Source organism: Burkholderia sp. 9775_39 (assembly GCF_015712225.1).
Lineage (GTDB): Bacteria > Pseudomonadota > Gammaproteobacteria > Burkholderiales > Burkholderiaceae > Burkholderia > Burkholderia cenocepacia.
The window spans coordinates 1-57,671 of the sequence record NZ_JACCQC010000009.1 but is presented as its reverse complement, the minus strand read 5'-3'; the positions used below and the strand labels follow the sequence as shown (position 1 = coordinate 57,671).

Sequence of the window (57,671 nt, the reverse complement as noted above, 5' to 3'; positions counted from 1 at the left end):
GGGCGCTCGCGCGCTACCGCAACCTGAAGCGCGCGAACGCGACGCGCGTGACGGTCGGGATGTAACGCGTGGCGACGACGCAGCACAACGGCGCATTGCCCGTCATCGCGGTGACCGGGATGGCGTTCGAGGCGCGCATCGCGCGCGGTGACGGCGTCGAAGCGGTGTTCGCCGCGCGGGCCGACCGGCTCGAGCGCGCGCTCGCCGATGCGACCGCGCACGGTTGCGCGGGTATCGTGAGCTTCGGCACGGCGGGCGGCCTCGCGCCCGATCTCGCGCCCGGTGCGCTCGTGATCGCGAACGCGATCGACGGGCCGTTCGGCCGCGTGGAGACCGATGCGGGCTGGAGCGCGCGGCTCGTCGCCGCGCTGCAAGACACGCCGGTGTGGGCGCGCGTCACGCGCGGCACGATGGCGGCCGTCGGCGCGCCGGTCGTCAGCGAACAGGACAAGGCGTCGCTGCATCACGCGAAGGGCGCGCTGGCCGTCGACATGGAGTCGCACATCGCGGCGGCCTTCGCGGCCGCGCGCGGCGTGCCGTTCGCGGTGTGCCGCGCGATCGTCGATCCGGCGTGGCGCACGCTGCCGCGTGCGGCGACGGCCGGCCTGCGCGACGACGGCAGCACGGCGATCCTGCCGATCCTGCGCGAACTGCTGAAGCAGCCGTCGCAGCTCGGCCCGCTGCTGCAGGTCGCGAGCGACGCGCGCGCGGCGCGCACGACGCTGATCCAGGCCCGGCACGCGTTCGAGCGGGCGGGCGCGATGCGGATCGTTTGAGCGGCGCGCGCCGATTTTTCTCCCCTCTTCGCGTTTTGCGCGGACAAAAAAAGAGCGCTGCATGATGCAGCGCGCTTTGTTCTTGCGCGGTCGCCGTGGTCGCGTTACTGCGCGGCCGGATTGCTCGCGGGCAGCGTCGGCATCGCCGGCGCGATCGGCGCGCCGTTGGCGGCCGGCGCCGTCGTGGCGCCCGACGATGCCGGGACCGATGCAGCCGCCGGCGCGCTCGCGGGCATCGCACTATCCGCACCCGGATCGTCGTACTGCGGCAATCCCGGCGCGGCCGGTGCGTTGTTCGGCGTGGCGCCCGATGCGCCGCCCGACTCGCCCGGATCCTCGTAGTTCGGCAAGCCGCCTGGCATGGTCGGCGTAGCCGCCGGCACCGCGCCTGCTTCACCCGGCTCCGCATAGTTCGGCGCAGCGGCCGATGCCGACTGGCCGTGGTACGTGAGCGACTTGCGCTGCTGCAGGTACGCGTCGCGCACGAACGAATACGGATCGAGCGCGGCCTGCTTCAGCAGGTCGGTCGCGCCGAGCAGGTCCGAACGCGCGCTGATGAACTGCGCGATGTACATCGGATTGCGCGCGGCCGGCTCGATGTAGTTCAGCAGGTTGAAGCGCACGTCCACCGCGCGGCCGACGCCGTCGCGGATCGTGCTTGGCCCGAACACGGGCAGCACGAGATACGGGCCGGACGGCATGCCCCAGCGCGCCATCGTCAGCCCGAAATCCTGGTGATGCTTCGGCAGCCCGGCCGGCGTCGCGATGTCGATCAGGCCGGCGACGCCGAACACCGAGTTCATCGCCACGCGCATCAGATCCTGCGTCGCATCGGTGATGCGCAACTGCAGCAGGTTGTTCGCCATGTTGCCGAGATCGCCGAGGTTCGAGAAGAAGTTGCTGATCGCGGTGCGTACCGGCGTCGGCGTGACTTTCTGGTAGCCCTTCGCGATCGGCTGGGCGATGTTCGTGTCGACCGTGTCGTTGAACTTGTACATCGCCCGGTTCATCGGCTCGAGCGGGTCGTTGGGATTGCGGTTCGGTCCCGTCGCGCAGCCGGTCAGCATCGCGCTGGCGGCGACGGTCGCCGCAATGATTCGCACCTTATTCATTGATTCCTTGCGATTGGTTCTTGGCGCGTTTGACGCGCGGTTTGCCCATCAGGACGGGCTGGAACACCACGGCGCCGATCAGCGTACAGGTCAGGGCCAGCGCGAGCAGCTTGCCCATGCTCGACGTGCCCGGATGATGCGACAGCCACAGGCTGCCGAAGGCGGTCGCCGTCGTCGCGGCGCTGAACAGCACGGCATGCGTGAGGCTCGAATGCAGCAGCCCCGTCTGTCCCGCGCGCCACGCCATCACGAAATACACCTTGAACGCGACGCCGACGCCGAGCATCAGCGGCAGCGCGATGATGTTCGCGAAGTTCAGCGACATGCCGAGCACGACGCACATCTCGAGCGTCACGATGCCCGACACGAGCAGCGGCACCAGCGTGCGCAGCACGTCGCCGAAGCGGCGCAACGTGACCCACAGCAGGATCGTGATCGAGATGATCGACCACAGCGCCGCATGCAGGAACGCGTTGATGATCGTGTCGGCCGAATGCAGGATCGAGATCGGCCCGCCGGTCGCGCCCGGTTCCGCGGCCTTCACGGCCTTGGCGAAACGGCGCAGCATCGTGTCGTCGTTCGGGTCGACGCCCTTCGGCACCTTCGGCGAGATCTGCACGAGCGCGTGGCCGTCCGGCGCGACCCAGTCGCGCACGACTTGCGGCGGCAGCGATTCGCGCGTGATGTCCTGCGGCTGCAGCAGCGAAGCGAGCTGGTCGAGCGCGATGCGCAGCGTATCGGAGAACGCGCGTTCGGCACGGTCGCGCGTCGCGCTGTCGGCGGCGGCGAGCTTCGCGAGCGACGCGGACAGGTGCTGCGCGGCGGCGGCGCCCGGGCCGGGGTGATCTTCGGCTGCATAGCTCAGCAGATCCGACACGCGCTTGAGCGCGGCCACGCGTTGCGCGTCGGTCGCGGGCGGCGCGGCCGGCTGCGTCAGCGCGGGCAGCAGCTCGCTCGCGGCCGCGGCGATCGCCGCGCGCTTGGCCGGCTGGTCGGCGGGGATGAAGGTCGACAGCGTGGTCGTGCGACCGACTTCGGGCAGCGCGTCGAGGCGCTTCGCGGCCGCATCGGCTTGCGCGAGCGACGGCGCGAGCAGCGTGACGTCGTTGACGGCGGCTTCCGGCGAATCCTTCAGCGCGAGCAGCGTCGCCATCGATTCGCTGTTCGGATCTTTCAGGTGCAGCGGGTTGAAGTCGAAATGCAGGAACGCGAGCAGTGGCAGCGCGCCGATCACGACCGCGAGCGTGCCGATCAGGATCGGCTTGCGGTGGCGATCGAGATAATCGTCGACCGGCGCGAGCCACGGAAAGCCCGGCGTCTTCGATTCGCCCGGCGGCGCGAACAGGCGCAGCAGCGCGGGCAGCAGCGTGAGCGTGGTCAGCAGCGCGACGAACATCCCGACGCCCGCGATCAGCCCGAGCTCGGACACGCCGCGATACGCGGTGGGGATGAACGAGAAGAAGCTCGCCGCGACGGCCGCGGTGGCCAGCGCGAGCGGCATGCCCATCGAGTGCGCGGCGCCGATCAGCGCGTGATCGATGCGCGAATCGCGGAAGCGTTCCTCGCGGTACTTCACGCCGTACTGGATCGAGAAATCGACGCCGAGGCCGACGAACAGCACCATGAACGCGACCGAGATCATGTTCAGCGAGCCGACCATCGCGAGGCCGAGCGCGGCCGTCACGACGAGGCCGACGAACAGCGTGACGAGCACCGAGCCGATCATCCGCTTCGAGCGCAGCGCGAGCCACAGGATCACGAGCACGGCGAGCAGCGTGAGCACGCCGTTGAGCGCGGCGCCGTCTTCGACCGACGCGAATTCGTCGTCGGCGAGCGGCTGTTCGCCGGTCAGGCGCACGGCCGCGCCGTAGCGCTTCTCGAGGTCGAGCGACCGGGCCGCGTCGCGGATCACCTGGCTCGTCGCCGCGCCGGCCTTCAGCGCGCCGTAGTTGACCACCGGCTGCACGGTGACGAACGCGCGCGCGGGCTGCCGCGCGGCATCGTTGTCGACCAGCGCGCGCCACGAGAACGCGGCCGGCTTGCCGGCCAGCACGTCGTCGACCGTCGCGGCGCTGCGAGCGAGCAGCTTCGCCATCGCGGGCAGCTTCACCTGGCCGGTCAGGAGCGGCTGGCCGAGCGTGGTGGACAGCGTGGTGGCGAGCCCGGTGAGGCTCGGGTTCTTCGCGAGTTCGTTGACGAGCGGGCGCGCGCTCGCGAGCTGCACGGTCGTATCGGTGACGTCCTGCGGCGACAGGAACAGCAGCCCGTTGTGCTCGAAGAACGGTCCGCCGCCCGGCTCGGCGACGGGGCCGATGCGGCCGGCGGCGGCGTCCTTCTGCAGCGCTTCGGTCAGCGCGTGCGCGGCGGCCGTCGCGAATTCGGGCGCGGGCGCCTCGACGACCGCGAGGATCGTGCCGTTGCGTTGTGGGAACGCCTTGTCGACGGCTTGCCCGAGCGCGGCCCATTGCGGCTCCGCATCGACGAGCTTGCTGATGTCGGTGTTGATCTTGAAATGCTGCGCGACGTAGACGCCGCTGAAGGCGGCGATGACGAGCGACAGGACGACGACCCAGACGGGGCGGCGCACCGACCACGCAACGAGTCGGACGATGAGAGATGTCACCATGTGGCGGTGGGGAGCGGCTGGCAAGGGCAAAGTAGCCAAGTATACCGGCGCGGGGCGGCGACGGTCGTGACGTTGGGGAGATTCGGGGCGGGAAGGATATTTGCTCGCGACGTTGGAATCGGATCGCGCGGCCGGTCCATTTGTATGGGGATATTTACATAATCGGCGCGGCGCTGCGCCGCCACGCCGCCACGCGCCTGTGACAAACGGCGCCGAAAGGTAACAGTCGGTCACCGGGCGGCAGCGGGGCGTCAGGCCCGGTATACTTTGCTCCACCGGCCGATGCAAAGAGCCGGCCGTTTTTTCCCATCGAGTGCGAAATTCGTATGAAACGTCATCTGTTTGCTTTCGTCGCGGCGGCCGCCGTGTCGGTTTCCGCTTTCGCGCAGAGCGCGCCGGTCGATATCGTCCGCACGGCGGTCGAGGGCACCGTCAACGCGATGAAGGCCGATCCGGCCGCGCGCGGCGGTGACATGGCGAAGGTCACGCAGGTCGTCGAGCAGCGCTTCCTGCCCGCGACCAACTTCGAGCGCACGACCCGCATCGCGGTCGGCGACGCGTGGAAGCAGGCCACGCCGCAACAGCAGCAGGAGCTGTACAAGCAGTTCCGGTTGCTGATGACGCGCACCTATGCCGCGTCGCTCGCGCAGCTCGGCGGCCAGGACGCGAAGTTCTCGTTCAAGGCCGGCGGCGCGTCGGGCGCCGATGCGCTGGTGCAGTCGACGGTGACGACGCCGGGCGACAGCCAGTCGGTCGGCTATCGTCTCGGCAAGGTCGGCAACGACTGGAAGATCTACGACATCGACATGTCGGGTGCGTGGCTGATCCAGGTCTACCAGGGCCAGTTCAAGAGCCAGCTCGCGACGGGCGGGATCGACGGCCTGATCGCGTATCTGCAGAAGCACAATTCGCGGACCAACTGACGACCGCTGCAAGGCTGCGGTCGGGATGGACGAAGGGCGCCCCCGGGCGCCCTTTTTTCATCGCGGCGCGTCGGCCGCGCGTCATGCGCCGACGCCGAGCATCCGCAGGCAATCGTCGACCACCGCATCGACGAACGCGGCGCGATCCGTTTGCGGCGCCGCGATGATGTGATCGGTCGCGCCGTGCACGCCGGCATAGATCAGCAGCGCGGTGACCTGCGGGTGCGCGAGCCGCCACGTGCCGGCCCGGGCGCCGCCGTCGAGAATCGCGCCGAGCTGCTCGAGGATCGCGTTCTTGTCGGCATTCTCGCGATCGTGGTGGTGATGGTTCGTGTAGACGATGTCGTGCGTGCGATAGGTCGCGGCGTAGACGTCGATGCTGGCGCGGATCCATGCGCGCAGGCGCGCGAGCCAGTCGTCGGCGTCGCACGCGTCCACCGCCTGCTGCAACTGATCGAGGAACGATGCGGTGTAGCGCTGCGCGAGCGCCGCGAGCATGTCGGTCTTCGATTCGAAGTAGTGATAGAACGTGCCCTTCGCGACCTGCGCGTGCTCGACGATCTCGCTGATGGTGGTCGCTTCGACGCCCTGCGCGAGGAACAGCGTCTCGGCCGCGGCCATCAGCTCCTCGAGGCGGACTTCCGCCGGCTTCGTGCGCGGCTTGCCCGCCGGCGCGTCGTCTTTCACTGTCCTGATCCCTGCCTTGGTCCTGTCCGTCATCGCGCGGCTCGACGCCCGTTCATGCAAAGCCCGCAGTTTAGGCCAGCGCCCCGTTTACGGCCAACATGATCCATTGACCGACGGTCAGTCGATATGTAAGATGAGAATCATTCTCATCAATGGGCCCGTCGCGGGTCGACCGCCATGTCTCGCTACCGTCGCGCCGCACTCGTCCTGGCCGCCTGTCTCGGCACCTTTCTCGCCACGCTCGACATCAGCATCGTCAACGTCGCGTTGCCGACGCTGCAGACGGCGCTCGATACCGATATCGGCGGCCTGCAGTGGGTCGTCAATGCGTACGCGCTCGCGCTGTCCGCGTTCATGCTGTCGGCCGGCCCGCTCGGCGACCGCTATGGTCACAAGCGCGTGTGGCTCGCGAGCGTGATCCTGTTCACGGCCGGTTCGATCGTCTGCGCGTGCGCGGGCAGGATCGGGCCGCTGCTGGCCGGCCGCGCGATCCAGGGGCTCGCCGGCGCGTTGCTGATTCCCGGCGCGATGCCGATCCTCACGCATGCGTTTCCCGATGCGCGCGAACGCGCCCGCGTGATCGGCGGCTGGTCGGCGTTCAGTGCGCTCGCGCTGATCCTCGGGCCGCTGCTGGGCGGCCTGCTCGTCGAGCATGGCGGATGGCAGAACATCTTCCTCGTCAACGTGCCGATCGGCATCGTGGCCGTGCTGCTCGGCGCCTGGGGCATTCCGGAGCGCCGGCATCCGGCGCATGCGGCGTTCGATCCGTTCGGGCAGGCGCTGAGCGTGGTGTGGCTCGGGTTGCTGACCTACGGGCTGATCGGCATCGGCCAAGCCGGTGCGTCGCAGGTGAAGGTGCTGGCGCCGCTGGCGGGCGCCGCGGTGGCGTTCGTCGTCTTCGTCCGGGTCGAAACGCGGGTCGAGCGGCCGCTGCTGCCGGTGTGGCTGTTTCGCGACCGGCGGCTGGTACACGCGAATCTCGCGTCGTTCATGCTCGGGTTCTCCGGGTACAGCAGCCTGTTCTTCCTGTCGCTGTTCCTGCAGCAGGCGCAGGGTCGTGCGCCCGCCACGGCGGGCTGGCAACTGATGCCGCAGTTCGTGATGACGGCGATCACGTCGATGCTGTTCGGGCGCATCGCGGCACGCATGCCGCTGCATACGCTGATGGTGGCCGGATACGGGCTGATCGGCATGATGCTCGCGGTCATGGCCGGCTTCGGTGCGACAACCCCCTACGCGGCGGTCGGCGTGGTGCTGGCGCTGCTCGGCGTCGGCATGGGGCTCGCGGTGCCGGCGACCGGCATGACCGTGATGGAACGGGCGCCGGCCGAGCGCGCGGGCATGGCGTCGGCGACGATGAACGCATTGCGCCAGACCGGGATGAGCCTGGGCATCGCGGTGCTCGGCAGCATGATGAGCGTCGGGGCGTTGCACCGGATGACGGCCGCGATGCACGCAGCGGGCGGCGCGCACGCGGATACGCTTGCGCGGCAGGCCGTGATGGAGCACGTGCTCGCGGCCGGGCGGCCCGACATGCTCGGTGCGTATCGGGATGCGATGGCGCACGGGTTTTCGCTCGCGATCCTGTGTTCCGGGATCCTCAGTATGGTGATCGCGCTGATGTTGACGATGCGACGTGAAAAGGCGCAGCAAGCGGCCGTTTCGTGCGTGACGTCTTCACGGCCGGAGCCGGAATGAGAAGGCGCGCGGGCGGGTCGCGGCGGATCGGTTCGACAGGCGTGCCTACCGCCGCCGATGCTCGACCGCGAACTTGATCAGCTCGGCCTGCCCTTCGATCTCAAGCTTGCGCTTCAGGTTGAGCCGGTGCGTCTCGACCGTGCGCACCGACAGCCCCGTCTGTTGCGCGATCTGCTTGCTCGACAGCCCCTCGGCCAGCGCGTCGAGGATGTCGCGCTCGCGCGGCGTCAACCGGTCCAGCGGCGACGCGGTCGCGCTCGCCTGGATCATGCGCGCGGCCAGCCCTTCGCTGAAGAACGTCTGCCCGGCCAGCACGGCGCCGATCGCGCGGACGATCTCGCTCGCGGGCGAATCCTTCAGCAGATAGCCGCTCGCGCCGGCACGCACCGCCTGCGTCACGTACTCGATGTTGTCGTGCATCGACAGCATCAGCACGCGAATGCCCGGAAAGCGCTCGTGGAATACGCCGGCGAGCGTGATGCCGTTCATGCCGTTCATGCCGACGTCCATCAGCGCGAGATCGGGTTCGAGCGACGCGGCGAGCGCGAGCGCCTCGTCCGCGTTGCCGGCCTCGCCGACCACCGACAGATCGGCCGCTTCGAGCCGCATCCGCAAGCCGTCGCGTACGAGCGGGTGGTCGTCGACGAGCAGCAGTCGGGCGGCGGGCCGGGCGGTATCGGGGGCGCTCATGCGTGAAAGGTCTCCTGTAATGGGGCGCGTCGTCACGCCGCGCTGCGCAGCGGCACGCGTGCGGCGACGATCGTGTGGCCCACTTGCGACGTGATCGTCAGCGTGCCGCCGAGCGCGTCGAGGCGCTCGCGCATGTTGCGCAGGCCGATGCCGCGGCGCGCGTCGGCCTGCGAGCGTTCGGCGTCGAAGCCGCAGCCGTTGTCGGCAATCGTCAGCGTGACGGTTTGCGCGCCGACGTCGAGCGTGACGGCCGCGCGCGACGCCCGCGCATGATGCACGATGTTGCTCAGCGCTTCCTGCGCGATCCGGAACAGCGCGGTGTTGACGGCTTCGGGCAAGGGCTGCGTGCCGCTGTGCGCGACCTGCGTATAGCCGATGTCGATGCCGCTCTCGGCGCCGAGCTCGCGCACGAGTTGCTCGAGCGCGGCCGCGAGGCCGAGATCGTCGAGCATCGACGGCCGCAGCGCATGCGAGATGCGCCGGACTTCGCGCAGCGTATCGCCGAGCCGCCCGACACCCGACGCGAGCGCCTGCTCGGCTTCGGGCACGCGCGACGTGCCGCGCTCGAAGCGCGCGAGCGCGGATTCGAGCATCAGCTTCGCGGACACCATCATCTGGCTGATCCCGTCGTGCAGTTCGCGGGACAGCCGCGCGCGCTCCTGCTCCTGCGATTCGACGACGCGCTGCGCGAGCTGCTTGAGTTTCGCGTCGGCGCTGCGCGACTCGCTGACGTTCAGCACCAGCGCGCACACGGCGATCGCCGCCGCGCCGGTGAGCGCGATCGCGGTGAGCCAGCTCATCGTGCGCTCGATGTTCGCGGACGCGCGCGCGTCGATGCGCTGCAGCGCGGTGTCGACGTCGTCGAGATAGATGCCGGTGCCGACCATCCAGCCCCAGCGCTCGAGCGCGACGACGTAGCCGAGCTTCGGCGCGACGCGGCCCGTCGACGGCCGCTGCCATGCGTAGCGCACGTAGCCGCCGCCCTGCGACGCCGCGCCGATCAGCTTCTGGATGGTCAGTGCGCCCTGCGGGTCGCGCATCGACCAGAAGTTGTGGCCGACGCGTTCGGGCTCGCGCGGATGCATCAGCGAATTGCCGTGCAGGTCGTACACGAAGAAATAGCCGTCCGGGCCGAAATCCATCTTCTGCAGCATCGCGAGCGCCTGCGTGCGCAGCAGCGCGTCGTCGCGCGCATTACGGCCGCTCGCGTCGTAGAGCGGCATGATCGCGCTCGTCGCGAGCTCGACGTAGTGTTTCAGCTCGACTTCCTTGCTCGACAGGTACGCGGCCTGGATCGTCGCGTGCTGCGTGCGCGCGAGCGACGTCGCCTGCTGGCGCACGCCGAAGCCGATGCCGGCGATCGCGAGCAGGAACGGCACGATGGCCAGAAGGAAGATCTTTGCCTTGAGTCTCATGGTGGTGCGAAGCGGCCGCGAACCGGCGCGGCCGTGGTGCGGCTGGCCAGGCGCGGCCAGCCAGGCGCGGCCCGGCCGGGGACGTCGGCCGCGCGGCGGCGCGGTGGCGTATCGAGCCGATATTGTCGGTGATTTTGCCTGCGGACGGCGGCGGCCCCGCCGCTGCCCGTACGCTCAGGCCCGCCGCGACTGGCGATCGTCGGGCGGCGTGGCCGCCTGCACGACGATGCGGTTGCGCCCGCCTTCCTTCGCCCGGTACAGCGCATCGTCGGCCAGCTTCAGCGCGGCCTGGATGTTGTCGTCGCGTTCGGGATAGCTGGTCGTCACGCCGATGCTCACCGTCAGCCGGCCGACCGTGCCGGCGTCGTGGCGGATGCCGAGATCGAGGACGCCCGTGCGGATCGTTTCGGCGATCGTCACCGCGCCGTCCGAGTCGATGTCCGGCAGCACCACGACGAATTCCTCGCCGCCATAGCGCGCCGCATAGTCGGCCGGGCGGCGCAGGCAGCCGGCGATGCAGTGGCCGACCGCGGCGAGGGCGTCGTCGCCGGCCTGGTGGCCCTGCGTGTCGTTGTAGCGCTTGAAGTAATCGACGTCGATGAACAGCAGCGACAGCGCATGTTGCGAGCGCGCGGCACGCCGCCATTCGCGCGCGAGCGTGACGTCGAGCATCCGGCGGTTGTCGAGGCCCGTCAGGCCGTCGGTGCGCGCGAGCGCCTGCAGCTCGGTTTCCGCGCGATGACGCTTGCGCAATTGCACGTCGAGCAGCAGCGACAGGCCGACGAAGCCGATCGCGAGCACGACCATCGCGGAGCCGATCGGGATCGCACGGTCGTACCACGCGGCGTAGGTGTCCGCTTCCGAGCGCGCGACCATGACGATCAGCGGCAGGCCGTCGAGGTGCCGGAACACGTACAGGCGTCGCACGCCGTCGATCGACGCGGTATCGGCGAAGCTCCCTTCGCTGGCGGTCATGAAATGCCGGAACGTGCTCGCGCGACTGATGTCGCGGCCGACAATCCTGGGGTCGTAGGGCTCGCGCGCGACCATCTTGCCGTCCGTGTTGATCAGGGCAACCGAGCCGCGATCGCCGAGCGACAGGCGCGAGAACAGATTCTGGAAATATTCGAGCCGGATCGACATCACGGCGACGCCGCCGAACGACCCGTCGGGCCGCGTGATTCGCCGGCTGAGCGCGATGCTCGGCGAGCCGCCGCGCAGCCGCGAATGATACGGGGGGCTCACGTACAGGCCGATCTCGGGGTGGTCGCGGGGCACGGTGAAGTACGGTTCGTTCGCGAAGTTGGCCTTGCGCGGCACGTCGCTCTTGCCGTCGACCGCGATGTCGCCCTTTGCGTCGAGCACGTAGATGCCGCCGAGGTACTTGGCCGTCGTCGCGCGGTCGAACAGCACCTGGCGGCGCAGCGGCATCGGCAGCTTGGTGACGTCGGGGTCGTTCGCGCCTTCGACGACCGCCTGCAGCGACAGCGAATAGATCTCGATGTTGCGTTCGATGTCCCACGACGCCATCAGCGCGAGATTCTGCTGCATGCTGCGCGAACGGTCGCGCGCGTCGATGCGGCCTTCGTACAGCACGATTCCGCACAGGAGCAGCAGGATCAGCGCGATCAGCAGCCCCGTATAGAAGATCAGGTGCGGCAGCAGGAACCGGCGCAGATGAGCGGCGACACGGCTCGTCAGGCCGGATTCGCTGGGCATTGCGTAGTCGGTTTCGGCCATGGTCCGTGGATCGGGGGCATCGTCGCCGGGCGGCGGGTCGATGCGATTGTTCGTATGACTACCGGTGGCGATCCGGTGCGCAGCCCTCTGCCCGTGCCAGCCTTTCGTTCAGCGGAAAAAACGGCCGCCGATTATCGACAATCGCGACCGGATAAACCCTATATTCACAGGTAAACATTGACTGCAATTCGACGATCTGACGAATTGCGCGATGCGAATTCCACGGAGTATAACGCGCGTGTTTGCGTGCGCGGAAAATGTTGCACCCTGTTGATCGGGGTCAAATTACGGTGTAATCCCGGGCTTGCCAATATCGGGCGCAGCATTGCGGCGCAAGGCTTTGCGGGGCGGCGGGGAGGTCGCGCCGACGGTTGCGGATACCGGCGGATTAATGGTGGGCCGGCGACAGGCGCCGATTATCGGTTTCAACGCCCGGGTGAACGCGAATATGAAAACGGGCAGCCGCGAGGCTGCCCGTTTCGCGAGGCCGGCGTACGGCCGGCGCCCGGCATGCGGGACGAACCCGCATGCGCAGGTTCATGCGCCGTGCTGTTGCGCCTTGAACGCGAGCCGGAACTGATGCAGCAGCGGCTCGGTATAACCGCTCGGCTGCGACGTACCTTGCAGCGCGAGCGCGCACGCGGCCTGGAACGCGGTCGACTGGTCGTAGCCGGGCGCCATCGGGCGATAGTTCGGATCGCCGGCGTTCTGCTGGTCGACGACGCGCGCCATCCGCTTGAACACGTCGAGCACGAATGCCTCGGTGATCACGCCGTGGCGCAGCCAGTTCGCGATGTGCTGGCTCGAAATGCGCAGCGTTGCGCGATCTTCCATCAGGCCGACGTCGTGGATGTCCGGCACCTTCGAGCAGCCGACGCCCTGTTCGACCCAGCGCACGACGTAGCCGAGGATGCCCTGCGCGTTGTTCTCGACCTCGCTCAGGATTTCCGCCTCGCTCCACGCGGCACGCTCGACGACCGGCACGGTCAACAGCCCTTCGAGCAGCGCGTCGCGCTCGCTGGCATACGGCGTCTTCTCGAGTTCCTGCTGGACGGCCTGCACGTCGACGAGGTGGTAGTGCAGCGCGTGCAGCGTCGCGGCGGTCGGCGACGGCACCCATGCGGTGTTCGCGCCGGCGCGCGGATGCGCGATCTTCTGCTCGAGCATCGCATGCATCAGGTCCGGCATCGCCCACATGCCCTTGCCGATCTGCGCGCGGCCGCGCAGGCCGGCCGACAGGCCCGCGAGCACGTTGTTGCGCTCGTACGACTGGATCCACGCCGACGACTTCATGTCGCCCTTGCGGATCATCGGGCCCGCTTCCATCGCGGTGTGCATCTCGTCGCCGGTGCGGTCGAGGAAGCCGGTGTTGATGAACGCCACGCGCGCGGCGGCGGCGGCGATACATGCGGCGAGGTTCACGCTGGTGCGGCGCTCCTCGTCCATGATGCCCATCTTCAGCGTGTTGCGCGGCAGGCCGTACAGATCCTCGATGCGCGCGAACAGCGTGTCGGCGAACGCGACTTCCACCGGGCCGTGCATCTTCGGCTTCACGATATAGATCGAGCCCGTGCGCGAATTGCGCTTCGCCTTCAGGTCGTGCAGCGCGCACAGCACCGTGACGACACCGTCGAGAATCCCTTCCGGAATCTCGTTGCCGTCGCGGTCGAGCACCGCGCCGTTGGTCATCAGGTGGCCGACGTTGCGCACGAACAGCAGCGAGCGGCCATGCAGCGACAGCGTGCCGCCGGCGGGCGTCGTGTACTCGCGATCGGCGTTCAGGCGGCGCGTGAAGGTCTTGCCTCCCTTCGCGACTTCCTCGACCAGCGTGCCCTGCATCAGGCCGAGCCAGTTGCGGTAGAGCTGGACCTTGTCGTCGGCGTCGACCGCCGCGACCGAATCCTCGCAGTCGATGATCGTGCTGACCGCGGCTTCGAGCACGACGTCCTTCACGTTCGCGAGATCGGCGCGGCCGATCGGCGTCGACGCGTCGATCTGGATCTCGAGGTGCAGGCCGTTGTGCTTCAGCAGGATCGCGGACGGCGCATCGGCCGTGCCCTGGTAGCCGACGAACTGCGCGGGCTGCGCGAGCGCGACGTTGCCCTGCGCGGTTTCGACCGCGAGCTGGCCGTCCTGCACGCGGTAGCGCAGCGCGTCGCGGTGCGAGCCGCTCGCGAGCGGCGCCGCGGTGTCGAGCACGTTGCGCGCGTAGTCGATCACGCGCTGGCCGCGCGTCGGGTTGTAGGCCGACGTGCGTTCGGCGCCGCCGTCTTCGGGCAGTGCGTCGGTGCCGTACAGCGCGTCGTACAGGCTGCCCCAGCGCGCGTTCGCGGCGTTCAGCGCATAGCGTGCGTTCGACAGCGGCACGACGAGCTGCGGGCCGGCCTGCGTGGCGATCTCGCTGTCGACGTTCGCGGTGGCTGCCGCGACGTTCGACGGGACCGGCACGAGGTAGCCGATTCGTTCGAGGAATGCGCGATACGCGGCATGGTCGCGAACCGGGCCGGGGTGCGCGCGATGCCACGCGTCGAGTTCCTGCTGCAGGCGGTCGCGTTCGGCGAGCAGCTCGCGGTTGCGCGGCGCGAGGTCGTGCACCAGGGCCGAGAAACCGCTCCAGAACGCGGCCTTGTCGATGCCGGTGCCCGGCAGCGCTTCGTTTTCAATGAACTGGCTCAGCGCTGGCGCGACTTGCAGTCCTGCTTGGTCGATCATCGTGAATCCTCCCGGGGAAAATGCGCGCGGTTTGGCTGGTTATTCCGCGACGCTCTGTGTACCGGCGCGGGCGATCTGCGCGTCCTGTTCGGACTTTACGCCAGACACACCGATCGCGCCTGCAATCCGGCCGCCGACCGTGACCGGCACGCCGCCTTCGAGCAAGCCCGTCAGCGGCGCGCTCAGAAACGCGGTGCGGCCACCGTTGATCATATCCTCATACGCCTTCGTCTCGCGACGGCCGAGCGCCGCCGCGCGGGCCTTGTCCTGCGCGAGGGTGCTGCTGGCCGGCGATGCGCCGTTCAATCGAGCGAACGCGAGCAGGTGGCCGCCGTCGTCGACGACGGCGATCGACACGGCCCAGCCGTGGCGTTCCGCTTCCGCGCGCGCCGCGGCGAGCATGCGCTCGGCATCGGCCAGTTCGAGTTCGGGTTTCGTTTGCATGGGTTTCCTCCGGAAGCGGCGGTCAGGTGACCAGCCGGTTGTCGACGAGCTCGATCCAGTGGCGCACGGGCGTGCGGCCCGCGCCGTTCAGATGAGTCTGGCAGCCGACGTTGGCGGTGACAATCAGGTCCGGCTGCGCCGCTTCGAGCGCATCGAGCTTGTTGTCGCGTAGTGTCGTCGCGAGGCCGGGTTGCGTCAGCGCATACGTGCCGGCCGAGCCGCAGCACAGATGGCCGTCGGCGACATTCGTCAGATCGAAGCCCAGCCGCGTCAGGATGCGCTCGACCGCACCGCCGAGGCGCTGCGCGTGCTGCAGCGTGCACGGGCAATGGACCGCGACGCGCCGTGGCGTCGCATCGGCGAGTGCGTCGAGCGGCTCGGCCGCGATCACTTCGGCCAGATCGCGCGCGAGCGCGCTGACGCGCCGCGCCTTCTCCGCATAGACGGGGTCGGAGCGCAGCAGGTCGCCGTATTCCTTCACGAACGCGCCGCAGCCGCTCGCGGTCAGCACGATCGCCTCCGCACCGGCCTCGATCGCGGGCCACCATGCGTCGATGTTGCGGCGCGCGCGGTGAAGGCCCGCATCCTGCGCGTTCAGGTGATATTCGGTCGCGCCGCAGCAGCCGGCTTCGCGCGCGGGGCTCACGCTGATGCCGAGCCGGTCGAGCACGCGCGCGGCGGCCGCATTGGTGTTCGGCGACAGCGACGGCTGCACGCAGCCCTCGAGCATCAGCACGCGCCGTGCATGACGCACGGCCGGGCGCGGCGCGGCGGCGGGCACGGCGGCCGGGATCTTGTCCCGCAGCGTGCCGGGCAGCAGCGGGCGCAGCGCGCGGCCGGCCTTCAGCAGCGCGGCGAACGTCGCCGGGCGCGGCACCACGTGACGCAACCCGGCGCGCAACAGGCGTTCGCGCGCCGGCCGTTGCACGCGCTTCTCGGCTTCCGCGCGGCCGATGTCGAGCAGCGTGTGATAGCGCACGCCGGACGGGCAGGTCGTCTCGCAGTTGCGGCACGTCAGGCAGCGGTCGAGATGCCGTTGCGTGAGTTCGCCGCACGGCTCGCCTTCGAGCAACTGCTTGATCAGGTAGATGCGGCCGCGCGGCCCGTCGAGCTCGTTGCCGAGCACCTGATAGGTCGGGCAGGTCGCATTGCAGAAGCCGCAGTGCACGCACGCGCGCAGGATCGCTTCCGCTTCGTCGGCCCGGGCGAGGGCCTTGCTTGCTTCGCTGAGATTGGTTTGCATCGGCGGGTCGGGATCGGGTTCGCGTCAGAAGTCGGCGTAGAGCCGGCCGGGATTGAAGATCGCGTGCGGGTCGAGCTGCGCCTTGAGCTGCCGGTGTACGCGCAGCAGCGCGGGCGGCAGCGGCTGGAACGGCTGAGGTGTCGTGCCCGGCGTGAAGCAGGTCGCGTGGCCGCCCCATTGCGCGGCCAGGCGCTGCACGTCGGCCGGCGCCGCGTCGCTTTTCAGCCAGCGCTGCGCGCCGCCCCAGTCGACGAGCTGCGCGCCCGGCCACGCGTCGAGCGGCGCGGCAGCCGGCACCGACACGCGCCACAGCGGGCGCGGGTCGTCGAAGAACGGCAGCGCGAGATCGCGCAGCCGCGCCCAGAATGCGTCGCCGCAGTCGTCCATCCGGTCGCCGCCGATCGTGTCGCGCGCGGCCTTCACCGAGCCGTCGCCGCCTTCGATCCGCACGCGCAGCACGCCGTTCGCTTGGCACGCACCCGCGAGCGGCAGCCCCGCGCGACGCCACGCGGCGACGCGCAGCACGGCTTCGCTTGCCGCAAGCGTCAGCGCGAGATCGCATGTCGCGCGCGGCTTCGGCAGCACCTTCAACGACACTTCGGTCACGACGCCGAGGCAACCGAAACTGCCGGCCAGCAGGCGCGACACGTCGTAGCCCGCGACGTTCTTCATCACTTCGCCGCCGAAGCGCAGATGCTTCGCGTGGCCGGTGATCACGCGGCAGCCGAGCACGAAGTCGCGCACCGCGCCGGCCCACGGACGACGCGGGCCCGACAGCGCCGCCGCGAACATGCCGCCGACGGTGGCCGTGCCGCCGAACGACGGCGGCTCGCACGGCAGCATCTGGCCGGCCGCGTCGAGCATCGCGTCCAGATCGGCGAGCGGCGTGCCCGCGCGCGCGGTGATCACGAGTTCGGTCGGGTCGTACGACACGATGCCGCGATGCGTGCGCACGTCGAGCGTGCGGCCTTCGACCGGGCGGCCGGCGAACGCCTTCGTGCCGGCGCCGCGGATGCGCAGCGGCTGGCGATCGCGGATCGCCGCGTCGACCTGCGCGACGAGCGCCGCGCTGTCGTCGATGGATTCGATGTCGCGTCGCATCAGAAGCGCTCCAGTTCGGGAAACGGCAGCTTGCCGTGATGGACGTGCATTGCGCCGAATTCGGCGCAGCGGTGCAGCGTCGGGATGTTCTTGCCGGGATTGAGCAGCCCCTGCGGATCGAATGCGGCCTTCACCGCGTGGAAGAACGTGATTTCGTCGGCGTTGAACTGCACGCACATCTGGTTGATCTTCTCGCGCCCGACACCGTGCTCGCCGGTGATGCTGCCGCCCGCCGCGACGCACAGCTCGAGGATCTTGCCGCCGAGCGCTTCCGCGCGGTCGAGCTCGCCGGGCCGGTTCGCATCGAACAGGATCAGCGGATGCATGTTGCCGTCGCCCGCGTGGAACACGTTCGCGACCGGCAGCCGGTATTCGGCGGACAGCGCGGCGATCCCTTCGAGCACGCGCGGCAGCTCGCGGCGCGGGATCGTGCCGTCCATGCAGTAGTAGTCGGGCGACATCCGGCCGACCGCCGGGAACGCGTTCTTGCGGCCGGCCCAGAAGCGCTGGCGCTCGGCTTCGTCGCGCGCGACGCGAATCTCGCTTGCGCCCGCGTCGCGCAGCAGCGCGGCGACGCGTTCGGCATCCTCGTCGACGTCGCTGGCCGCGCCGTCGAGCTCGCACAGCAGGATCGCCTGCGCGTCGACCGGATAGCCCGCGTGGATGAAGTCCTCGGCCGCGCGGATCGCGAGGTTGTCCATCATCTCGAGGCCGCCGGGGATCACGCCCGCGCCGATGATCCGCGCGACCGCGGCGCCCGCCTCGGCGACGTCGTCGAAGCTCGCCATCAGCACCTTCACGCTCGGCGGCTTCGGCAACAGCTTCACCGTCACCTCGGTGACGATGCCGAGCATCCCTTCGGAGCCGGTGAACAGCGCGAGCAGGTCGAAGCCCGGTGCATCGAGCGCGTCGGCGCCGAGCGTGAGCGTGTCGCCGTCGATCGTCAGGATCTCGACCTTCAGGATGTTGTGCACCGTGAGCCCGTATTTCAGGCAGTGGACGCCGCCCGCGTTCTCGGCGACGTTGCCGCCGATCGAGCACGCAATCTGCGACGACGGATCGGGCGCGTAGTAGAGGCCGTGCGGCGCGGCGGCCTGCGAGATCGCGAGATTGCGCACGCCGGGCTGCACGCGCGCGATGCCGGCATCGGGGTCGATGTCGAGGATCCGGTTGAACTTCGCCATCACCAGCAGGATGCCTTTTTCGAGCGGCATCGCGCCGCCCGACAATCCGGTGCCCGCGCCGCGCGCGACGACCGGCACGCCGTGCGCGGCCGCGACGCGCAACACCGCGCGCACCTGGTCGACCGTGTCGGGTAGCACGACCGCGAGCGGCACCGTGCGGTACGCGGCCAGCCCGTCGCATTCGAACGGCTTGAGCGCCTCGCGTTCGTGCAGCACGTCGAGGCCGGGCGCCGCCGCGTGCAGCGCGGCGACGAGGGTGGCGCGGTCGACGGTCGCCAGCGGCCCGTCGATCCGTTCGTCGTAGATGAAACTCATTGGTTCGTCTCCACCATGCGGGCGGCCGCGCGAGGCGCGACACGCCGGAAGGACAGGATTCTTGGCGGCCCGCGCGGGCATGTCCAGACGTCGCGAAGGTGGTCATACCAGTTTTTGATAAGCGATCGATTCTGCGTTCTTGAATGATCGGCAAAACCCAACGACAACAAGGCTTTGTGCGAAAATCGGCGTCATCTGTCCAAAGTGGTCATACCAGTATGGAAATGCAGGAGCGGGAAGGGCCGGCGCGACGCGTGGCCGACGTCGTCGCCGAGCGGATCGAGCAGTTGATCGTCGACGGCGTGCTGAAGGCCGGGCAGGCGCTGCCGTCGGAGCGGCGGCTGACCGAGAAGCTCGGCGTGTCGCGCACGGCCGTGCGCGAAGGCATGAAGCTGCTGCACGCGCGCGGGATCATCGATACGACGCACGGCAAGGGTTCGTTCGTCGCGAGCCTGACCCCGCAGCGTGCGATCACGCCGATGATGCATCTGCTCGGCTCGCAGCCGCGTACGCTGTACGACCTGTTCGAGGTGCGCGGAATGCTCGAGGCCGAGGCCGCGCGGCTCGCGGCGCTGCGCGGCACGCCGGCCGATTTCATCCTGATCCGGCGCCGCTACGAGGAAATGACGGCGGCCGACGCGCAGGATCTCGATCCCGCCGCGCGCGCGAAACTCGACCACGCGTTTCATCTTGCGATCTGCGAGGCGTCGCACAACCCCGTGCTCGTCAATACGCTGCAGTCGCTGACCGACCTGCTGCTCAGCTCGGTGTTCGCGTCGGTGAACAACCTCTATCACCGCGAACCGCTGAAAAAGCAGATCGACCGTCAGCACGCGCGGCTCTACAACGCGGTCACGGGGCGGCTGCCCGACCAGGCGCGCAAGGCCGCGAGCGAACATATCCGTCAGTGCGTAGACTATCTGCGCGAGATCGAGCAGGAGGAGCAGCGGCTCGTGCGTTCGACGTTGCGGCTCGAAGGGTGGACGTAAACGGCCGGGGTTCGCCGGCACGTTGATGTAAATCACGCCTGGTGCGCTGTCGCTGCGGCCTCACGATCGAATATGTCACAATGTGATCTATTCGGTGCGCGGCTTGGCATCGCTCGTGCACGTGGATGCAACACGTACGGCGTACCGTCGAGCGTGATACGCCACCGATCCCGCTTCTGACAGGAGGATGCTGCATGTCGATTCCGACGCGTGGCGACGGGCACGACGCCCGCGCCGTCCAGATCCTGCATCGCCCCGTCTGCGACCTGCTCGGCTGTACCTGGCCGATCGTGCTCGCGGGCATGGGCGGTGTCGCGCGCGCGGAGCTCGCGAGCGCCGTGAGCGCGGCCGGCGGGTTCGGCTTTCTCGGCATGGTGCGCGAGCCGGTTGCGCTGATCCGCAGCGAAGTGCAGCGAGTGCGCGCGGCGACCGATCGCCCGTTCGGCATCAATCTGATTCCCGCGTCGACGCCGCCCGATCTGCTCGATGCCCAGCTCGACGCATGCGTCGAGCTGGGCGTGCCCGTCGTCGCGCTGTTCTGGGACGTGATGCCGGCCGTCGTGCGGCGCCTGCGCGACGCGGGCGTGTGCGTGGTGCATCAGGTCGGCTCGCTCGACGATGCGCGCGCGGCCGAAGCGGCCGGGGCGCAGGCATTGATCGTGCAGGGGCGCGAGGCGGGCGGCCATGTCCGCGGCGACCGGCCGCTTGCCGCGTTGCTGCCCGACGTGATCGGTGCCGCGAACGTGCCGGTACTCGCGGCGGGCGGGATCGTCGACGGTGCGGGCGTGGCGGCCGCGATGGCGCTCGGCGCGCAGGGCGCGGTGATGGGCACGGCCTTCATCGCGACCCACGAATCGTTCGCGCATGCGTATCACAAGCAGCGCATCGTCGAGGCGCACGAAGGCGACACGCTGCTGACCGACATCTTCCACACCAACTGGCCCCGCGGCGCGAGGGTGCGCGTGCTGCCGTCGAGCGTGACGCGCGGCGAACGCGGCGATCCGTTCGGCGACGCGCGGACCGTGATCGGCGACGAGGAAGGGCGGCCGATCTATCTGTTCAGCACCGATTCGCCGCTGCGCACGATGACCGGCGATGTCGAGGCGATGGCGCTGTATGCGGGCACGGGCGCGGGGCGGATCGAGGCGGTCGAGATGGCCGGCGACGTGTTGCAGCGGATCGTCGCCGGCGCGGCCGCGATACTCGACAAAGGCGGCACGGCGACGCTGGCCGGCGCCGTCGACGAGCGCGAACACGAGCGCCGCGCCGCGTTGCTGGCTACGCTCGACGAATTGCTGGAAGCCGAGCGCGCGGGTGCGCGCGTCGCGTCCGAGACGGCGACCGAGGTGACCGACGATCCCGAGCTGCATCGGCTGATCGCCCATATCCGCCAGGACGAGGCGCACTGGTGCAGCGTGCTCGTCGACGCGATCCGGTCGCTCGACGCGGTGCCGACGCGCGCGACCGGCGCGTTCTACGAGAAGGCGATGGCGATCGACGATCTGGCGGAGCGGATGGCGTTCCTGAATCGCGGCCAACGCTGGGTCGTGCGCAAGCTGCAGACCTTGCTGCCGACGCTCGCCGATCCGGACATTCACCATGCGCTGTCGTTGATGCTGGTCGCGCACGAGAAGAATATCGGGGCGGTGGACGTGCGGCTGCGCGGCGGCGCGGGCGGGGCGCAACCGGCGCGGTAACCGCTAGAATTGCGGTTTTCGCCCGGAATACGTCCATGTCTTTTGCCTCGCTTGGCCTGATCGAGCCGTTGCTGCGTAACCTGCAGGGCCTCAATTACCAGACACCCACGCCGGTGCAGGCCAAGGCGATTCCCGCCGTGCTCGGCGGCAAGGACGTGATGGCCGCGGCCCAGACCGGCACCGGCAAGACGGCCGGTTTTGCGCTGCCGCTGTTGCAACGGCTGGTGCAACACGGCCCGGCGGTATCCAGCAACCGCGCGCGCGTGCTGGTGCTGGTGCCCACGCGCGAACTGGCCGAACAGGTGCTGCAAAGCTTCGTCGAATACGGCAAAGGCCTCGATCTGCGGTTTCTGGCCGCCTACGGCGGGGTGAGCATCAATCCTCAGATGATGAAGCTGCGCAAGGGCGTCGACGTGCTCGTGGCGACGCCGGGCCGCTTGCTCGACCTCAATCGCCAGAACGCGGTGCAGTTCGATCAGGTGCAGACGCTGGTGCTCGACGAAGCCGACCGCATGCTCGATCTCGGCTTCGCGCGCGAACTCGACGCGGTCTTTGCCGCGTTGCCCGCCAAGCGCCAGACATTGCTGTTCTCCGCCACGTTCTCCGACGAGATCCGCACGATGGCGGCGGGCATTCTGCGCAACCCGGTCGATATCAGCGTCAGCCCGCCCAACGCCACGGCCAGCAAGATCAAGCAGTGGGTGGTGACGGTCGACAAGCGGAACAAGCCGGACCTGTTCATGCATCTGGTGGCGCAAAACAAGTGGGAGCACGCGCTGGTGTTCGTCAAGACCCGCAATGGCGTCGATTATCTGGCGGTGATGCTGGAGAAAGCCGGCTATGCGGTCGACACGATCCACGGCGACAAGCCGCAACCCGCGCGTTTGCGGGCGCTGGAGCGTTTCAAGGCGGGCGAAGTGCAGATGCTGGTCGCCACCGATGTGGCGGCGCGCGGACTGGATATCGACGATCTGCCGCTCGTGATCAACGTCGATCTGCCGATCGTCGCGCAAGACTATGTGCACCGTATCGGCCGCACCGGCCGCGCGGGCGCCAGCGGCGTGGCGGTATCCCTGGTATGCGCCGATGAAGCGCCGCAACTGGCCGCGATCGAAGCGCTGATCCGGCAGACGCTGCGGCGCGAAGAAGAGCCGGGTTTCGAAGCCGAGCATCGCGTGCCGGAAACCAGCGCGACGGGCCAGATCATCAAGAAACCGAAAAAGCCGAAGAAGCCCAAGGTGCCGCAAGCCGCGCCGGTCGCGAGGCAAACGCCGGGCAAGAAGCCGCATACGCCGAGCAACGACGGCAGGCGCAAGCCGGGGGCGCAGCATGCGACGGCCGCCGGTGCCGGTAAAGGTCCGGACTACACCATCGGCAGCCCGTTCAGCGTGCAGAAGCCGCGCAGCAAGCCAGCCGGGAAGACGGGGGCGGCGAAGCCCGCCGGGAAATCCGCCGGTGGGCGCGGCAAACCGGGCAAACCGTCCAGGTAGGCCGAATCTTCCTGTCCGGGGTGCCGAGACGATTGAATCGTCCGATGCAGTGGACGAATACGGGTGGCTGGAAGCAGCGCGGCCGGTTTTTTCGTTGCCGACCTGAAACCGGCCGCGACCCGGCCTTCCCGGCGTGACCGACGATGTGCGATGACTGAAGTGAGAGAGGGAATGACGACGACATTCGACGAGGCGACAACGGCGGCGATCGCCGCGTTTGCCCAACTGGATTTGTACACGGCCGTGCAAGCAATGCGCGCCGAGGCCGATTATGACCACGAGCGGGATCAGTGGATCACGCGCTATATCGACGAGCACGGCGGCGGCGTGGACGATGCCGAGTACGACGCCTTGCATGCTCAGGCGCAGGCAACGCCGGAATACGCGCACTTCATCGATGGGGTTCGCCAAGAAATCCTCGAATACTTCGGCGTGACCGACGATCAACTGGACTGCATGATCGTGCTGCGCGAGGACGACAGCGATGCGCTGTGGGCGGAGGTCAACCGCCAGCGGAGCGCGCTGGGAACCGGTGAAGTGCGCGGCGATCTCTGACAGGCCCGTCATTCGCCGGTACTGTAGGTGGGTCATTCGAGCATGTCGATTCCACCCGGGTATCGGATGCTCGCCTATCGGTCTTCTCGCGCAAGTCGCAGCAAGACGTCGGCGAGGGCCCGAATTTTCGGTTGTGCCGCACGTTGGGGCGGATAGACGACGAAGTACGAAAGGCCGTCTCGAGCCACGTCCTCGAACGGCATCACCAGCGATCCGGCGCGGAGCCGGTCTCTTGCCATTCGCGGGTCGCCGATTGCAACGCCGTGTCCTTCCATCGATGCCGCGAGCGTCAATTCGAGGGTATCGAATACGAGTCCGCGTCCCGCATCGACCTGGCGTGCCCCGACATGATCGAGCCAGCACCTCCATTCCGCGTGGCTGGGCCCGGGATGGAGCAATTCGACCTGCGCAAGGTCGGCAACGGATCGCAGTGAGGTTGCCAAGGCGGGCGCGCACATCGGCGTGAGCATCTCGGCAAACAGCGGGATCGCCTCCATACCGGTCCATTGTCCCGTGCCGCGCACGACGACGGCATCGACGTCGGACGTCGTGAAATCCGGCGTGTCGTCCGCGGATGTCGAGATACGAAGCTCCGTTCCGCTCATCGCGCGCTGGATGTCCGGCAGCCGCGGGAGCAGCCAGCGAACGGCGAACGTGGAAGGCAACTTCAACGTGAGCACCGAGGTCGCCCGTGCATGGACGTCCGCGTGCCGAACCAATTGCGTGAGCACGTTGACCGCGACCGTCAGCAGTGCATTCCCTTCCGCCGTCAACGTCAGCCCCGATACGTGGCGCACGAAGAGTGCGCATCGGTAATGCGTTTCCAGCTGCTGTATCTGGCGGCTGACCGCACCTTGCGTCCGGCATAGGTGGTCCGCCGCCTTGCTGACGCTGCCCAGCTGCGCCGCGGCGACGAACGACTGAATCGCCGCCAACGGCGGGAGCGGCCGCGTCAGGTCGGCCAGCGGATATGCATGCGCCGCATACCCGGATTGCAAATTTTTCGATTGTTCGGTCATCGGGGCGTCGCTATCGTGCGTCTACCGGATGCCCTGTTCTTGCGAGTGAACGGGGTCGTCAACGAATGATCGGAGGATAGTCTTGGGCTCAACGTCGGGATCACTATATACGCAACAGGTTCGCGCCTACCTTCGGGAACTGGAGCGAGGCGATGTCGGCGCCATCTGCGCGCTATTTACGCCGGACGCGCGGATTTTCTCGCCCTTTCTCGGCTGGATGCAGCCTGAGCCCTTCTTTTCGAAGGTCGCTGCCGCGTCGGGAGAAAGCAGGATTACGCCGATCGATATCTGCGTCAGCACGAGTGGCGCTCGCCGTGCGACCGGTTACTTCATCTACGACTGGGGCCTGAAAGACGGCTCGGCGGCGCGCTTCGAGTGCGTCGACGTATTCGAGTTCGACGTCGCGGGGCTCATCGAACGAATGATCATCGTCTACGACACCCATCCGATTCGCAGTACGGTCGGCGACAAGTACGCGTAGCCGAATCGATGTCGAGCAAAGTCGCGCCCAGACGTCCAGGCGCGTCGAAACCGGCAGTCAGCTGCGCGTTTAATCGGTTGGCGGCATTGGAGCCTGGATGGCGGGCCAAGGTCGCCAACCGACATCGCCCCAATCTGCAAAGCATGAAAAAAGCCCGCCGAAGCGGGCAACCTCACGATGCGGAGGGGGAGATTCGAAACGCGAGCGGCGCGCGTTCAGCCTTTCGTCGCGCCGAACGTGAGCCCCGCGACGAAATGCTTCTGCATTGCGAAGAACATCGCGACCGACGGCAGCGCGGCGAGAATCGACCCGGCCGAGACGAGGTTCCAGGAAGTCGTCCATTGCCCTTTCAGCGCGGCGACGCCCGCCGTGATCGGCGCCGCCTCGTCGCCTTGCGTAAGGCACAGCGCCCAGAAGTAATCGTTCCACACGAACGTGAACACGAGAATCGCGAGCGCGGCCAGCGCCGGCCGGATCAGCGGCAGCACGATCCGCCAGAACACCGTCCATTCGCCCGCGCCTTCGATGCGCGCCGCCTCGATCAGCTCGAACGGCAGCTGCTTGATGAAGTTGCGCAGGAACAGCGTGCAGAACCCCGTCTGAAATGCGACGTGAAACAGGATCAGCGCTTCGACGGTATTGAACACGCCGAGCCGCAGCGACAGGTCGCGCACCGGAATCATCAGCACCTGCACCGGCACGAAGTTGCCGGCGACGAACGTGCCGAACAGCGCGGTATTGCCGCGAAACCGGTAGGTCGCGAGCGCGAAGCCGGCCATCGCCGCGAGCGCGATCGAGCCGATGACCGACGGCACGGTGATCTGCACGCTGTTCCAGAAGTAATGCAGCATCGGCGACGTGGTCAGCGCATCGCGATAGTTCTCGATCATCGCGAAGCGGCGCGGCCAGCCCCAGTAGTGACCTTCGACGAGTTCCTCCGTCGAGCGCACCGACGTGACGAACACCGCGATCATCGGCAGCAGCCAGATCACGAGCGCGACGGGCAGCGACAGCTTGTACAGCCGGCGCGATACCGGCTTCCAGTGGGCAACGGGTGTCGGAAACATGATGAGTGGGCTCCCGAAAGGTCACTGCTCGTTGCGCAGCATGCGGCGCAACTGGAACACGATGTAGACGAGCATGATCGCGAACAGCACGACCGCGATCGACGCGGAATAGCCGAGCCGGTAGTACTTGATCGCCTGGTCGTACATGTAATACGCAAGCACGGTCGAGCTTTCGAACGGGCCGCCGCCCGTCATCACCGAGATCAGGTCGAAGCTGCGCAGCGCGCCGATCACGGTGACGACGATCGCCATGAAGGTGGTTGGCCGCAGTTGCGGCAGCACGACGTGCCACAGCAGCGCGAAGCCGCGCGCGCCTTCCATCCGCGCGGCTTCGATCTGTTCCGGGTTGATCGACGTGAGGCCGGTCAGGTACAGGATCATGCAGTACGCCGTCTGCGGCCACAGCGCCGCGAACACCACGCCGAGCGTCGCATAGCGTGCGTCGCCGAGCACCGGGATGCCGTGCCCGGCGATGAGCGCGAGCAGCCCGAAAGTCGGATCGTAGAACCACGAGAAGATCAGCCCGACGACCACGCCCGACAGCACGAACGGCGCGAAGAACAGCGACTTCACGAGCCGGATGCCGCCGACCGCCTGGTTCAGGTACAGCGCGAGCGCGAGGCCGAGCGGCGGTGCGAGCATGAACAGCACGAGCCAGATCACGTTGTTGCGCAGCGCGGTGTAGAACGTCGGCGCCTGCAGCAGCTCCGCGTAGTTCGCGAGCCCGACGAAGGTGCGCTCGGTCATCCCGTCCCAGTTGTACAGGCTCAGCCACAACGTCGACAGGATCGGCCAGATCACATAAATGGCAACCATTGCGCAGGCCGGCGCGAGAAACAGCCACGCGGCGCGCCGTTGCCGCCGCACGGCGGGCGACGGCCGGCGCGCGGGCAACGCGGTGGCGGACGGGCCGCGCGGCGGCGGTGCGGTGCCGGCGGGCGGGGTGGACGTGATCGGACTGGACACGGCAAGCCTCCTGAACGGACACGGCGGCGCGCGGCCGCCGGTTGGGTCACGCGGTCACTTCTTGTAGATCCGCTTGCGGGTCTGTTCGAGTTGCGCGAGCACCGTATCGAGCTGCGCGGGATTCGCGAGGAACTGCTGCATCCCCTTCATCCCCTCGTCGGCCATTTCCTTGGTCATGTCGCGGTCGTAGAACTGCGCGACGCCGCCCTTCGTGTCGGCGAGGATCCGGAAGCCGATGCGCGAGATCGGATCGGCCGGCTCGGGCGACTTGCTGTTGGCCGACAGCGAGCCGAGCCCTTCGGCGAGCTTCGCGCCCATCTCGGGCGTTTCGACGAACGCGAGGAACGTGTGCGCGTCGGCCTTGTTCTTCGCCTTGGTCGGGATGTGCAGCGATTCGACCGGGCCGTCCTCGGCGGTCGGCACCTTCGGGTCGATGATCGGGAAGCGGTAATAGCCCATGTCCGGCTTCACGTTCGGCGGGAAACCCGCCGCGATGAAGGTGCCCATCAGCATCATCGCGGCCTTGCCCTGGAACAGGAACGGCTGCGCGCCGTCGAGATCGTAGGACAGCGCGTTGTCGATGAAGTACCCCCAATCGATCAGCGATTTCCACGTCGTGTAGACCTTCTTCACGCGCGGGTCGGTGTACGGCACGTCGCCGGCCATCAATTGCTGGTGGAACGCGTTGCCGTTCAGGCGCAGGTCGAGATAGTCGAACCAGCCGGCGAGCGTCCACGCGTCGCGGCCACCGATCGCGATCGGCGTGATGCCGGCGGCCTTCAGTTTCTTGCACGCATCGAGAAACTGGTCCCACGTCTTCGGCTCGTCGGCGATGCCGACCTTGCGGAACAGGTCCTTGCGGTAGAACAGCCCCCACGAGTAGTAGACGGTCGGCGCCGCGTACTGCTTGCCGTTATAGGACGACGCGCTGCGCGTCGACGCATACATCGCATCCCAGCCGTTCTTCGTCCAGTCGCCGCTCAGGTCCTCGAACAGCCCGCGCTTCGCGTAGTACGCCATCCGTTCGCCCGCGTGCCAGTTCACGACGTCCGGCGCGACGGTGGTGAGCCACGCCGGGAGCTGCACCTTGTACGCTTCCTCGTCGACGAAGGTCGGCTTCACGTCGATGTCGGGATGCGCCTTGTGGAACGCTTCGATCGTCGACTGCCAGACCGCGCGCTGGCTCGCGCCCTTGAACGCGATGTTGAGGGTCAGCGTGCCGGCATCGGCGGGCGCCGTCGTGCCGAGCGACGCGAAGGCGACCGCGGCGGCCGTGGCGAGCCGGGCGGCGGCGCGAAGGGGGCGATGTGTCATGGTGTCTCCAGTCCTGTGTGTCGTTGTGCGTGCCCGGCGCGTCACGGCGCCGGTGAGGGGTTACGAACGGCTTCGATACACGGCTACGTCCTGCGGTCCGACCTGCGCGGCGCCGAACACGAACGCCGACGGCGGTACCGCGTCGATCGTGTGCGGCGTGCTGCCGTAGTTGAACACGTAGGTCAGGCCGCCGCGGCGGCTCACGCGTACGCCGTCGGGCAGCGGCGTCGGCGCGAGGCCCGCTTCGGCCGCGACATCGGCGAACAGGCGCATGGTGGTCGCGTCGTCGAACAGCGCGGCCCAGTAATGCAGTGCGCCATGCGACACGCAGGCGGGATGACCGTCGGCGAAGCGCGCATGCACGACGCTGCGCGTGTCGTCGTGCAGTTCGACGAAGTCGCGCCAGTGGCGCGCCGCGCCCGCGAGCGGCGAGCCGTCGCGCAGCGTGCCGTCGATCCGTTCGGTCAGGTTCGGCCGCAGCGATTCGACGCGCCACACGCGTACCGGCAGGATCGACGCGAGCGGGCCGGGCGGCAGCGCCGGCGGAATTTGCAGGTCGACGGTTTTCGAGCCGGTGCGCGGTCCGAACACCACATGGGCGCCCGATGCGGCGAGCCGTGACGCGAAATCGTCCGGCACGATCGGCAGCGGCGGCACCACGACGACGCGGTAGCCGTCGAGCGGCGCGTGCGCGGACACGATGTCGACGTCGAGGCCGAGCGCGCGCAGCGCCGAGTAGTACTCGAACGCGAAACGCGGGTAGTGGAAATCGGCACCCTGCGGCTGCACTTCGAACAGCCACTTCGCCTCGTAGTCGAACACCAGCGCAACGGGCGCGCGCACCGCGCCGTCCGCGTCCGCGCCGGCGTCGTGCACGGTCGCGATCTCGCGCGCGACGCGCTGCGCTTCGCGGCCGCCTTCGTCGAGCTTGTCGTCGGGCGTGTGCAGCCCCGCGTGCATCTGTTCCTGCGCGAACGGCGCCTGCCGCCAGCGGAAGTAGGACACGCAGCCGGCGCCGTGCGCGAACGCCTCCCAGCTCCACAGCCGCACCATGCCCGGCAGCGGCGCGGGGTTCCACTGCGCCCAGTTCACGGGCCCCGGCTGCTGTTCCATCACCCAGAACGGCAGCTTCGACATGCCGCGATACAGGTCGTGATTGAACGACGCGAAATCCGGATGGCCGGTGCGCAGCCAGCGCGCCTTCACGTCGGGCGCGAACCATTGCTCCTCCAGTGCGCCGAGCGGGTAGCTGTCCCACGTCGCGATGTCGAGGTCGCGGGCGACCTCGTAGTGATCGAACTCGGTGAACAGCTGCATGAAGTTGTGCGCGACCGGCCGGCCCGGCGAGTGTGCGCGGATCACGTCGACCTGCATCCGGTGATAGCGCGCGAGCTCGTCGGACGCAAAGCGTCGGTAGTCGAGGCGATGCGACGGATGGGCTTCGGTTACGGTGCCCACCGGCGCGTCGACTTCGTCGAAATGGCGATACTCCATGCTCCAGAACACGGTGCCCCATGCACGGTTCAGCGCGTCGATCGTGCCGTAGCGCGCCTTCAGCCATTCGCGGAAGCGCACGAGCGCGGCCGGCGAGTAGCTGACGACGGTCTGGTGGCAGCCGAGCTCGTTGTCGGTCTGCCAGTAGCGCACGGCCGGATGGCGGCCGTAGCGCTCGGCGACCGCCGTGCAGATCTGGCGCGACGCTTCGAGATAGGTCGGCGACGAGAAATCGTAGTGGCGGCGCGAGCCGAACGCGCGCGGCCGGCCGTCCGCGCCGATCGCGAGGATGTCGGGATGACGGTCGACCAGCCATTTCGGCGGCGTCGCGGTCGGCGTGCACATCACGATCTCGAGGCCGGCCGCGCCGAGCACGTCGACCGCACGGTCGAGCCAGCCCCAGTCGTATTCGCCCGGCGACGGCTCGATGCGGCTCCACGCGAATTCGGCGATCCGCACCTGCTCGATGCCGAGCGTTTTCATCCGGCGGGCGTCGTCGGCCCACATCGATTCCGGCCAGTGTTCCGGGTAGTAGCAGACTCCGAGGCGCATGCCGATCCTTATGCGTAGTGGTGAACGTGGACGTCGGCGCACGCGGGCACCGCGCGGCCGTCTTCGGTGAACAGGTGGCAGGCCGCGGCCGGCGCGTGCACGTGCACGCGTTCGCCGGTGCGCACCTGCGCGTCGCCGGGCACCTTCGCGATCAGCGGCGTCGCGTCGGGCAGGCCAGGCGAATCGAGGTGCACGTAGGTCTGTTCGCCCAGGCGTTCGACGAGCGCGACGTCGCGCGCGAGCGTCGTCGCGTCGGCCGCGGCGCCGAGCGTCAGGTGTTCGGGACGGACGCCGAGCGTCACGGCGGCGCCGGCGCCCAGCGCCGAGCCGTCACGCGGCAGCGCGAAGGTTTCGCCGGACGGCACCAGCTTGACGGTCGTGCGCTGCGCGTCGCACGCGGTCACGACGGCCGGCAGGAAGTTCATCCGCGGCGAGCCGATGAAGCCCGCGACGAAGCGGCTGGCCGGGTGGTGGTAAAGGTCGAGCGGCGCGCCGACCTGCGCGATGCTGCCGTGCTGCGCGGTATCCGCGCCGGCGTGCAGCAGCACGATCTTGTCGGCGAGCGTCATCGCCTCGGTCTGGTCGTGCGTCACGTAGACGACGCTCGCGCGTTCGAACTGCCGGTGCAGCCGCGCGATCTCGATGCGGGTCTGGCCGCGCAGCGCCGCGTCGAGATTGGACAGCGGTTCGTCGAACAGGAACACGCCGGGCTCGCGCACGATCGCGCGGCCGATCGCGACGCGCTGCCGCTGGCCGCCCGACAGCGCCTTCGGCTTGCGTTCGAGCAGCGTGTCGAGCTGCAGGATGCGCGCGGCGTCGCGCACCTTCCGGTCGATCTCGGCTTTCGGCACGCGCGCGAGCTTCAGCCCGAACGCCATGTTCTCGTACACCGTCATGTGCGGAAACAGCGCGTAGCTCTGGAACACCATCGCGACGCCGCGTTCGGCGGCCGGCACGTCGTCGACGCGGCGGCCGTCGATCGACAACTCGCCCGCGCTCAGATCCTCGAGCCCGGCGATCATGCGCAACAGGGTCGACTTCCCGCATCCGGATGGCCCGAGAAACACGCAGAACTCGTGCGCGCCGATCTCCAGATCGACGTCGCGAATGACCGGCGCGTGCTCGCCATAGGCTTTCTGCACGCGTCGCATCGAGATGCTCGCCATTGTCTCCGCTCCATGTTTTAATGCGCTGCACTGCCTGATTAAGCGCTTAATCATCGCGATCAAAAAAAGGGGCGATGCGATGGCGGCCGAGTCGCGCCCGTCGGTCGGGCGGCAGGGTGTGCGGCGATAGTGCGCCGCTTCGGTAAGCGAAGCAAATATTGGATCGACGTCTCATATAGTGAGCAAACGATGACAACTCTGGATGAAGTGGCGCGCCGTGCCGGCGTGACGGCCGCGACGGTGTCGAACGTGCTGCGCGATCGCGGCCGGGTCGGCGACGCGACGCGGGCGCGGGTGCTCGAAGCGGTCGACGCGCTCGGGTATCGGCCGCACCTCGCCGCGCGGGCGCTGGCGGAAGGGCGCGCGCCGACGGTCGCGCTGATGGTATCGAGCATCGCGAACCCGTTCTATCCGGAGTTCGCGCTGGCGGTCGAGCGCGCGGTGCGCCGCAACGGGCAGTTCCTGATCGTCTGCAATACGAACGAAGATCCGTTGCAGGGGCGCGCGTATCTCGACCAGATCGCCGGCACGATCTCCGAAGGGATTCTCGTGACCAATGCGAACCTGCACCTGCCGGACCTGCTCGACGTCGCGCGGCGTGGCGTGCCGGTCGTGCTGTGCCTGTGGGAGCGGCCCGACGCGCCGCCCGACGGGTTGCCGTGCGTGGCGATCGATTTCCGCGAGGCGGGACGGATCGCGACGCGGCATCTGCTCGAACTCGGTCACGAGACAATCGGCGTGATCGTCGGCGGCGCGGCGAGCGGCGTGCAGGCGGCGCGCTACGACGGCTTCGTCGACGTGATGCGCGATGCGGGGCTCGACGCGTCGATCGTCGCGGCCGAGCGTGATTCGATCGAAGGCGGGCTGTGTGCGGCGGGCCGGCTGCTCGATGCGCACCCGCGCTTGACCGCGCTGGTCGCGACCAACGACCTGCCGGCGATCGGCGCGATGCATGCGGCGGCCGATCGCGGCCGGCGCGTGCCCGACGATCTGTCGATCGTCGGCATCACCGACATTCATCTCGCGCGCGACACGCGGCCCACGCTGACGACCGTCGCGATCCCCACCGCCGAAGCGGCCGGCCTCGCGGTCGAGCTGCTCAATACGCTGCGCGAGGCGGGCGGGCAGGGCGACGACGCGTCGCGCGTGCGGGTCGCGTCGCTGCCGACGCTGACGGTGCGCGGCACGACCGGGCCGGTGCCGCGCGCGGCATGACGAAACGCGAGCGGTAGCCCGCCGGCTTCAGCCGCCTTCGACGAGCCGCAGCACGATGCGCCGGGCCGAATCGAGATGCGCGACGGTCATCGCGCGGGCGCCGCGGGCATCGCGTTCGAGGCACGCCTGCAGGATATCGTCGTGTTCGACCTGGAACGACGGAGTATCCGCGAGCAGCGTGGCCTGCAGGCGCTCGTAACGTTCGACCTGGCCGCGCAGTTCGGCGATCGACTTCAACTGCCGCGCGTTGCCGCAGCACGAATACAGCAACGCGTGGAATTCGCGGTTCAGTTCGCCTTGCCGGCGTGGCACGGTTGCATCGCCGAGCAGCCGATGCACGAGTTCGGCGCGGGCGAGCGTTTCGTCGTCGAGCCGCTTCACGCTGCGGTAGATCGCATCGCCTTCGAGCAGCACGCGCAGATCGTAGATTTCCTGCACGTCCGACGCGCTCAACATGCGCACGACGGCGCCGCGATTCCGGAAGATGTCGAGCAAGCCCTCGCGTTCCAGGCGCTGGATCGCCTCGCGCATCGGAATCCGGCTGATGCCGAAGCGCTCGGCCAGATCGCGTTCGACGAGCCGCTCGCCGGCCGCCAGTTCGCCGTTGATGATCATGTCGCGCAGCGACGCGGCGACCGCGTCCGCCGTGGAGTCGAGTTTGGCTTCCATGCCTGCCTGTTTCGTCATTTTGGAATAATGGTATACCAAACGGCCATCCAGTGCCACAATGGCCACCATCGGCGGGCTTCACGCAACGGCGTCCGGCCCGGTCGAGGCAACCGACATCAATGGAGAGCGAGATGGCATCGGGCGAACACCAGTATCGCGTCGCAGTGGAGTGGACGGGCAATCGTGGCACCGGCACGTCGGGGTATCGCGAGTACGGGCGCGATCATGTGATCCGCGCAGGCTCCAAGCCGGATATTCCCGGCTCGTCGGACCCGGCGTTTCGCGGCGACGCGGCGCGCTGGAACCCTGAAGACCTGCTGCTCGCGTCGGCATCGGCGTGCCACAAGCTGTGGTATCTGCACCTGTGTTCGGAAGCCGGCATCCGCGTGCTGGCCTATGTCGACCACGCGGAAGGCACGATGCTCGACGGCGCCGAAGCGGGTCGCTTCACCGAAATCGTGCTGCGCCCGCAGGTGACGATCCGGGCCGGCGACGATCGTGAACGCGCGACGCAGCTGCATCACGATGCGCATGCGAAGTGCTACATCGCGAATTCGGTCAATTTTCCGATTCGGTGCGAGCCGGTGATCGAGGTTGCCGCGGCGTAGGAAACCGCGGCTGCGTCGTCACAGCGCAAGCCCATAAACCTCCCGCGCCGCGGCCCGAATCGCCTCGACCATCACCGTCACCGCCGGCGAATGCAGCCGGTCGGTGCGCGTGATGATCCCGAAATCGTCCATCCGGCAATCCATCTCCAGCGGCAGCATCGTGACGATCCCGTGCCGCGCGTAGTAGCGCGCGACGTCCTCGGCGAGCACCGCGATCATGTCGCTCTGTTCGAGCAGTTGCGTGATGAACAGCAGCGCCGACGTTTCGACGAGGTTCGCCGGCGGCGCGAGGCTCGCGCGCTGGAACACGAGTTCGAAGCGGTGCCGCAGCACGCTGCCGGCCGGCGGCACGACCCACGCGGCGCGCTGTACGTCCGCGAGCGCCAGCGGCGCTTGCGCGAGCAGCGGATGGCCGGGCCGCACGACCGCGGCCACCGATTCGCCGGTCAGCGGCTCGTAGCGCAGGCGCAGCTTGTCGTGTTCGGCGGACAGCCGGCCGAGCACGATGTCGATCTTTTCCTGCGCGAGATGCTCGAGCAGCACGTTGCTGGTGTCGATCTCGACCGACACGTGCAGGCCCGCATGCGTGCCCTTCACCGCGGCGACGGCCGGCGGCACGAGCCGCAGGGCCGGCGACGTGATCGCCCCCACCGCCACGTGGCCGAGATGGCCGGCCTTCAGCGCGGCCAGCTCCTCGCGTGCCTGGTCGAGGCTGCCGAGCGCCGCGCGCGCGTGGCGGATCAGCGCGTCGCCGTACAGCGTCGGCCGCATCCCGCGTGGCAGGCGCTCGAACAGCACCGCGCCGATCGATTCCTCGAGTTCGCGCAGCAGCTTCGACGCGGCCGGCTGCGTCATGTTCAGCGCGGCCGCCGCGCGGTGGATGCTGCCTTCGTCGGCGAGCGCGACGACCAGCAGCAACTGGCGCGTCTTCAGGCGGGCGCGGTTTCCCCACGGACTGGCTTCGGTCATCGTACGGGTTTATATCGATATCGGAATCGATATCGTAATCGCCAAAAACGTCATTAGCCAGTTATCAAAATTCTGCCTAGACTGCGCCGGTATCCCGTCACCACAGGACTGACGATGTCGGCAACAAAACCCAGGCTGCGCTCCGCCCAATGGTTCGGCACGAACGACAAGAACGGCTTCATGTACCGGAGCTGGATGAAGAACCAGGGCATTCCCGATCACGAATTCGACGGCCGGCCGATCATCGGCATCTGCAATACGTGGTCCGAACTGACGCCGTGCAACGCGCACTTCCGCAAGCTCGCCGAGCACGTGAAGCGCGGGATTTCGGAAGCGGGCGGCTTCCCGGTCGAGTTCCCGGTGTTCTCGAACGGCGAATCGAACCTGCGGCCGTCGGCGATGCTCACGCGCAACCTCGCGTCGATGGACGTCGAGGAAGCGATCCGCGGCAACCCGATCGACGCGGTCGTGCTGCTCGCCGGCTGCGACAAGACGACGCCCGCGCTGCTGATGGGCGCGGCAAGCTGCGACGTGCCGGCGATCGTCGTGTCGGGCGGCCCGATGCTCAACGGCAAGCTCGAAGGCAAGAACATCGGTTCGGGCACGGCCGTGTGGCAACTGCACGAAGCGCTGAAGGCCGGCGAGATCGACCTGCATCACTTCCTGTCGGCCGAAGCCGGGATGTCGCGCTCGGCCGGCACCTGCAACACGATGGGCACCGCGTCGACGATGGCGTGCATGGCCGAGGCGCTCGGCGTCGCGCTGCCGCACAACGCGGCGATTCCGGCCGTCGATTCGCGCCGCTACGTGCTCGCGCACATGTCGGGCATCCGCATCGTCGAGATGGCGCTCGAAGGGCTCGTGCTGTCGAAGGTCCTGACGCGTGCGGCGTTCGAGAACGCGATCCGCGCGAATGCGGCGATCGGCGGCTCGACCAACGCGGTGATCCATCTGAAGGCGATTGCCGGCCGCATCGGCGTGCCGCTCGAACTGGAAGACTGGATGCGTATCGGCCGCGACACGCCGACGATCGTCGACCTGATGCCGTCGGGGCGCTTCCTGATGGAGGAGTTCTATTACGCGGGCGGGCTGCCGGCCGTGCTGCGCCGGCTCGGCGAAGGCGGGCTGCTGCCGCACCCGGACGCGCTGACGGTCAACGGCAAATCGCTGTGGGACAACGTGCGCGAAGCGCCGAACTACGACGACGAGGTGATTCGTCCGCTCGACCGGCCGCTGATCGCGGACGGCGGCATCTGCATCCTGCGCGGCAATCTCGCGCCGCGCGGCGCGGTGCTGAAACCGTCGGCGGCGAGCCCCGAACTGCTCAAGCATCGCGGCCGCGCGGTGGTGTTCGAGAACCTCGACCACTACAAGGCGACGATCAACGACGAAGCGCTCGACGTCGACGCGAGCTCGGTGATGGTGCTGAAGAACTGCGGGCCGCGCGGCTATCCGGGCATGGCCGAGGTCGGCAACATGGGGCTGCCGCCGAAGCTGCTGCGCCAGGGCGTGAAGGACATGGTGCGGATTTCCGATGCGCGGATGAGCGGCACCGCGTACGGCACGGTCGTGCTGCACGTCGCGCCGGAAGCGGCCGCCGGCGGGCCGCTCGCGGCCGTGCGCAACGGCGACTGGATCGAGCTGGACTGCGAGGCCGGCACGCTGCATCTCGACATTCCGGATGAAGAGTTGCAGCGCCGCCTGTCCGACGTCGATCCGACCGCGGCGCCGGGCGTGGCCGGCCAGCTCGGCAAGGGCGGCTACGCGCGGCTGTATATCGATCACGTGCTGCAGGCGGACGAGGGGTGCGACCTCGACTTCCTGGTCGGCACGCGCGGCGCGGACGTGCCGAGCCATTCGCATTGAGCAGGCGGGCGGCGCGACCTGCGTCGCCGCCGGTTGCGGGCCTTCCCGGCCCGCGCTTCATGAAACCGTGAACGCATGACGGCCGGCGACAACCGGGCCGAAGCAGGACGCGAACCATGACATCGAGCAGCACGCCGCGCTATCGCGGCATCTTTCCCGTCGTTCCGACGACGTTTGCCGATACCGGCGAGCTCGACCTCGCGAGCCAGAAGCGCGCGGTCGATTTCATGATCGACGCCGGCTCGGACGGGCTGTGCATCCTCGCGAACTTCTCCGAGCAGTTCGCGATCACCGACGACGAACGCGACGTGCTCACGCGCACGATCCTCGAGCACGTGGCCGGCCGCGTGCCGGTGATCGTCACGACGTCGCACTACAGCACGCAGGTGTGCGCGGCGCGCAGCCTGCGCGCGCAGCAGCTCGGCGCCGCGATGGTGATGATGATGCCGCCGTATCACGGCGCGACGTTCCGCGTGCCGGAAGCGCAGATCTTCGACTTCTATGCGCGCGTGTCGGATGCCATCGACATTCCGATCATGATCCAGGATGCGCCCGCGAGCGGCACCGCGCTGTCCGCGCCGTTCCTCGCCCGGATGGCGCGCGAGATCGAGCAGGTCGCGTACTTCAAGATCGAGACGCCGGGCGCGGCGAACAAGCTGCGCGAGCTGATCCGGCTCGGCGGTGACGCGATCGAGGGGCCGTGGGATGGCGAGGAAGCGATCACGCTGCTCGCCGACCTCCATGCGGGCGCGACCGGCGCGATGACGGGCGGCGGCTTCCCGGACGGCATCCGGCCGATCCTCGAAGCGTTCCGCGAAGGGCGGCACGACGATGCGTTCGCGCATTACCAGGCGTGGCTGCCGCTGATCAATCACGAGAACCGCCAGTCCGGGATCCTCACCGCGAAGGCGCTGATGCGCGAAGGCGGCGTGATCGCGTGCGAGCGGCCGCGGCATCCGATGCCGGAACTGCACCCGGACACGCGCGCGGAATTGCTCGCGATCGCGCGCCGGCTCGATCCGCTTGTGCTGCGCTGGGCGCGCTGAGCGATTCGCGAAGGAGAAAGGCACGATGAGTGAACCGATTTCGCTGGGCGTCGTCGGGATCGGCAAGATCGCACGCGACCAGCATCTGCCGGCGATCGCCGCCGAACCGGGCTTCGCGCTGACCGCATGCGCGAGCCGCCACGCGGAAGTCACGGGCGTACGCAACTACTCCGACCTGCGCGCGCTGCTCGCCGCCGAACCCGAACTCGACGCGGTGTCGCTGTGCGCGCCGCCGCAGGTGCGCTACGCGCAGGCGCGCGCCGCGCTCGAAGCCGGCAAGCACGTGATGCTCGAGAAGCCGCCGGGCGCGACGCTCGGCGAAGTGGCCGCGCTGGACGCGCTGGCCCGCGAGCGCGGCCTCACGCTGTTCGCGACCTGGCATTCGCGCTGCGCGAGCGCGGTCGAGCCCGCGCGCGCATGGCTCGCGCACCGCGCGATCCGCGCGGTGCAGGTGCGCTGGAAGGAAGACGTGCGGCGCTGGCATCCGGGGCAGCAGTGGATCTGGGAACCGGGCGGCCTCGGCGTGTTCGATCCGGGCATCAACGCGCTGTCGATCGTCACGCGCATCCTGCCGCGCGAACTCGTGCTGCGCGAGGCGACGCTCATCGTGCCGAGCGACGTGCAGACGCCGATCGCGGCCGAACTCGATTGCGCGGATACCGACGGCGTGCCGGTGCGCGCGGAATTCGACTGGCGCCACGGCCCCGTCGAGCAATGGGAGATCGCGGTCGACACGGCCGACGGCGTGCTCGCGATCAGCCGCGGCGGCGCGCAATTGTCGATCGCCGGCGAGCCGGTCGAGATCGGGCCCGAACGCGAATACCCGGCACTGTATGCGCACTTCCATGCGCTGATCGCGCGTGGCGAAAGCGACGTCGACGTGCGGCCGCTTCGGCTCGTCGCCGATGCCTTCCTGTTCGGCCGGCGCGTGCAGACCGACGCGTTCGGCCGCTGAACCTGCGCGCGCGCTTCGGTACGAACAAGCGCGCGCGACGAATGATTGATTACGGCACACATCACGGCATCAGCCGATACAAAGGAGACACCCATGAACCGCACGACTCACACGATTCGCCGCCATACCCTGCGCGCGCTGCTGGCCGCGCTCTGCATCGCGCCGCTCGGCATGCAGGGCGCCGCGCACGCCGACGCGCCGCTGAAGATCGGCTTCCTCGTGAAGATGCCGGAGCAGGCGTGGTTCATCAACGAGCAGAACGCGGCGTCCGCGCTCGGCCAGAAGGAGAATTTCTCGGTCGTGAAGATCGGCACGCCGGACGGCGAGAAGGTGCTGGCCGCGATCGACAACCTCGGTTCGCAGGGCGCGCAGGGCTTCGTGATCTGCGCGCCGGACGTGCGCCTCGGGCCGGCGATCGCGTCGCGCGCGAAGCGCTACAACATGAAGTTCGTGACGGTCGACGACCAGCTCGTCGATTCGAGCGGCAAGCCGCTGCCGAACGTGCCGCACCTCGGGATGTCGGCGACCAAGATCGGCAACCAGGTCGGCCAGGCGATCGCCGACGAGATGAAGCGGCGCGGCTGGAAGCCGGAAGAAGTCGGCGCGCTGCGCGTGACCAACTACGAGCTGCCGACCGCGAAGCTGCGCACCGACGGCGCGACGCAGGCGCTGCTCGCGAACGGCTTCCGCAAGGAAAACATCTTCGACGCGCCGCAGAAGACCACCGACGACGAAGGCGGCTTCAGTGCGGCGGCGCCGGTGCTCGCGCGCCATCCGAACGTGAAGAAATGGGTGATCTACGCGCTGAACGAGGAAACCGTGCTCGGCGCGGTGCGCGCGACCGAACAGCTGCACATCCCGGCGGCCGACGTGATCGGCGTCGGCATCAACGGCGCGGGCGAGGCGTTCGCCGAGTTCCAGAAGAAGGAGCCGACCGGCTTCTACGGGACGATCGCGGTCAGCTCGACGAACCACGGCAAGGACAGCACGCAGAACCTCGTCGACTGGATCCGCAACGGCAAGACGCCGCCGGCCGACACGCAGACGAGCGGCAAGCTGATGACGCGCGCGAACTGGCAGGCCGTGCGCGCCGAACTCGGTATCTGAGCGGGGCGAGGCGAGAACGCGATGACGATGCAGACGATCACGGCCGCGTCCGGCCACGACGTCGAAGCGGGCATGCGGCCGGACGGCCCGCTGCTCGCGCTCGACGGCATCACGGTGACGTTTCCGGGCGTGCGGGCGCTCGACGCGGTGTCGCTGTCGGTGCGCGCGGGCGAGGTGCACGGGCTGATGGGCGAGAACGGCGCGGGGAAATCGACGCTGCTGAAGGTGCTGTCCGGCGTGAACCAGCCGCAGGCCGGCACGCTGACGCTGAACGGCACGGCGCAGCGCTTCGCGTCGACGCGCGCGGCGCTCGAGGCCGGCATCGCGATCATCTACCAGGAACTGCATCTGGTGCCCGAGCTGACGGTCGCGGAAAACCTGATGCTCGGGCAATTGCCGAGCCGGCTCGGCGTGGTCGACGAGCGCACGCTCGCCGCGCGCGCGCTCGATGCGCTGGAGCGGCTCGGCGAGCACATCGATCCGGGCATCCCGGTGAAGTACCTGTCGATCGGCCAGCGCCAGATGATCGAGATCGGCAAGGCGCTGATGCGCGACGCGCGCGTGATCGCGTTCGACGAACCGACGAGTTCGCTGTCCGCGCGCGAAACCACGCAGCTGTTTCGGATCATCCGCGCGCTGCGCGCGGAAGGCCGCGCGATCATCTACGTCACGCACCGGATGGAGGAGGTCTATGAACTGTGCGACCGCGTGACGGTGTTTCGCGACGGTCGCCGCATCGACACGTTCGATTCCGTCGCCGATCTCGACCGCGACCGGCTGATCGGCTGCATGGTCGGCCGTTCGATCGAGGACGTGTACGGCTACCGGCCGCGTGCGGCCGGCGACGTGCTGATCGAAGCGAAGGGGCTGGCGGGGCCGGGGCTGGCCGAGCCCGTGTCGTTCACCGCGCGGCGCGGCGAGATCGTCGGCTTCTTCGGGCTCGTCGGCGCGGGCCGCTCCGAGCTGATGAAGCTGCTGTACGGCGCGGTGCGACCGAGCGCCGGGCACGTCGAGCTGAACGGCAAGCGGGTGGCGTTCGGCAGCCCGCGCGACGCGGTGCGCGCCGGCATCGCGCTGTGCCCGGAGGACCGCAAGCAGGAAGGCATCGTCGCGATCGCGTCGGTGGCCGACAACCTGAACATCAGCGCGCGCCGTCATTTCAGCCCGGCGCGCGTGCTGCTCGACGGGCGGCGCGAACGCGAGCTCGCGCAGCAATACATCGAGCGCCTCGCGATCAAGACCCGCGACGGCGACACGCCGATCGGCGCGCTGTCGGGCGGCAACCAGCAGAAGGTCGTGCTCGCGCGCTGGCTGGCCGAGCGCATCGACGTGTTCCTGATGGACGAGCCGACGCGCGGTATCGACGTCGGCGCGCGCGCGGAAATCTACAACCTGTTCTACGAACTCGCGGAAGCGGGCCGCACCGTGATCCTCGTGTCGAGCGATCTGGCCGAGGTGATCGGCGTGTCGGACCGCATCGTCGTGATGAAGGAAGGACGGGTCGCGGGCGAGGTCGCGAAGGCGCACGCGACGCCCGATGCGCTGATCAAGCTCGCGCTGCCGCGCTAGCGGCGTGCTGTTCAACCGGAAAGCAAGTGAACTGATATGAGCCAGGCAATGCAACCCCAACGTACTTCCCCGTCCCCGGATGCCGCGGCCGCGGCCACGCCCGCGCGGCCACGCGGCGGCGTGTGGCAGCTGATCAACCGCTCCGGCATCGTGATGGTGTTTCTCGTGCTGTTCGCGGTGCTGTCGATGACCGTGCCGGACTTCCTCACGCCGCGCAACATCCAGGGCCTGTTGCTGTCGGTCACGCTGATCGGCTCGATCGCGGTGACGATGATGTTCGTGCTCGCGCTCGGCGAGGTCGACCTGTCGGTCGCGTCGATCGTCGCGTTCTCGGGCGTCGTCGCGTCGACGCTGATCACCGCGACGCACAGCGTCGTGCTCGGTATCGCGGCCGGCGTGCTCGCGGGTGGGGCGGTCGGGCTCGTGAACGGCGTGCTGATCGCACGCTACCGGATCAACTCGCTGATCGTCACGCTCGCGATGATGGAAGTCGTGCGCGGGCTCGCGTTCATCACGTCGAACGGCGACGCGGTGATGATCTCGGAAGAGCGCTTCTTCGATCTCGGCGGCGGGTCGTTCCTCGGTATTTCGTATCCGATCTGGAGCAACATCGTCGGCTTCGTCGTGTTCGGCTTCCTGCTGCGCAAGACGGTGTTCGGCAAGAACGTGCTGGCCGTCGGCGGCAACGGCGAGGCGGCGCTGCTCGCGGGGCTGCCGGTGATGCGCATCAAGATCGCCGTGTTCGTGCTGCAAGGGCTCGTGACGGGCTTCGCCGGTGTAATGCTCGCGTCGCGGATGAGCCTCGGCGACCCGAAGACGTCGGTCGGCCTCGAACTCGGCGTGATCTCCGCGTGCGTGCTCGGCGGCGTGTCGCTGACGGGCGGCGTCGCGACGATCTCCGGCGTGCTGGTCGGCGTGCTGATCATGGGCTCCGTGCAGGACGCGATGAGCCTGCTGAACGTGCCGACCTTTTACCAATATCTGATACGCGGCGGAATTCTGTTGCTCGCGGTGCTGTTCGACCAGTATCGTCGCAACCAGCGGCGCGCGATGAAGATCTGATTTCGGTGATGGCGCGGCCGCCTGCGAACGCGACAGATCAGACATCGGGAGACGGCATGCAACAGACTCATCCGGCCGCGTCGGCGACGCTGCTGGCCGACAGCCGCAACACGCTCGGCGAAGGCGCGACGTGGTGCGACAGGACGCACGCGCTGTATTGGGTGGACATCGAAGGCGCGCGGCTGTGGCGCTGCCGCGCGGACGGCTCGGACCTCGCGCAGTGGGCGATGCCCGAACGGCTCGCGTGCTTCGCGCTGACCGACGAGCCGGACGTGCTGCTCGTCGGGCTCGCGACCCATCTCGCGTTCTTCGACCTGCGCAGCGGCGCGTTCACGCGGATCGTCGACGTCGAGCCTGACTTGCCGACGCGGCTCAACGACGGGCGCGGCGACGGGGCCGGCGCATTCGTGTTCGGGATGAAGGACGAAGGCGCCGAGCCGCCGCGCGCGGTCGGCGGGTTCTATCGCCTCAACCCCGACCTCACGCTCGAACGGCTCGCGTTGCCGCCGGCCGCGATCGCGAACAGCATCGGGTTCTCGCCGGACGGTTCGAAAATGTATTTCTGCGATTCGCTGGTGCGCGAGATTTTCGTGTGCGATTACCGTGCGGGTGGCGACGTCGCGAACGTGCGGCCGTTCGCGCGGCTGATCGATGCCAATGGTGATCCGGACGGGTCGATCGTCGATCGCGACGGTGGGCTGTGGAATGCGCAGTGGGGCGGCAGGCGCGTGGTGCGTTATGGGCCGGACGGGGTCGAGACGGATCGCGTTGAAGTGCCGACCGCGCAGCCGAGCTGCGTTGCGATCGACGGTGAAGGCCGGCTGTATGTGACGAGTGCGCGTGTTGACCTGAGCGATGACGCGCTGGCCGGCGATGTGCACGCGGGCGGCGTGTTCGTCGCGCAGACGCGCTACGCGGGGCTGCCGACCGCGCGGTTCGCGGGCCGGCGCGCGTCGCACGGCTGACCGCCGCAGCCGACCGCGCATACCGCGCGTGTCGCGTACAACCGGACAGAACGACGTTTCGCGTGCTGGTAAGATGGCTCGCAATTCCATCCAGCACGCGCCATGAGTTCCACCCCGACCAAGCCCGCCCGTTCGAAACCCGCCGCGAAGGACGCCGCCCGCGCCACGGGCGACAAGCCGAAAGCGCGCGTGCAACAACGTCTGACCTACGTGATCGGTGGCCTCGACCGGCTGCTGCGCCGTCACATGACCGACGCGCTCGCGCCGCTCGGCATCACGCTCGCGCAATACACGGCGCTGTCGGTGCTCGAGGCGCGCGGCGCATCGTCGAACGCGCAACTGGCCGAGCGCTCGTGGATCACGCCGCAATCGGCGAACGAGGTGATGAGCGTGATGGCCGCCCGCGGTTTCGTCACGCGCGAAGCCGACCCGTCGCACGGTCGCATCATCCTGCTGAAGCTGACCGACGCAGGCGCGGCGATGCTGCGCGAATGCGAAGCCGTGCTGCGCCCGCTTGAGGCCCGCATGCTGGGCGACATCCCGGCCGACGACGCCGCGCACGTGCAGCGCGCGCTCGAACTGTTCTCGCGCAACCTGCGCGGCTGAGCGCTTCCCCGATTTTCACGACGCGGGCCCGTTCGGCCCGTGCTCGCTTCGTCCGCGCCATCCGCGATCGTCCGACCGCTCCCTGATTTCCCCGCCGCATTCTCCGGTTTCCGCTCCGGGTTTACACCGGCGCTCGTGCCGCTTGCAATATCAGGTAGCCTGATATTAAATGAAGTCGTCCGCAGCACGCAGGCTGCGCACCGAATCGCACTGGAAACGAACGACAGGAACAGACATGAGCAAGTACGACAACCGCTGGCAGACCGTTGAAGTGAAAGTGGAGGCCGGCATCGCGTGGGTGACGTTGAATCGCCCCGAGAAGCGCAACGCAATGAGCCCTACGCTGAACCAGGAGATGCTTCAGGTGCTCGACGCGGTCGAGTTCGACGACGAGGCGAAGGTGCTCGTCCTGACCGGCGCGGGGGCCGCATGGACGGCCGGCATGGATCTGAAGGAGTATTTCCGCGAGATCGACGGCGGCCCGGACGCGTTGCAGGAAAAGGTGCGCCGCGACGCATCGGAATGGCAGTGGCGCCGCCTGCGGATGTACGGCAAGCCGACCATCGCGATGGTGAACGGCTGGTGCTTCGGCGGCGGGTTCTCGCCGCTCGTCGCGTGCGACCTTGCGATCGCGGCCGACGAAGCGGTGTTCGGGCTGTCGGAGATCAACTGGGGCATCCCGCCCGGCAACCTCGTCAGCAAGGCGATGGCCGACACGGTCGGACACCGCCGCGCGCTGCACTACATCATGACCGGCGACACGTTCACCGGCGTCGAAGCCGCGGAGATGGGCCTCGTGAACAGCAGCGTGCCGCTCGCCGGGCTGCGCGACGCGACGATCGCGCTCGCCGCACGGCTGATGGACAAGAACCCGGTCGTGCTGCGCGCGGCGAAGCACGGCTTCAAGCGCTCGCGCGAACTCACGTGGGAGCAGTGCGAGGATTACCTGTATGCGAAGCTCGACCAGGCGCAACTGCGCGACTCGGAGCGCGGCCGCGAACAGGGGCTGAAGCAGTTCCTCGACGACAAGGCGATCAAGCCGGGTCTGCAAGCCTACAAGCGCTGATACAAGCGCGGACGCAGCCGCCGGCTTCCCCGCCGGCGTAATCGCAAGAGACAGGCAAGGCAGGAGACGACATGACCGACAGACGGATGCTGATCGGCGGCGAGTGGTGCACCGCCCGCGACGGCCGCACCTTCGACCGCTTCAACCCCGCGACGGGCGCGCTTGCGTCGCGCGCGCCGGCGGCCGGCAGCGCCGACGCCGACGCGGCGATCGACGCCGCGCACCGCGCGTTCCCCGCATGGGCGGCGCTCGCGCCGACCGAGCGCCGCCGACTGCTGCTGAAGGCGGCCGACCTGATGGACGCGCGCATCGACGAGATCATCGCGACCGGCGTCGCCGAAACGGGCGCGACGCCCGGCTGGATCGGCTTCAACGTGACGCTCGCGGCGAACATGCTGCGCGAGGCCGCGTCGATGACGACGCAGATCGCCGGCGACGTGATTCCGTCCGACGTACCGGGCAATCTCGCGCTCGCGATGCGGGTGCCGTGCGGCGTGGTGCTCGGCATCGCGCCGTGGAACGCGCCGGTGATCCTCGGCACGCGGGCGCTGGCGATGCCGCTCGCGTGCGGCAACACGGTCGTGCTGAAGGCGTCCGAGGCGTGCCCGGGCGTGCACGCGCTGATCGGCGCGGTGCTGGACGAAGCCGGGCTCGGCGCCGGCGTGGTCAACGTGATCACGCACGCGGCGGCCGATGCACCGGCGCTTGTCGAACGGATGATCGCGCATCCGCATGTGAAGCGGATCAACTTCACCGGGTCGACGCACGTCGGCCGCATCATCGCGCGCCACGCGGCCGCGCACCTGAAACCCGTGCTGCTCGAACTCGGCGGCAAGGCGCCGGTGCTGGTGCTCGACGATGCGGATCTCGATGCAGCCGTCGACGCGATCGCGTTCGGCGCGTTCTTCAACCAGGGGCAGATCTGCATGTCGACCGAGCGCGTGATCGCCGCGCGGCCGGTCGCCGATGCGCTCGTCGAGCGGCTCGCCGCAAAGGCGCGCACGCTGGTTGCCGGCGATCCGCTGGCCGGCCATCCGCTCGGCACGATGGTCGATGCGTCGGCCGCCACGCGCGCGGCGTCGCTGGTCGAGGATGCGCGTGCGCACGGTGCGCATCTGCCGCTCGGCTGCCGCGTCGAAGGCGCGACGATGCAGCCGGCGATCGTCGACGGCGTGACGCCCGAGATGCGCCTGTATCGCGAGGAATCGTTCGCGCCGGTCGTCGCGATCCTGCGTGCGGACAACGACGACGAAGCGGTCGCGCTCGCGAACGACAGCGAGTTCGGGCTGTCGGCGAGCGTGTTCAGTCGCGACGTCGCGCGTGCGATGGCGGTCGCGCGCCGAATCGAATCGGGGATCTGCCACATCAACGGGCCGACCGTGCACGACGAAGCGCAGATGCCGTTCGGCGGCACGAAGGCGAGCGGCTACGGCCGCTTCGGCAGCCGCGCGTCGATCGCCGAATTCACCGAGCTGCGCTGGATCACCGTGCAGACCGCGCCACGGCATTACCCGGTATGAGCGAGCCGACGATGAATGTTGAGACGCCCGCCAGCGGCCCGATGAACGACACGGGCGCCGTGCGCTATCGCGCGGCCGCCGTCGCGGTCGGCTCGGCCGAGATTCGCCGCGCCGACGACGGTACCTGGTACCTGCGCTCGCGCGAACCGCTCGGCGATTATCCGACGCGCGTCACCGACTGCCTCGTGCGCGGCGCGCAAGCGCATCCGGAGCGCGTGCTGGCCGCGCGGCGCGGCGCCGACGGCCGCTGGATCGAGATCACGTACGCGCGGATGCTCGAACGCGCCCGCGCGCTCGGCCAGGGCCTCGTCGATCTCGGGCTGTCGGCCGAGCGCCCGCTCGCGGTGCTGTCCGGCAACGACCTCGAGCATCTGCAGCTGATGTTCGCGGCGATGCTGGCCGGCGTGCCGTACTCGCCGATCTCGCCCGCGTATTCGCTGGTGTCGACCGACTACGGCAAGCTGCGTCACACGCTCGGCGTGCTGCGGCCGGGCGCGGTGTTCGTCGCCGAACGCGCGCCGTTCGCGCGGGCGCTCGATGCGACGTTGCCGACCGATGCGGCGCTGATCGTCGCGCACGATGCCGATGTCGACGCCGAGGGCCGCGCGGTGCCGCTGTCGCGCCTGCTCGCCACCGCCCCGCGCACGATCGACGCGATTCACGAGGCGGTCGGCCCCGACCATCTCGCGAAGATCCTGTTCACGTCCGGTTCGACGAAGCAGCCGAAGGCCGTGCCGACCACGCACCGGATGCTGTGCAGCAACCAGCAGATGTTGCGGCAGACGATGCCGGAACTGACGCGCGAGCCGCCGGTGCTGGTCGACTGGCTGCCGTGGAATCACACGTTCGGCGGCAGCCACAACCTGGGCATCGCGCTGTACAACGGCGGCACGCTGTATATCGACGACGGTCGCCCGGTGCCCGGCCGCTTCGACGAAACCGTGCGCAACCTGCGCGAGATCGCGCCGACGATCTACTTCAACGTGCCGAAGGGCTGGGAGGAACTGACCGCCGCGCTCGAACGCGATGCCGAATTGCGCGACACGTTCTTCTCGCGCGTGAAGCTGTATTTCTTCGGCGGCGCGGGGCTGTCGCAGGCCGCGTGGGACCGGCTCGACCGCGTGACCGAAGCGCATTGCGGCGAGCGCATCCGGATCATGGCCGGCCTCGGGATGACGGAGGCGTCGCCGTCGTGCCTGTTCACGACGGGGCCGCTGATGCGCGCAGGCTATATCGGGCTGCCCGCGCCCGGCTGCGACGCGAAGCTCGTGCCGTGCGGCGGCAAGCACGAGCTGCGCTTCAAGGGGCCGAACGTGATGCGCGGCTACTGGCACGCGGACGTCGATCCGCGCGACGTGTTCGACGAAGAAGGCTATTACCGCAGCGGCGACGCAGGCGTCTTCGCCGATCCGGCGCGGCCGGAACTCGGGCTGCTGTTCGACGGGCGGCTGACCGAGGATTTCAAGCTGAGCAGCGGCACGTTCGTCAGCGTCGGGCCATTGCGCGCGAACGCGGTGTCGACGGGCGCGCCGTACGTGCAGGACGTGGTCGTCACCGGGATCAATCGCGACGACATCGGCTTGCTGGTGTTTCCGCGTGTCGACGCGTGCCGTGCGCTGGCAGGGCTCGCCGCCGATGCGTCGGTGACCGACGTGCTGCGCGCGCCGGCCGTGCGCGCGGCGTTCGCGACGTGGCTTGCCGCGCTGAACCGGAACGCGAGCGGCGGATCGACGTTCGTCGCGCGGATCCGGCTGATCGACACGCCGCCGTCGCTCGATCTCGGCGAAGTGACCGACAAGGGTTCGCTGAACCAGGCGGCCGTGCAGAAGCATCGCGCGGCGGCGATCGAAGCACTGTACGACCCGGCGCGACGCGATCCCGACGTGATTTACGCGTAAGCGCACGCACGGGCAGCAACGAGCAGCAAGCAGTCAGCAACAACAAGCAGGCACAACGACCGGCCGGCCACGACACCGGCGGGCATTCTTGCGGCCGGTGAATCAGGTTGCCTGATAAAGGCAACCTTTCATTCGACACCTCGCGCGCCGAACCGCCACTGGCCGGCGGCGGCGCGCGACGGTCGTTGCACGGCCGACCGACTACAAAGACATGGGACTGGAGACATGAACACTTACGTTGCCGAAAAATCCACGGTCGCGACCACGCTGGCGTTGTGTTTCGCGATCGCCCTCCTCGAAGGGCTCGACCTGCAGTCGGTCGGCGTCGCCGCGCCGCGGATGGCGCGCGAATTCGGGCTGTCCGTATCGCAGATGGGCATCGCGTTCAGCGCGGGCACCTTCGGGCTGCTGCCGGGTGCGATGCTCGGCGGGCGGCTCGCCGACCGGATCGGCCGCAAGCGCGTGCTGATCGCGTCGACCGTGCTGTTCGGGCTGCTGTCGATCGCGACCGCGCAGGTCTCGAGCTTCGCGATGCTCGTCGTCGTGCGCGTGCTGACCGGTATCGGCCTCGGCGGCGCGATGCCCAACCTGATCGCGCTGTCGTCCGAAGCGGTCGAGCCGCGCTCGCGCAGCAGCGCGGTCGCGACGATGTACTGCGGGATCCCGTTCGGCGGCGTGATCGCGTCGCTGATCGGCGTGCTGCTCGCGGGCGACACCGAATGGCGGCACATCTTCTACGTCGGCGGCCTAGGGCCGCTGCTGCTCGTGCCGCTGCTCGTGTGGTGCCTGCCGGAATCGCGCGCGTATCTCGACGTCGCGGGCACGCAGGCCGCGCGCGCCAGCGTCGCCCGGACGCTGTTCGGCGACGGCCGTACGACGTCGACGCTCGCGCTGTGGGTCAGCTACTTCTGCACGCTGATCGTCCTCTACTTCCTGCTGAACTGGCTGCCGTCGCTGATGGCCGCGCGCGGGCTCGATCGCGCGCACGTCGGCCTCGTGCAGATCGCGTTCAACGTCGGCGCGGGGCTCGGCGCGCTCGGCATCGGCGCGGCACTCGACCGGATGCGCGCGTCGCGCGTGGTCGGCGGCATGTACGTCGGAATCGTGCTGTCGCTCGCCGCGCTGGCGGCCGCACCCGGCTTCGCGTCGCTCGCGGCGGCTGCGTTCGCGGCCGGGATGTTCGTCGTCGGCGGCCAGTCGGTGCTGTATGCGCTGGCCGCGATGTACTACCCGACCGCGATGCGCGGGACCGGCGTCGGCTCGGCGGTCGCCGTCGGCCGGCTCGGCTCCGTCGTCGGCCCGCTCGCGGCCGCGACGTTGCTGGCCGCCGGCCGCAGCGCGCCGGTCGTGATCGGCGCGAGCATCCCCGTCACGCTGGTCGCGGCCGTGGCCGCGCTGCTGTTGATCCGCCGCCCGCGGGCCGGCGACTGACATTGCCCGGTTCTTTCGATGCGCGCCGTCAGAGCGCGCGATTCAACATGGTCTGGAGACGCAACGAAATGAAGACGAAGACAAGGAATGGCCTGCTGGCCGCCGGCGCGTGCTGCGCGCTCGCCGCGCCGGGCGCGCACGCGCAGTCGAGCGTGACGCTGTACGGGATCATCGACACGGGCGTCGAATTCGTGTCGCACGCGAACGCGGCCGGCGATCACGTGGTGCGGATGCCGGGCGTGACGGGCGAACTGCCGTCGCGCTGGGGGCTGCGCGGCAGCGAGGATCTCGGCGGCGGCTATCAGGCGGTGTTCACGCTCGAAAGCGGCTTCAACGTGCGCGGCGGCGATCTCGGCCAGGGCGGCCGGCTGTTCGGGCGGCAGGCGTTCGTCGGGCTGAAGAGCGGCTTCGGCACGCTCGCGTTCGGCCGCCAGTACACGATGACCTATCTCGCGCTGCAGGGCGCGGACATCATCGGCCCCGACATCTACGGGCTCGGCTCGTTCGACGCGTACGTGCCGAACGGCCGCGCCGACAATGCGGTGACCTACCTCGGCACGTATCGCGGCGTGACGCTCGGCGCCGCGTATTCGTTCGGCCGCGACGGCGCGGGCACCGGCAATTCGCCGGGGCAGGGCACGTGCGCGGGGCAGGTGCCGGGCGACGCGGTGCAATGCCGCAACTGGTCGGTGATGCTCAAGTACGACAGCGCGTACTTCGGTGCGGCGGCGTCGTACGAGGAACAGCGCGGTGGTACCGCAGCGGCCGCCAACTTCTTCGACGGCGTGGCGCCCGTTCCCTTCACCAGCAGCGGCGGCAAGGATGCGCGCACCCACGTGAGCGCGTATGCGCAAGCGGCCGGCGCGAAGGTCGGCGCGGGCTGGATCGGGCGGCGCGTGTCGACCGGTTCGCCGGCGGCGGCGGGCGCGCATTCGGACCTGTTCTTCGTCGGCGCGTCGTATGCGGTGAAGCCCGATTTCATCGTCGACGGCGAAGGCTACCGGATCGTCAATTCCGCGCACGACACACGCGCGACGATGGCCACGCTGCGCGCGACCTATCTGCTGACCAAGCGCACGGCCGTCTATGCGCAATCGTCGTATCTGTGGAACAGCGCGCATGCACGCTACTCGGTCAGCGGCGGCGGGCCCGGCACCACGCCCGGCGCGGGGATGGGGCAGCTCGGCGCGATGGTCGGCATGCGGCACATGTTCTGATTCACTGGCGTGACGAACCGAACGGGAGCTATCTTGAACAGAAAATCTGCATTCCTTTGCATTGCGCCGTTGTCTGCCGCCGCGATGCTCGCCGGGTGCGGCGGCGACGATTCGGTCAGCGCCGCGCCCACGCACCTGAGCGCCGCGACGCCGGCCGCGATGGCGCAGACCTGCGACGCGCTCGCCGCGAAGCTCGCGTATGCGAACACGTCGTTCACGTCGGTGACGACCGCCGCGGCCGGCACGCTGACGGTGGCCGGCAAGCCGGTCGCCGAGCACTGCGTGATCGCCGGCAAGATGAACGAGCGCGTGAGCGCGGTGGACGGCAAGACCTATGCGATCGGCTTCGAGATGCGTTTGCCGAAAGCATGGAACGGCCGCTTCTTCTACCAGGCCAACGGCGGGCTCGACGGCAACGTCGTGACCGCGACCGGCGAGATCGGCGGCGGCGGGCCGTTGACCAATGCGCTGAACCAGGGGTTCGCGGTGATCAGCTCGGATTCGGGGCACAGCGCCGCGCAGAATCCGCTGTTCGGTCTCGATCCGCAGGCGCGGATCGATTACGGCTACGGCGCGGTCGACGCGCTGACGCCGATGGCCAAGCAGGTGATCCGGCTCGCGTACGGCAAGGCGCCCGATCGCAGCTATTTCGGCGGCTGCTCGAACGGCGGCCGTCACGCGATGGTCACGGCGGTGCGCAACCCGGCCGACTACGACGGCATCATTGCGGGCGACCCGGGCTTCCATCTGCCGAAGGCGGCGATCGGCGAGATGTATGGCGCGCAGCAGTTCGCGAAGATCGCGTCGGCCACCGGAACGAACGGGCTGCCGGATATCCGCAGCGGTTTCAACGATGCGGAGCGCCAGTTCGTCGGCGCGAAGATTCTCGAGAAATGCGATGCGCTCGATGGCGCGGCCGACGGGATGGTGCAGGACGTCGCCGCGTGCCAGGCGCACTTCAGTGTCGAGGCCGATATCCCGACCTGCGCGAACGGCACGCGCACGGGCGCCTGCCTGACGCCTGCGCAGAAAACCGCGCTGGAGAACGTGTTCGCCGGTGCGCGCAACAGCGCGGGCACGGCGCTCTACGCGAGCTTCCCGTACGATCCGGGCATCTCGGGCCCTAGTTGGGCTGGGTGGAAGCAGTCGAATTCCGTCACGCTCGATCCGGCCGCGATGGCGTTCACGTTCATGACGCCGCCGAAAACCGCCGCGGCGCTCGCGAACCTGCCCGGTTTCGCGCTCGGTTTCGACATGGACAACGACGCGCCGGCGATCTTCGCGACGAACGGCATTTACACGCAATCGTCGTGGTCGTTCATGACGCCGCCCGACGAGACGAACCTCGCCGCGCTGAAGGCGCGCGGCGCGAAGCTGCTCGTCTATCACGGCACGGGCGATCCGGTGTTCTCGTTCAACGACACGCGCGACTGGTATGCGAACGTCACGCAGGCGAACGGCGGCGACGCGTCGAACTTCGCGCGCTTCTATCCGGTGCCGGGGATGAATCACTGTTCGGGCGGGCCGGCGGCCGACCAGTTCGACATGCTGACGCCGCTCGTCGCGTGGGTCGAGCAGGGGCAGGCGCCGGCCGCGATCGTGGCCGCCGCGCGCGACACGACGAACGCGGTGCCGAACGCGGACGTGCCCGCGTCGTGGGGCGCGGGACGCACGCGGCCGTTGTGCCCGTATCCGCAGGTCGCGCGCTACAACGGCTCGGGCGACGTGAATTCGGCGGCGAGCTTCAGTTGTCGCTGACGTAGCCGTCGATGGGAGGCGGCCGGCGCATGCAACGATGTGCCGGCCGCTTCATGGCCCCATTCATTTACTCGCCGGCATCGACCGGCACGTCGAGCCCGACCTTCACGCGGCTCATGCTCACCAGCGTCTTGAACCGCTTCACGTTGTTGTTCGCGAAGAACAGCTCGCGCGTGAGCGCGTTGTACTGATCCATGTTGCGCACCGCGAGGATCAGCACGAAATCCCATTCCCCCGTCACGTAGTAGCACTGCTGGATCTGCAGGCAGCGCTCGAATGCGCGCTTCATCGCGTCGAGCTGGTCGATCTGCTCGCTCTCGACCTCGACGTTCACGACGATCGTCAGCGGATGGTCGACCTTGTCCGGCGCGACGACGGCCGTGTAGCGCTCGATCACGCCGTCTTCCGCGAGGCGCCGCAGCCGCCGGTTCACCGCGGCCGTCGACAGGTTGACGCGCGCGCCGAGCTCGGCTTGCGGCGTCTGCGCGTCGCGCTGGACTTCCATCAGCAACTTGCGATCGAACGCATCGAGAGGGGGCGTCATGATGGTGTGTCGAACCTCGGAAGAATGAGAAATTTTTGCGTCTGGGCCATCGATTTGGCGATTTTGTTGACCGGCATGCGCAATATTATTTTTCCAACCGACGGCAAGCGCAACCCGCGCCTGCCCGACCCGACCCGACCCACCCGACGGACCGCCCGCGCGGTCCTGATCCGGAGCCTTTCGTCATGCTGATCGCCAACCCGCGCGCGTCGCGCACCGCTTACCCGAACGCGCTGCGCCGCGTGATGAACATCGCGTCGGCCGACGAAAGCGGCGCGTGGCTCGCGCACTGGCCGCTCGTCGGCCACGCGCGCACGCCGCTGCGCGCGCTGCCCGATCTGGCCGCGCGGCTCGGCGTCGCGAGCGTCAGCGTGAAGGACGAGTCGTGCCGCTCGCCGCTCGGCAGCTTCAAGGCGCTCGGCGCGCCGATCGCGCTGGTGCGGCTCGTGAAGCGGTTGCGCCGCACGCAAGAACTCGATCCGCAGGGGCTCGTCACCGGCTGCTACGCGTCCGAGCTGGCCGACCTGACGGTGATCAGCGCGACCGACGGCAATCACGGCCGCGCGCTGGCTGCCGCCGCGCGCGCGATCGGCTGCGGCTGCGTGATCGTGCTGCATGCGAACGTCGACGCCGAGCGCGAACGCGCGATCTCGGCCTACGGCGCGCGGATCGTGCGCATCGCGGGGAACTACGACGAATCGGTCGTCTGCGCGGCGCAGCTCGCGCAGGCGAACGGCTGGTACGTCGTGTCGGATACGTCGTACGACGGCTACGAAGCGATTCCGCGCGACGTGATGCAGGGCTACGGCGTGATCGCCGCCGAAGCGGCCGCGCAGGCCGCGGAGGACGACGGACGGCCGTTCACGCACGTGTTCCTGCAAGGCGGCGTGGGCGGCCTCGCCGCGGGCGTCGCGAGTTACCTGTGGGAGCGCGACGGCGTGCAGCGGCCACGCTTCGTCGTCGTCGAGCCGCGCCAGGCCGATTGCCTGTACCAGAGCGCGTTGGCCGGCCGTGCGACGAAGGCGACCGGCAGCGTCGATTCGGTGATGGCCGGGCTCGCATGCGGCGAGGCGTCGCCGCTCGCGTGGGATTTCCTCAAGATGTGCATCGACTACTTCATGCTGATCGACGACGAGGACGCGGTGCAGGCGATGCGCGGCCTCGCGGCCGGCAGCGCACGCGACGTGCCGGTCGTCGCCGGCGAATCGGGCGCGGCCGGCGTGGCCGGGCTCGACGTGCTGATGCGCGACCCGACGCTCGCGCGGCAGGTCGGGCTCGATGCGAATGCGCGCGTGCTGGCGATCAACACGGAAGGGGCGACCGCGCCGTCCGTGTACCGGCATTGCGTCGGCGAGACGGCCGACGCGGTGCTCGCGCGGCAGCGCGACTGGCTGAGCCGCGTGGCGGTGGCGGCCTGAACGACATGACGACCGACGTGACTATCGACGAGGCCAACGCAATGGACACAATCGACGCAACGGCAGAAAGCACGCTGCAGGGGCAGCTGAAGACCTGGCGCCGCCATCTGCACCAGTATCCGGAGACGGGTTTCGAAGAGGTGAACACGTCGGACTACGTCGCGCGGATTCTCACGACGCTCGGGCTCGACGTACATCGCGGCATCGGCGGCACCGGGCTCGTCGCGAACCTGACGGCCGGCACGGGCCGGCGCGCGATCGGCATTCGCGCGGACATGGACGCGCTGAACATCGCCGAGCACGCACCGGGTCGCGAACACGTATCGCGCACACCGGGCAAGATGCATGCGTGCGGACACGACGGCCACATGTCGATGGTGCTCGGCGCCGCACAACTGCTGGCCGAGCGCAAGGATTTCGACGGCACGGTGCGCTTCATCTTCCAGCCGGCGGAAGAGCACGGCCGCGGCGCGAAGGCGATGATGGCCGACGGGCTGTTCGAGCGCTTTCCGGTCGACGCGATCTTCGGCGCGCACAACATGCCGGGCATGCGCGCGGGCACGTTCTCGACGCGTGCGGGCGGCATCATGGCGAGCGAGGACAACTTCGTGATCCGGATCGACGGGCGCGGCACGCATGCGGCGCGTCCGCACATGGGCATCGACCCGATCGTGATCGGCTCGCAGATCGTGCTCGCGCTGCAGACGATCGTGTCGCGCAATCTCGACCCGGGCCAGCAGGCGGTGATCTCGTGCACGGAATTCATCACCGACGGGCTGCGCAACGTGCTGCCGTCGACCGTGACGATCAAGGGCGACACGCGCAGCTATTCGCGCGACGTGCAGGCGCTGCTGGAAACGCGGATGCGCGCGATCAGCGAAGGGATCTGCCGCACGCACGGCGCGACCTGCACGTTCGAATACACGCACGAGTTCGCGCCGACGGTGAATTCGCCGGAATGGGTCGACACGGCCGTGCAGGCCGCTGCGCACGTCGCGGGCGCCGACGCGGTGCACGCCGACGTGCAGCCGATGATGATCTCGGAGGATTTCGGCGCGTTCCTGCAGGCAGTGCCGGGCAACTTCGCGTTCATCGGCAACGGCGAGGCGGCCGGGCAGGGCGGCGTGCCGCTGCACAACGCAACCTACGATTTCAACGACGCGATCCTGCCGGTGGGCGCGCGGTATTTCGCGGAAGTGGCGCGGCGGGCGTTGAAGGCGGTGTAGCGAAAGCGGCGGCCCGGTACGCGCTCGCGCGCGTACCGGCCCTGCGTCAGCGCATCACACCAGCTCACCGAGACACGCATCGAACTGCGCGACGAGCCGGTCGACATCGTCATCGGTCGTTTGCGGGCACACGAGCATCATGTTGTGGAACGGCGTGATCAGCACGCCGCGATTCAGCAGGTACAGGTGCACGATGTGCTCGAGTTCGCTGTCGAGCTGCGCGCCGGCCAGCGTGCCGTTGCGCGGCGGCACCGGCGCGAACTGAAACTCGGTGCGCGCGCCGATGCGCGTCACGCACCACGGCAGCCGGTGTGTCGCGATCGCGTGTTCGAGGCCCGTCGCGAGCCGCGCGGCGAGTGCGAACATGTGCGCATACGCGGCGTCGGTCGCGACTTCGGCGAGCGTCGCGCGCATCGCATGCATCGCGAGCATGTTCGCGGTGAGCGTCGTGCCGATGCCCGAGTGGCCGGGCGGCGCGTTCAGCTTCGCCTGCTTGGCGCGCGCCGCGAATTCGGCGCTGAACCCGTACACCGCGCACGGCACGCCGCCCGCGATCGGCTTGCCGACCACCAGCATGTCCGGTTCGAGACCGTGCGCGACCGCGTAACCGCCGGGGCCGCTGCTGATCGTGTGCGTCTCGTCGATCACCAGCAGCGTGCCGGTGCGGCGCGTCAGTTCGCGCGCGGCTTCCCAGAAACCCGGGTCGGGCAGCACCATGCCGATGTTCGTCATCGCGGGCTCCGCGAGCACGCACGCGACATCGCCGTCCTGCAGCGCCGCTTCGAGCGCGGCCAGATCGTTGAACTCGATGACGCGCGTGTTCGCGAGCAGGTCGTACGACTGCCCGAGCAGGCTGTCGCGCTGTACCGGGCGGCCGTCGACGAGATCGACGAACACGTCGTCGACCGTGCCGTGATAACAGCCGTTGAACACGACGATCGTGTTGCGGCCGGTGGCCGCGCGCGCCCAGCGCAGCACGAAGCGGTTCGCGTCGCTCGCGCTCAACGCGAATTGCCAGACCGGCAACTTGAAGCGCCGCGCGAGTTCGCGCGACACCCACGCGGCGTCCTCGCTCGGCAGCATCGTCGTGTAGCCGCGCGTGGCCTGTTCGACGAGCGCGCGGGCGACGGGTTCGGGCGCATGGCCGAACATCGCGCCGGTGTCGCCGAGGCAGAAATCGACGTAGCGATGACCGTCGACGTCGGTAAACGTCGCGCCGCGGGCTTCCTTCACGTAGAGCGAGAACGGGGTCGACCAGTCCTGCATCCAGTGCAACGGCACGCCGAACAGCAAGTGCTCGGACGCTTCCGCGGACAGCGCGCGGGAAACCGGCATGGCTTCGGTGAACGTCTGGCGTTCGCGATCGAACAGCGCGCGGGCGCGGATGAGGTCGACTCCGTGGCGGGTAGGCAAAGGCAGCTCCTGGGCTGTGGGGATGGGGGAAACGATAGCGCGGGTGGCGCGGGGCTGACCAGAGGCGGAATTACCGAGGCGGTTGGC

The 57,671-nt window shown here is 68.8% G+C and carries 48 protein-coding genes (1 of these 48 running past the window's edge); 27 read left to right on the top strand and 21 right to left on the bottom strand.

Going from position 1 to position 57,671, the window contains the following annotated elements; all coding sequences use genetic code 11:
* Together shc and H0X90_RS14410 are read left to right on the top strand one after the other, a co-directional pair.
* Positions 1–65: the 3' portion of a squalene--hopene cyclase gene (gene shc / locus H0X90_RS14415; RefSeq protein ID WP_006482092.1), read on the top strand. It extends 1,909 nt beyond the left edge of the window; 65 of the gene's 1,974 nt are visible here — the last part of the coding sequence; its start codon lies beyond the left edge, outside the window; it ends in the stop codon at positions 63–65.
* Between the two features lie 3 nt (positions 66–68).
* Entirely contained in the window at positions 69–776 is a 708-nt protein-coding gene (locus H0X90_RS14410; RefSeq protein WP_006496236.1) for a phosphorylase, read from the top strand.
* 104 nt (positions 777–880) lie between these two features.
* Here the strand turns inward: H0X90_RS14410 and H0X90_RS14405 are convergent, their stop codons facing one another.
* A complete protein-coding gene (locus H0X90_RS14405; protein ID WP_034203112.1) occupies positions 881–1,888 on the bottom strand; it encodes a VacJ family lipoprotein in 1,008 nt (335 codons plus the stop codon).
* Positions 1,881–4,514, bottom strand: a complete 2,634-nt coding sequence (locus H0X90_RS14400) for an MMPL family transporter (protein ID WP_077189854.1) — start codon at positions 4,512–4,514, stop codon at positions 1,881–1,883. Before H0X90_RS14400 ends, H0X90_RS14405 begins: the two co-directional genes overlap by 8 nt.
* Before the next feature lie 326 nt (positions 4,515–4,840).
* On the opposite strand from H0X90_RS14400, the gene H0X90_RS14395 reads away from it, so the two are divergent.
* Positions 4,841–5,437, top strand: coding sequence for a phospholipid-binding protein MlaC (locus tag H0X90_RS14395; protein ID WP_006485934.1), 597 nt, complete (start codon positions 4,841–4,843; stop codon positions 5,435–5,437).
* 81 nt (positions 5,438–5,518) lie between these two features.
* Here H0X90_RS14395 and H0X90_RS14390 read toward each other — a convergent pair whose 3' ends face one another.
* A complete protein-coding gene (locus H0X90_RS14390) occupies positions 5,519–6,157 on the bottom strand; it encodes a TetR/AcrR family transcriptional regulator (RefSeq protein ID WP_077189855.1) in 639 nt (212 codons plus the stop codon).
* Positions 6,158–6,301: 144 nt separating this feature from the next.
* On the opposite strand from H0X90_RS14390, the gene H0X90_RS14385 reads away from it, so the two are divergent.
* Positions 6,302–7,822 (top strand): MFS transporter, encoded by a 1,521-nt coding sequence (locus H0X90_RS14385; RefSeq protein WP_077189856.1) that lies wholly within the window; start codon positions 6,302–6,304, stop codon positions 7,820–7,822.
* A 45-nt stretch (positions 7,823–7,867) separates the two neighbouring features.
* On the opposite strand, the gene H0X90_RS14380 is transcribed toward H0X90_RS14385, so the two are convergent.
* The 8 genes from H0X90_RS14380 to glcD all read right to left on the bottom strand — a co-directional run bounded on the left by H0X90_RS14380 (position 7,868) and on the right by glcD (position 18,666).
* Positions 7,868–8,512, bottom strand: coding sequence for a response regulator transcription factor (locus H0X90_RS14380; protein WP_006485936.1), 645 nt, complete (start codon positions 8,510–8,512; stop codon positions 7,868–7,870).
* A 32-nt stretch (positions 8,513–8,544) separates the two neighbouring features.
* A complete protein-coding gene (locus tag H0X90_RS14375) occupies positions 8,545–9,927 on the bottom strand; it encodes a cache domain-containing protein (protein ID WP_006496242.1) in 1,383 nt (460 codons plus the stop codon).
* Between the two features lie 174 nt (positions 9,928–10,101).
* Positions 10,102–11,667, bottom strand: a complete 1,566-nt coding sequence (locus H0X90_RS14370; RefSeq protein ID WP_059722224.1) for a sensor domain-containing diguanylate cyclase — start codon at positions 11,665–11,667, stop codon at positions 10,102–10,104.
* A gap of 537 nt (positions 11,668–12,204) precedes the next feature.
* Positions 12,205–14,379, bottom strand: coding sequence for a malate synthase G (locus tag H0X90_RS14365; RefSeq protein ID WP_077189857.1), 2,175 nt, complete (start codon positions 14,377–14,379; stop codon positions 12,205–12,207).
* A 39-nt stretch (positions 14,380–14,418) separates the two neighbouring features.
* Complete coding sequence (locus H0X90_RS14360) at positions 14,419–14,823, bottom strand: heme-binding protein (protein ID WP_006481612.1); 405 nt, start codon at positions 14,821–14,823, stop codon at positions 14,419–14,421.
* A gap of 22 nt (positions 14,824–14,845) precedes the next feature.
* Positions 14,846–16,066 (bottom strand): glycolate oxidase subunit GlcF, encoded by a 1,221-nt coding sequence (glcF, locus tag H0X90_RS14355; protein ID WP_077189858.1) that lies wholly within the window; start codon positions 16,064–16,066, stop codon positions 14,846–14,848.
* A gap of 24 nt (positions 16,067–16,090) precedes the next feature.
* Positions 16,091–17,167, bottom strand: coding sequence for a glycolate oxidase subunit GlcE (gene glcE, locus H0X90_RS14350; RefSeq protein WP_077189859.1), 1,077 nt, complete (start codon positions 17,165–17,167; stop codon positions 16,091–16,093).
* Entirely contained in the window at positions 17,167–18,666 is a 1,500-nt protein-coding gene (glcD, locus tag H0X90_RS14345) for a glycolate oxidase subunit GlcD (RefSeq protein ID WP_006483541.1), read from the bottom strand. Before glcD ends, glcE begins: the two co-directional genes overlap by 1 nt.
* Before the next feature lie 218 nt (positions 18,667–18,884).
* Between glcD and glcC the strand changes: the two genes are divergently transcribed.
* From glcC to H0X90_RS14325, 4 genes are all read left to right on the top strand, one after another.
* Positions 18,885–19,655: a transcriptional regulator GlcC gene (glcC, locus tag H0X90_RS14340; RefSeq protein WP_006483542.1), complete on the top strand. Its 771-nt coding sequence runs from the start codon at positions 18,885–18,887 to the stop codon at positions 19,653–19,655.
* Between the two features lie 194 nt (positions 19,656–19,849).
* On the top strand, positions 19,850–21,352 hold the full coding sequence (locus tag H0X90_RS14335; protein ID WP_077199960.1) for a nitronate monooxygenase: 1,503 nt from the start codon (positions 19,850–19,852) through the stop codon (positions 21,350–21,352).
* A gap of 35 nt (positions 21,353–21,387) precedes the next feature.
* Positions 21,388–22,842: a DEAD/DEAH box helicase gene (locus tag H0X90_RS14330; RefSeq protein ID WP_059722219.1), complete on the top strand. Its 1,455-nt coding sequence runs from the start codon at positions 21,388–21,390 to the stop codon at positions 22,840–22,842.
* Positions 22,843–23,013: 171 nt separating this feature from the next.
* Entirely contained in the window at positions 23,014–23,397 is a 384-nt protein-coding gene (locus H0X90_RS14325; protein ID WP_006493972.1) for a hypothetical protein, read from the top strand.
* Between the two features lie 74 nt (positions 23,398–23,471).
* Here the strand turns inward: H0X90_RS14325 and H0X90_RS14320 are convergent, their stop codons facing one another.
* The gene (locus tag H0X90_RS14320; protein ID WP_060211071.1) at positions 23,472–24,416 is read right to left on the bottom strand and encodes a LysR substrate-binding domain-containing protein; all 945 of its coding nucleotides are present in this window, start codon (positions 24,414–24,416) and stop codon (positions 23,472–23,474) included.
* A gap of 82 nt (positions 24,417–24,498) precedes the next feature.
* Here H0X90_RS14320 and H0X90_RS14315 point away from each other — a divergent pair, with 82 nt between their 5' ends.
* Positions 24,499–24,897 carry a nuclear transport factor 2 family protein gene (locus H0X90_RS14315; RefSeq protein WP_171983974.1) on the top strand — a complete coding sequence of 133 codons (399 nt, stop codon included), beginning with the start codon at positions 24,499–24,501 and terminating at the stop codon, positions 24,895–24,897.
* 215 nt (positions 24,898–25,112) lie between these two features.
* Here the strand turns inward: H0X90_RS14315 and H0X90_RS14310 are convergent, their stop codons facing one another.
* Genes H0X90_RS14310 through H0X90_RS14290 form a run of 5 tightly spaced genes read right to left on the bottom strand, consistent with a single transcriptional unit; the run spans position 25,113 to position 31,456 of the window.
* Complete coding sequence (locus H0X90_RS14310; RefSeq protein ID WP_006482683.1) at positions 25,113–25,964, bottom strand: carbohydrate ABC transporter permease; 852 nt, start codon at positions 25,962–25,964, stop codon at positions 25,113–25,115.
* A 21-nt stretch (positions 25,965–25,985) separates the two neighbouring features.
* The gene (locus tag H0X90_RS14305; protein WP_077189861.1) at positions 25,986–26,930 is read right to left on the bottom strand and encodes a carbohydrate ABC transporter permease; all 945 of its coding nucleotides are present in this window, start codon (positions 26,928–26,930) and stop codon (positions 25,986–25,988) included.
* A 54-nt stretch (positions 26,931–26,984) separates the two neighbouring features.
* Positions 26,985–28,244 carry an ABC transporter substrate-binding protein gene (locus H0X90_RS14300; RefSeq protein ID WP_077189862.1) on the bottom strand — a complete coding sequence of 420 codons (1,260 nt, stop codon included), beginning with the start codon at positions 28,242–28,244 and terminating at the stop codon, positions 26,985–26,987.
* Between the two features lie 60 nt (positions 28,245–28,304).
* Positions 28,305–30,290, bottom strand: coding sequence for a beta-galactosidase (locus H0X90_RS14295; protein WP_077189863.1), 1,986 nt, complete (start codon positions 30,288–30,290; stop codon positions 28,305–28,307).
* 8 nt (positions 30,291–30,298) lie between these two features.
* Positions 30,299–31,456 (bottom strand): ABC transporter ATP-binding protein, encoded by a 1,158-nt coding sequence (locus tag H0X90_RS14290; protein WP_058902443.1) that lies wholly within the window; start codon positions 31,454–31,456, stop codon positions 30,299–30,301.
* Positions 31,457–31,645: 189 nt separating this feature from the next.
* Here H0X90_RS14290 and H0X90_RS14285 point away from each other — a divergent pair, with 189 nt between their 5' ends.
* Complete coding sequence (locus H0X90_RS14285) at positions 31,646–32,671, top strand: LacI family DNA-binding transcriptional regulator (protein WP_077189864.1); 1,026 nt, start codon at positions 31,646–31,648, stop codon at positions 32,669–32,671.
* Positions 32,672–32,698: 27 nt separating this feature from the next.
* On the opposite strand, the gene H0X90_RS14280 is transcribed toward H0X90_RS14285, so the two are convergent.
* Positions 32,699–33,340 carry a GntR family transcriptional regulator gene (locus H0X90_RS14280; RefSeq protein ID WP_171984152.1) on the bottom strand — a complete coding sequence of 214 codons (642 nt, stop codon included), beginning with the start codon at positions 33,338–33,340 and terminating at the stop codon, positions 32,699–32,701.
* A 131-nt stretch (positions 33,341–33,471) separates the two neighbouring features.
* Here H0X90_RS14280 and H0X90_RS14275 point away from each other — a divergent pair, with 131 nt between their 5' ends.
* A complete protein-coding gene (locus tag H0X90_RS14275; RefSeq protein ID WP_077189866.1) occupies positions 33,472–33,948 on the top strand; it encodes an OsmC family protein in 477 nt (158 codons plus the stop codon).
* Positions 33,949–33,966: 18 nt separating this feature from the next.
* Here H0X90_RS14275 and H0X90_RS14270 read toward each other — a convergent pair whose 3' ends face one another.
* The gene (locus tag H0X90_RS14270) at positions 33,967–34,917 is read right to left on the bottom strand and encodes a LysR family transcriptional regulator (protein ID WP_077189867.1); all 951 of its coding nucleotides are present in this window, start codon (positions 34,915–34,917) and stop codon (positions 33,967–33,969) included.
* A 114-nt stretch (positions 34,918–35,031) separates the two neighbouring features.
* Between H0X90_RS14270 and H0X90_RS14265 the strand changes: the two genes are divergently transcribed.
* The 14 genes from H0X90_RS14265 (at position 35,032) to H0X90_RS14200 (ending at position 52,983) form a co-directional block, all read left to right on the top strand.
* Complete coding sequence (locus tag H0X90_RS14265; RefSeq protein ID WP_006485093.1) at positions 35,032–36,783, top strand: IlvD/Edd family dehydratase; 1,752 nt, start codon at positions 35,032–35,034, stop codon at positions 36,781–36,783.
* 116 nt (positions 36,784–36,899) lie between these two features.
* Positions 36,900–37,829 (top strand): dihydrodipicolinate synthase family protein, encoded by a 930-nt coding sequence (locus H0X90_RS14260; protein ID WP_058902441.1) that lies wholly within the window; start codon positions 36,900–36,902, stop codon positions 37,827–37,829.
* 25 nt (positions 37,830–37,854) lie between these two features.
* Positions 37,855–38,784, top strand: coding sequence for a Gfo/Idh/MocA family protein (locus H0X90_RS14255; RefSeq protein WP_006494295.1), 930 nt, complete (start codon positions 37,855–37,857; stop codon positions 38,782–38,784).
* Between the two features lie 93 nt (positions 38,785–38,877).
* A complete protein-coding gene (locus tag H0X90_RS14250; RefSeq protein ID WP_006485098.1) occupies positions 38,878–39,891 on the top strand; it encodes an arabinose ABC transporter substrate-binding protein in 1,014 nt (337 codons plus the stop codon).
* Positions 39,892–39,912: 21 nt separating this feature from the next.
* Entirely contained in the window at positions 39,913–41,460 is a 1,548-nt protein-coding gene (araG, locus tag H0X90_RS14245; RefSeq protein ID WP_077189868.1) for an L-arabinose ABC transporter ATP-binding protein AraG, read from the top strand.
* A gap of 36 nt (positions 41,461–41,496) precedes the next feature.
* Complete coding sequence (gene araH, locus H0X90_RS14240) at positions 41,497–42,522, top strand: L-arabinose ABC transporter permease AraH (RefSeq protein ID WP_006485094.1); 1,026 nt, start codon at positions 41,497–41,499, stop codon at positions 42,520–42,522.
* A 56-nt stretch (positions 42,523–42,578) separates the two neighbouring features.
* Complete coding sequence (locus tag H0X90_RS14235) at positions 42,579–43,487, top strand: SMP-30/gluconolactonase/LRE family protein (RefSeq protein WP_077189869.1); 909 nt, start codon at positions 42,579–42,581, stop codon at positions 43,485–43,487.
* A gap of 102 nt (positions 43,488–43,589) precedes the next feature.
* Complete coding sequence (locus H0X90_RS14230; protein ID WP_034203131.1) at positions 43,590–44,093, top strand: MarR family winged helix-turn-helix transcriptional regulator; 504 nt, start codon at positions 43,590–43,592, stop codon at positions 44,091–44,093.
* Between the two features lie 235 nt (positions 44,094–44,328).
* Positions 44,329–45,159 carry a p-hydroxycinnamoyl CoA hydratase/lyase gene (locus H0X90_RS14225; RefSeq protein WP_077189870.1) on the top strand — a complete coding sequence of 277 codons (831 nt, stop codon included), beginning with the start codon at positions 44,329–44,331 and terminating at the stop codon, positions 45,157–45,159.
* 71 nt (positions 45,160–45,230) lie between these two features.
* Complete coding sequence (locus H0X90_RS14220; RefSeq protein ID WP_012493643.1) at positions 45,231–46,679, top strand: aldehyde dehydrogenase; 1,449 nt, start codon at positions 45,231–45,233, stop codon at positions 46,677–46,679.
* A gap of 11 nt (positions 46,680–46,690) precedes the next feature.
* A complete protein-coding gene (locus tag H0X90_RS14215) occupies positions 46,691–48,577 on the top strand; it encodes a feruloyl-CoA synthase (RefSeq protein ID WP_227745540.1) in 1,887 nt (628 codons plus the stop codon).
* Positions 48,578–48,802: 225 nt separating this feature from the next.
* Complete coding sequence (gene mhpT / locus H0X90_RS14210) at positions 48,803–50,008, top strand: 3-(3-hydroxy-phenyl)propionate transporter MhpT (RefSeq protein ID WP_006494303.1); 1,206 nt, start codon at positions 48,803–48,805, stop codon at positions 50,006–50,008.
* 68 nt (positions 50,009–50,076) lie between these two features.
* Positions 50,077–51,225, top strand: a complete 1,149-nt coding sequence (locus tag H0X90_RS14205) for a porin (RefSeq protein WP_077189872.1) — start codon at positions 50,077–50,079, stop codon at positions 51,223–51,225.
* A gap of 33 nt (positions 51,226–51,258) precedes the next feature.
* Positions 51,259–52,983 (top strand): tannase/feruloyl esterase family alpha/beta hydrolase, encoded by a 1,725-nt coding sequence (locus H0X90_RS14200; RefSeq protein WP_077189873.1) that lies wholly within the window; start codon positions 51,259–51,261, stop codon positions 52,981–52,983.
* A gap of 67 nt (positions 52,984–53,050) precedes the next feature.
* On the opposite strand, the gene H0X90_RS14195 is transcribed toward H0X90_RS14200, so the two are convergent.
* Entirely contained in the window at positions 53,051–53,527 is a 477-nt protein-coding gene (locus tag H0X90_RS14195; protein WP_077189874.1) for an Lrp/AsnC family transcriptional regulator, read from the bottom strand.
* Between the two features lie 185 nt (positions 53,528–53,712).
* Between H0X90_RS14195 and H0X90_RS14190 the strand changes: the two genes are divergently transcribed.
* Entirely contained in the window at positions 53,713–54,945 is a 1,233-nt protein-coding gene (locus H0X90_RS14190) for a diaminopropionate ammonia-lyase (protein WP_077189875.1), read from the top strand.
* A 41-nt stretch (positions 54,946–54,986) separates the two neighbouring features.
* Positions 54,987–56,171 (top strand): M20 aminoacylase family protein, encoded by a 1,185-nt coding sequence (locus H0X90_RS14185; protein WP_077189913.1) that lies wholly within the window; start codon positions 54,987–54,989, stop codon positions 56,169–56,171.
* A gap of 54 nt (positions 56,172–56,225) precedes the next feature.
* Here the strand turns inward: H0X90_RS14185 and H0X90_RS14180 are convergent, their stop codons facing one another.
* Positions 56,226–57,584, bottom strand: coding sequence for an aspartate aminotransferase family protein (locus H0X90_RS14180; protein ID WP_006494308.1), 1,359 nt, complete (start codon positions 57,582–57,584; stop codon positions 56,226–56,228).
* Positions 57,585–57,671: the final 87 nt, after the last annotated feature.

What these genes read in the sequence shown, in the direction of transcription:
- H0X90_RS14405 (WP_034203112.1), bottom strand. Translation starts at nt 1,888, where the DNA reads ATGAATAAGGTGCGAATCATTGCGGCGACCGTCGCCGCCAGCGCGATG.
- H0X90_RS14260 (WP_058902441.1), top strand. Translation starts at nt 36,900, where the DNA reads ATGACATCGAGCAGCACGCCGCGCTATCGCGGCATCTTTCCCGTCGTT.
- H0X90_RS14395 (WP_006485934.1), top strand. Translation starts at nt 4,841, where the DNA reads ATGAAACGTCATCTGTTTGCTTTCGTCGCGGCGGCCGCCGTGTCGGTT.
- H0X90_RS14365 (WP_077189857.1), bottom strand. Translation starts at nt 14,379, where the DNA reads ATGATCGACCAAGCAGGACTGCAAGTCGCGCCAGCGCTGAGCCAGTTC.
- araG (WP_077189868.1), top strand. Translation starts at nt 39,913, where the DNA reads ATGACGATGCAGACGATCACGGCCGCGTCCGGCCACGACGTCGAAGCG.
- H0X90_RS14310 (WP_006482683.1), bottom strand. Translation starts at nt 25,964, where the DNA reads ATGTTTCCGACACCCGTTGCCCACTGGAAGCCGGTATCGCGCCGGCTG.
- H0X90_RS14285 (WP_077189864.1), top strand. Translation starts at nt 31,646, where the DNA reads ATGACAACTCTGGATGAAGTGGCGCGCCGTGCCGGCGTGACGGCCGCG.
- H0X90_RS14390 (WP_077189855.1), bottom strand. Translation starts at nt 6,157, where the DNA reads ATGACGGACAGGACCAAGGCAGGGATCAGGACAGTGAAAGACGACGCG.
- H0X90_RS14400 (WP_077189854.1), bottom strand. Translation starts at nt 4,514, where the DNA reads ATGGTGACATCTCTCATCGTCCGACTCGTTGCGTGGTCGGTGCGCCGC.
- glcD (WP_006483541.1), bottom strand. Translation starts at nt 18,666, where the DNA reads ATGAGTTTCATCTACGACGAACGGATCGACGGGCCGCTGGCGACCGTC.
- H0X90_RS14255 (WP_006494295.1), top strand. Translation starts at nt 37,855, where the DNA reads ATGAGTGAACCGATTTCGCTGGGCGTCGTCGGGATCGGCAAGATCGCA.
- glcC (WP_006483542.1), top strand. Translation starts at nt 18,885, where the DNA reads ATGGAAATGCAGGAGCGGGAAGGGCCGGCGCGACGCGTGGCCGACGTC.
- H0X90_RS14265 (WP_006485093.1), top strand. Translation starts at nt 35,032, where the DNA reads ATGTCGGCAACAAAACCCAGGCTGCGCTCCGCCCAATGGTTCGGCACG.
- araH (WP_006485094.1), top strand. Translation starts at nt 41,497, where the DNA reads ATGAGCCAGGCAATGCAACCCCAACGTACTTCCCCGTCCCCGGATGCC.
- H0X90_RS14375 (WP_006496242.1), bottom strand. Translation starts at nt 9,927, where the DNA reads ATGAGACTCAAGGCAAAGATCTTCCTTCTGGCCATCGTGCCGTTCCTG.
- H0X90_RS14235 (WP_077189869.1), top strand. Translation starts at nt 42,579, where the DNA reads ATGCAACAGACTCATCCGGCCGCGTCGGCGACGCTGCTGGCCGACAGC.
- H0X90_RS14330 (WP_059722219.1), top strand. Translation starts at nt 21,388, where the DNA reads ATGTCTTTTGCCTCGCTTGGCCTGATCGAGCCGTTGCTGCGTAACCTG.
- H0X90_RS14335 (WP_077199960.1), top strand. Translation starts at nt 19,850, where the DNA reads ATGTCGATTCCGACGCGTGGCGACGGGCACGACGCCCGCGCCGTCCAG.
- H0X90_RS14270 (WP_077189867.1), bottom strand. Translation starts at nt 34,917, where the DNA reads ATGACCGAAGCCAGTCCGTGGGGAAACCGCGCCCGCCTGAAGACGCGC.
- H0X90_RS14325 (WP_006493972.1), top strand. Translation starts at nt 23,014, where the DNA reads ATGACGACGACATTCGACGAGGCGACAACGGCGGCGATCGCCGCGTTT.
- H0X90_RS14185 (WP_077189913.1), top strand. Translation starts at nt 54,987, where the DNA reads ATGGACACAATCGACGCAACGGCAGAAAGCACGCTGCAGGGGCAGCTG.
- H0X90_RS14320 (WP_060211071.1), bottom strand. Translation starts at nt 24,416, where the DNA reads ATGACCGAACAATCGAAAAATTTGCAATCCGGGTATGCGGCGCATGCA.
- H0X90_RS14230 (WP_034203131.1), top strand. Translation starts at nt 43,590, where the DNA reads ATGAGTTCCACCCCGACCAAGCCCGCCCGTTCGAAACCCGCCGCGAAG.
- H0X90_RS14385 (WP_077189856.1), top strand. Translation starts at nt 6,302, where the DNA reads ATGTCTCGCTACCGTCGCGCCGCACTCGTCCTGGCCGCCTGTCTCGGC.
- H0X90_RS14220 (WP_012493643.1), top strand. Translation starts at nt 45,231, where the DNA reads ATGACCGACAGACGGATGCTGATCGGCGGCGAGTGGTGCACCGCCCGC.
- H0X90_RS14250 (WP_006485098.1), top strand. Translation starts at nt 38,878, where the DNA reads ATGAACCGCACGACTCACACGATTCGCCGCCATACCCTGCGCGCGCTG.
- H0X90_RS14360 (WP_006481612.1), bottom strand. Translation starts at nt 14,823, where the DNA reads ATGCAAACGAAACCCGAACTCGAACTGGCCGATGCCGAGCGCATGCTC.
- H0X90_RS14190 (WP_077189875.1), top strand. Translation starts at nt 53,713, where the DNA reads ATGCTGATCGCCAACCCGCGCGCGTCGCGCACCGCTTACCCGAACGCG.
- H0X90_RS14300 (WP_077189862.1), bottom strand. Translation starts at nt 28,244, where the DNA reads ATGACACATCGCCCCCTTCGCGCCGCCGCCCGGCTCGCCACGGCCGCC.
- glcF (WP_077189858.1), bottom strand. Translation starts at nt 16,066, where the DNA reads ATGCAAACCAATCTCAGCGAAGCAAGCAAGGCCCTCGCCCGGGCCGAC.
- H0X90_RS14280 (WP_171984152.1), bottom strand. Translation starts at nt 33,340, where the DNA reads ATGGAAGCCAAACTCGACTCCACGGCGGACGCGGTCGCCGCGTCGCTG.
- H0X90_RS14195 (WP_077189874.1), bottom strand. Translation starts at nt 53,527, where the DNA reads ATGACGCCCCCTCTCGATGCGTTCGATCGCAAGTTGCTGATGGAAGTC.
- H0X90_RS14215 (WP_227745540.1), top strand. Translation starts at nt 46,691, where the DNA reads ATGAATGTTGAGACGCCCGCCAGCGGCCCGATGAACGACACGGGCGCC.
- H0X90_RS14370 (WP_059722224.1), bottom strand. Translation starts at nt 11,667, where the DNA reads ATGGCCGAAACCGACTACGCAATGCCCAGCGAATCCGGCCTGACGAGC.
- H0X90_RS14380 (WP_006485936.1), bottom strand. Translation starts at nt 8,512, where the DNA reads ATGAGCGCCCCCGATACCGCCCGGCCCGCCGCCCGACTGCTGCTCGTC.
- mhpT (WP_006494303.1), top strand. Translation starts at nt 48,803, where the DNA reads ATGAACACTTACGTTGCCGAAAAATCCACGGTCGCGACCACGCTGGCG.
- glcE (WP_077189859.1), bottom strand. Translation starts at nt 17,167, where the DNA reads ATGCGACGCGACATCGAATCCATCGACGACAGCGCGGCGCTCGTCGCG.
- H0X90_RS14275 (WP_077189866.1), top strand. Translation starts at nt 33,472, where the DNA reads ATGGCATCGGGCGAACACCAGTATCGCGTCGCAGTGGAGTGGACGGGC.
- H0X90_RS14205 (WP_077189872.1), top strand. Translation starts at nt 50,077, where the DNA reads ATGAAGACGAAGACAAGGAATGGCCTGCTGGCCGCCGGCGCGTGCTGC.
- H0X90_RS14225 (WP_077189870.1), top strand. Translation starts at nt 44,329, where the DNA reads ATGAGCAAGTACGACAACCGCTGGCAGACCGTTGAAGTGAAAGTGGAG.
- H0X90_RS14295 (WP_077189863.1), bottom strand. Translation starts at nt 30,290, where the DNA reads ATGCGCCTCGGAGTCTGCTACTACCCGGAACACTGGCCGGAATCGATG.
- H0X90_RS14290 (WP_058902443.1), bottom strand. Translation starts at nt 31,456, where the DNA reads ATGGCGAGCATCTCGATGCGACGCGTGCAGAAAGCCTATGGCGAGCAC.